56 protein-coding genes, 2 pseudogenes and 1 riboswitch (1 of these 59 running past the window's edge) are annotated in these 57,671 nt (G+C 26.9%); of the genes and pseudogenes, 32 read left to right on the top strand and 26 right to left on the bottom strand.

Annotated elements, in window-relative coordinates; genetic code table 11:
* The 5 genes from NON08_RS12820 to rlmF all read left to right on the top strand — a co-directional run.
* Positions 1-2,223 (top strand): MobA/MobL family protein (locus NON08_RS12820; RefSeq protein ID WP_256692017.1); only part of this gene is annotated, 2,223 nt, incomplete at its 5' end.
* 214 nt (positions 2,224-2,437) lie between these two features.
* Positions 2,438-2,569 carry a hypothetical protein gene (locus NON08_RS12825; RefSeq protein WP_256692018.1) on the top strand — a complete coding sequence of 44 codons (132 nt, stop codon included), beginning with the start codon at positions 2,438-2,440 and terminating at the stop codon, positions 2,567-2,569.
* A gap of 10 nt (positions 2,570-2,579) precedes the next feature.
* On the top strand, positions 2,580-3,671 hold the full coding sequence (locus tag NON08_RS12830; RefSeq protein ID WP_256692019.1) for a ParA family protein: 1,092 nt from the start codon (positions 2,580-2,582) through the stop codon (positions 3,669-3,671).
* 42 nt (positions 3,672-3,713) lie between these two features.
* Complete coding sequence (locus tag NON08_RS12835) at positions 3,714-4,346, top strand: hypothetical protein (protein WP_256692020.1); 633 nt, start codon at positions 3,714-3,716, stop codon at positions 4,344-4,346.
* Between the two features lie 32 nt (positions 4,347-4,378).
* On the top strand, positions 4,379-5,263 hold the full coding sequence (gene rlmF / locus NON08_RS12840; RefSeq protein ID WP_256692021.1) for a 23S rRNA (adenine(1618)-N(6))-methyltransferase RlmF: 885 nt from the start codon (positions 4,379-4,381) through the stop codon (positions 5,261-5,263).
* Positions 5,264-5,315: 52 nt separating this feature from the next.
* Here rlmF and lysA (NON08_RS12845) read toward each other — a convergent pair whose 3' ends face one another.
* Together lysA (NON08_RS12845) and NON08_RS12850 are read right to left on the bottom strand one after the other, a co-directional pair.
* Entirely contained in the window at positions 5,316-6,623 is a 1,308-nt protein-coding gene (gene lysA / locus NON08_RS12845; RefSeq protein ID WP_256692022.1) for a diaminopimelate decarboxylase, read from the bottom strand.
* Positions 6,624-6,643: 20 nt separating this feature from the next.
* Positions 6,644-8,155: an alanine/glycine:cation symporter family protein gene (locus tag NON08_RS12850; protein ID WP_256692023.1), complete on the bottom strand. Its 1,512-nt coding sequence runs from the start codon at positions 8,153-8,155 to the stop codon at positions 6,644-6,646.
* Between the two features lie 114 nt (positions 8,156-8,269).
* Positions 8,270-8,445, bottom strand: a riboswitch (Lysine riboswitch).
* 262 nt (positions 8,446-8,707) lie between these two features.
* Here NON08_RS12850 and NON08_RS12855 point away from each other — a divergent pair.
* The gene (locus NON08_RS12855; protein ID WP_256692024.1) at positions 8,708-9,295 is read left to right on the top strand and encodes a nitroreductase family protein; all 588 of its coding nucleotides are present in this window, start codon (positions 8,708-8,710) and stop codon (positions 9,293-9,295) included.
* 36 nt (positions 9,296-9,331) lie between these two features.
* Here the strand turns inward: NON08_RS12855 and NON08_RS12860 are convergent, their stop codons facing one another.
* The 4 genes and pseudogenes from NON08_RS12860 to tnpA form a co-directional block, all read right to left on the bottom strand.
* Positions 9,332-9,523 (bottom strand): YwbE family protein, encoded by a 192-nt coding sequence (locus NON08_RS12860; protein ID WP_256692025.1) that lies wholly within the window; start codon positions 9,521-9,523, stop codon positions 9,332-9,334.
* Between the two features lie 64 nt (positions 9,524-9,587).
* The gene (locus tag NON08_RS12865) at positions 9,588-10,184 is read right to left on the bottom strand and encodes a LysE family translocator (protein ID WP_256692026.1); all 597 of its coding nucleotides are present in this window, start codon (positions 10,182-10,184) and stop codon (positions 9,588-9,590) included.
* Between the two features lie 123 nt (positions 10,185-10,307).
* Positions 10,308-10,625 (bottom strand): annotated as a pseudogene (locus NON08_RS12870) (transposase); the annotation flags it as partial.
* 225 nt (positions 10,626-10,850) lie between these two features.
* The gene (gene tnpA, locus NON08_RS12875; protein WP_319941566.1) at positions 10,851-11,117 is read right to left on the bottom strand and encodes an IS200/IS605 family transposase; all 267 of its coding nucleotides are present in this window, start codon (positions 11,115-11,117) and stop codon (positions 10,851-10,853) included.
* A gap of 289 nt (positions 11,118-11,406) precedes the next feature.
* Here tnpA and NON08_RS12880 point away from each other — a divergent pair, with 289 nt between their 5' ends.
* From NON08_RS12880 to NON08_RS12910, 7 genes are all read left to right on the top strand, one after another.
* Positions 11,407-12,924 (top strand): glutathione ABC transporter substrate-binding protein, encoded by a 1,518-nt coding sequence (locus tag NON08_RS12880; protein ID WP_256692027.1) that lies wholly within the window; start codon positions 11,407-11,409, stop codon positions 12,922-12,924.
* A 72-nt stretch (positions 12,925-12,996) separates the two neighbouring features.
* Positions 12,997-13,917, top strand: a complete 921-nt coding sequence (locus NON08_RS12885; protein WP_256692028.1) for an ABC transporter permease — start codon at positions 12,997-12,999, stop codon at positions 13,915-13,917.
* Between the two features lie 14 nt (positions 13,918-13,931).
* Positions 13,932-14,783, top strand: a complete 852-nt coding sequence (locus tag NON08_RS12890) for an ABC transporter permease subunit (protein WP_240221846.1) — start codon at positions 13,932-13,934, stop codon at positions 14,781-14,783.
* Between the two features lie 8 nt (positions 14,784-14,791).
* Complete coding sequence (locus NON08_RS12895) at positions 14,792-15,772, top strand: ABC transporter ATP-binding protein (RefSeq protein WP_256692029.1); 981 nt, start codon at positions 14,792-14,794, stop codon at positions 15,770-15,772.
* Positions 15,769-16,746, top strand: a complete 978-nt coding sequence (locus tag NON08_RS12900; protein WP_256692030.1) for an ABC transporter ATP-binding protein — start codon at positions 15,769-15,771, stop codon at positions 16,744-16,746. Before NON08_RS12895 ends, NON08_RS12900 begins: the two co-directional genes overlap by 4 nt.
* A gap of 20 nt (positions 16,747-16,766) precedes the next feature.
* Positions 16,767-18,245, top strand: coding sequence for a M81 family metallopeptidase (locus NON08_RS12905; protein WP_256692031.1), 1,479 nt, complete (start codon positions 16,767-16,769; stop codon positions 18,243-18,245).
* A 117-nt stretch (positions 18,246-18,362) separates the two neighbouring features.
* Entirely contained in the window at positions 18,363-18,563 is a 201-nt protein-coding gene (locus tag NON08_RS12910; protein ID WP_256692032.1) for a cold-shock protein, read from the top strand.
* Positions 18,564-18,646: 83 nt separating this feature from the next.
* On the opposite strand, the gene NON08_RS12915 is transcribed toward NON08_RS12910, so the two are convergent.
* The 3 genes from NON08_RS12915 to NON08_RS12925 all read right to left on the bottom strand — a co-directional run bounded on the left by NON08_RS12915 (position 18,647) and on the right by NON08_RS12925 (position 21,038).
* Positions 18,647-19,978, bottom strand: coding sequence for a sensor histidine kinase (locus NON08_RS12915; protein ID WP_256692033.1), 1,332 nt, complete (start codon positions 19,976-19,978; stop codon positions 18,647-18,649).
* A complete protein-coding gene (locus tag NON08_RS12920; protein ID WP_256692034.1) occupies positions 19,959-20,621 on the bottom strand; it encodes a response regulator transcription factor in 663 nt (220 codons plus the stop codon). Before NON08_RS12920 ends, NON08_RS12915 begins: the two co-directional genes overlap by 20 nt.
* A 120-nt stretch (positions 20,622-20,741) precedes the next feature.
* Positions 20,742-21,038, bottom strand: coding sequence for a hypothetical protein (locus NON08_RS12925; RefSeq protein ID WP_256692035.1), 297 nt, complete (start codon positions 21,036-21,038; stop codon positions 20,742-20,744).
* A gap of 352 nt (positions 21,039-21,390) precedes the next feature.
* Here NON08_RS12925 and NON08_RS12930 point away from each other — a divergent pair, with 352 nt between their 5' ends.
* Positions 21,391-21,534, top strand: a complete 144-nt coding sequence (locus NON08_RS12930) for a hypothetical protein (RefSeq protein ID WP_256692036.1) — start codon at positions 21,391-21,393, stop codon at positions 21,532-21,534.
* Between the two features lie 81 nt (positions 21,535-21,615).
* Here the strand turns inward: NON08_RS12930 and NON08_RS12935 are convergent, their stop codons facing one another.
* On the bottom strand, positions 21,616-22,530 hold the full coding sequence (locus NON08_RS12935; protein ID WP_256692037.1) for a DUF5996 family protein: 915 nt from the start codon (positions 22,528-22,530) through the stop codon (positions 21,616-21,618).
* A 241-nt stretch (positions 22,531-22,771) separates the two neighbouring features.
* Between NON08_RS12935 and NON08_RS12940 the strand changes: the two genes are divergently transcribed.
* On the top strand, positions 22,772-23,515 hold the full coding sequence (locus tag NON08_RS12940; RefSeq protein WP_256692038.1) for a phosphatase PAP2 family protein: 744 nt from the start codon (positions 22,772-22,774) through the stop codon (positions 23,513-23,515).
* Positions 23,516-23,651: 136 nt separating this feature from the next.
* On the top strand, positions 23,652-23,810 hold the full coding sequence (locus tag NON08_RS12945) for a hypothetical protein (protein WP_256692039.1): 159 nt from the start codon (positions 23,652-23,654) through the stop codon (positions 23,808-23,810).
* A gap of 47 nt (positions 23,811-23,857) precedes the next feature.
* Here the strand turns inward: NON08_RS12945 and NON08_RS12950 are convergent, their stop codons facing one another.
* Positions 23,858-24,259: a gamma-glutamylcyclotransferase gene (locus NON08_RS12950; protein WP_256692040.1), complete on the bottom strand. Its 402-nt coding sequence runs from the start codon at positions 24,257-24,259 to the stop codon at positions 23,858-23,860.
* Positions 24,260-24,408: 149 nt separating this feature from the next.
* Between NON08_RS12950 and NON08_RS12955 the strand changes: the two genes are divergently transcribed.
* Entirely contained in the window at positions 24,409-24,777 is a 369-nt protein-coding gene (locus tag NON08_RS12955; RefSeq protein ID WP_256692041.1) for a hypothetical protein, read from the top strand.
* A gap of 168 nt (positions 24,778-24,945) precedes the next feature.
* On the opposite strand, the gene rbr is transcribed toward NON08_RS12955, so the two are convergent.
* Together rbr and NON08_RS12965 are read right to left on the bottom strand one after the other, a co-directional pair.
* A complete protein-coding gene (gene rbr / locus NON08_RS12960) occupies positions 24,946-25,512 on the bottom strand; it encodes a rubrerythrin (RefSeq protein ID WP_256692121.1) in 567 nt (188 codons plus the stop codon).
* A gap of 18 nt (positions 25,513-25,530) precedes the next feature.
* Positions 25,531-26,994: pseudogene (locus tag NON08_RS12965) on the bottom strand ([FeFe] hydrogenase, group A); the annotation flags it as partial.
* A gap of 325 nt (positions 26,995-27,319) precedes the next feature.
* On the opposite strand from NON08_RS12965, the gene NON08_RS12970 reads away from it, so the two are divergent.
* Both NON08_RS12970 and NON08_RS12975 read left to right on the top strand, forming a co-directional pair.
* On the top strand, positions 27,320-27,979 hold the full coding sequence (locus NON08_RS12970; protein WP_256692042.1) for a response regulator transcription factor: 660 nt from the start codon (positions 27,320-27,322) through the stop codon (positions 27,977-27,979).
* Positions 27,960-29,303, top strand: coding sequence for a sensor histidine kinase (locus tag NON08_RS12975; protein ID WP_256692043.1), 1,344 nt, complete (start codon positions 27,960-27,962; stop codon positions 29,301-29,303). The genes NON08_RS12970 and NON08_RS12975 overlap by 20 nt, the downstream gene beginning before the upstream one ends.
* 433 nt (positions 29,304-29,736) lie before the next feature.
* Here the strand turns inward: NON08_RS12975 and NON08_RS12980 are convergent, their stop codons facing one another.
* Complete coding sequence (locus NON08_RS12980) at positions 29,737-30,255, bottom strand: nitroreductase family protein (protein ID WP_256692044.1); 519 nt, start codon at positions 30,253-30,255, stop codon at positions 29,737-29,739.
* Positions 30,256-30,273: 18 nt separating this feature from the next.
* Positions 30,274-31,383: an NADH:flavin oxidoreductase gene (locus tag NON08_RS12985; protein ID WP_256692045.1), complete on the bottom strand. Its 1,110-nt coding sequence runs from the start codon at positions 31,381-31,383 to the stop codon at positions 30,274-30,276.
* Positions 31,384-31,616: 233 nt separating this feature from the next.
* Between NON08_RS12985 and NON08_RS12990 the strand changes: the two genes are divergently transcribed.
* The gene (locus NON08_RS12990) at positions 31,617-31,952 is read left to right on the top strand and encodes a winged helix-turn-helix transcriptional regulator (protein ID WP_256692046.1); all 336 of its coding nucleotides are present in this window, start codon (positions 31,617-31,619) and stop codon (positions 31,950-31,952) included.
* A 62-nt stretch (positions 31,953-32,014) separates the two neighbouring features.
* Here the strand turns inward: NON08_RS12990 and NON08_RS12995 are convergent, their stop codons facing one another.
* On the bottom strand, positions 32,015-32,701 hold the full coding sequence (locus tag NON08_RS12995; RefSeq protein ID WP_256692047.1) for a TIGR00266 family protein: 687 nt from the start codon (positions 32,699-32,701) through the stop codon (positions 32,015-32,017).
* 160 nt (positions 32,702-32,861) lie between these two features.
* Between NON08_RS12995 and NON08_RS13000 the strand changes: the two genes are divergently transcribed.
* On the top strand, positions 32,862-34,262 hold the full coding sequence (locus NON08_RS13000; RefSeq protein WP_256692048.1) for an APC family permease: 1,401 nt from the start codon (positions 32,862-32,864) through the stop codon (positions 34,260-34,262).
* 29 nt (positions 34,263-34,291) lie between these two features.
* On the opposite strand, the gene NON08_RS13005 is transcribed toward NON08_RS13000, so the two are convergent.
* Positions 34,292-34,834 carry a tyrosine-type recombinase/integrase gene (locus NON08_RS13005; protein ID WP_256692049.1) on the bottom strand — a complete coding sequence of 181 codons (543 nt, stop codon included), beginning with the start codon at positions 34,832-34,834 and terminating at the stop codon, positions 34,292-34,294.
* A 217-nt stretch (positions 34,835-35,051) separates the two neighbouring features.
* Between NON08_RS13005 and NON08_RS13010 the strand changes: the two genes are divergently transcribed.
* Positions 35,052-35,213, top strand: a complete 162-nt coding sequence (locus NON08_RS13010) for a hypothetical protein (RefSeq protein ID WP_256692050.1) — start codon at positions 35,052-35,054, stop codon at positions 35,211-35,213.
* A gap of 58 nt (positions 35,214-35,271) precedes the next feature.
* On the opposite strand, the gene NON08_RS13015 is transcribed toward NON08_RS13010, so the two are convergent.
* The gene (locus tag NON08_RS13015; RefSeq protein WP_256692051.1) at positions 35,272-36,747 is read right to left on the bottom strand and encodes a YfcC family protein; all 1,476 of its coding nucleotides are present in this window, start codon (positions 36,745-36,747) and stop codon (positions 35,272-35,274) included.
* 15 nt (positions 36,748-36,762) lie between these two features.
* Positions 36,763-37,539, bottom strand: coding sequence for a glutamate racemase (gene murI, locus NON08_RS13020; RefSeq protein WP_256692052.1), 777 nt, complete (start codon positions 37,537-37,539; stop codon positions 36,763-36,765).
* 278 nt (positions 37,540-37,817) lie between these two features.
* On the opposite strand from murI, the gene NON08_RS13025 reads away from it, so the two are divergent.
* The 6 genes from NON08_RS13025 (at position 37,818) to NON08_RS13050 (ending at position 43,592) form a co-directional block, all read left to right on the top strand.
* Entirely contained in the window at positions 37,818-38,123 is a 306-nt protein-coding gene (locus tag NON08_RS13025) for a DUF3870 domain-containing protein (RefSeq protein WP_023052487.1), read from the top strand.
* Between the two features lie 108 nt (positions 38,124-38,231).
* Complete coding sequence (gene lysA, locus NON08_RS13030; protein WP_256692053.1) at positions 38,232-39,542, top strand: diaminopimelate decarboxylase; 1,311 nt, start codon at positions 38,232-38,234, stop codon at positions 39,540-39,542.
* A gap of 13 nt (positions 39,543-39,555) precedes the next feature.
* Positions 39,556-40,725 (top strand): M20 metallopeptidase family protein, encoded by a 1,170-nt coding sequence (locus tag NON08_RS13035; protein ID WP_185890334.1) that lies wholly within the window; start codon positions 39,556-39,558, stop codon positions 40,723-40,725.
* 10 nt (positions 40,726-40,735) lie between these two features.
* Positions 40,736-41,494, top strand: coding sequence for a serine hydrolase (locus tag NON08_RS13040; protein ID WP_256692054.1), 759 nt, complete (start codon positions 40,736-40,738; stop codon positions 41,492-41,494).
* The gene (locus tag NON08_RS13045) at positions 41,472-43,112 is read left to right on the top strand and encodes an N-acyl-D-amino-acid deacylase family protein (protein WP_256692055.1); all 1,641 of its coding nucleotides are present in this window, start codon (positions 41,472-41,474) and stop codon (positions 43,110-43,112) included. The genes NON08_RS13040 and NON08_RS13045 overlap by 23 nt, the downstream gene beginning before the upstream one ends.
* A gap of 123 nt (positions 43,113-43,235) precedes the next feature.
* On the top strand, positions 43,236-43,592 hold the full coding sequence (locus NON08_RS13050; protein ID WP_256692056.1) for a nuclear transport factor 2 family protein: 357 nt from the start codon (positions 43,236-43,238) through the stop codon (positions 43,590-43,592).
* 114 nt (positions 43,593-43,706) lie between these two features.
* Here the strand turns inward: NON08_RS13050 and NON08_RS13055 are convergent, their stop codons facing one another.
* Positions 43,707-44,027 carry a winged helix-turn-helix transcriptional regulator gene (locus NON08_RS13055; protein WP_256692057.1) on the bottom strand — a complete coding sequence of 107 codons (321 nt, stop codon included), beginning with the start codon at positions 44,025-44,027 and terminating at the stop codon, positions 43,707-43,709.
* Between the two features lie 133 nt (positions 44,028-44,160).
* On the opposite strand from NON08_RS13055, the gene NON08_RS13060 reads away from it, so the two are divergent.
* Positions 44,161-44,664 (top strand): lactoylglutathione lyase family protein, encoded by a 504-nt coding sequence (locus tag NON08_RS13060; protein ID WP_256692058.1) that lies wholly within the window; start codon positions 44,161-44,163, stop codon positions 44,662-44,664.
* 248 nt (positions 44,665-44,912) lie between these two features.
* Here the strand turns inward: NON08_RS13060 and NON08_RS13065 are convergent, their stop codons facing one another.
* Entirely contained in the window at positions 44,913-47,534 is a 2,622-nt protein-coding gene (locus NON08_RS13065) for a calcium-translocating P-type ATPase, PMCA-type (protein WP_256692059.1), read from the bottom strand.
* Between the two features lie 192 nt (positions 47,535-47,726).
* On the opposite strand from NON08_RS13065, the gene NON08_RS13070 reads away from it, so the two are divergent.
* A complete protein-coding gene (locus NON08_RS13070) occupies positions 47,727-48,032 on the top strand; it encodes a hypothetical protein (protein WP_256692060.1) in 306 nt (101 codons plus the stop codon).
* Positions 48,033-48,627: 595 nt separating this feature from the next.
* On the opposite strand, the gene NON08_RS13075 is transcribed toward NON08_RS13070, so the two are convergent.
* Both NON08_RS13075 and NON08_RS13080 read right to left on the bottom strand, forming a co-directional pair.
* Positions 48,628-49,689, bottom strand: coding sequence for an alanine racemase (locus tag NON08_RS13075; RefSeq protein WP_256692061.1), 1,062 nt, complete (start codon positions 49,687-49,689; stop codon positions 48,628-48,630).
* Positions 49,690-49,691: 2 nt separating this feature from the next.
* Positions 49,692-50,429 (bottom strand): transporter substrate-binding domain-containing protein, encoded by a 738-nt coding sequence (locus NON08_RS13080; RefSeq protein ID WP_256692062.1) that lies wholly within the window; start codon positions 50,427-50,429, stop codon positions 49,692-49,694.
* Positions 50,430-50,893: 464 nt separating this feature from the next.
* Between NON08_RS13080 and NON08_RS13085 the strand changes: the two genes are divergently transcribed.
* Together NON08_RS13085 and NON08_RS13090 are read left to right on the top strand one after the other, a co-directional pair.
* Positions 50,894-51,859 carry a transposase gene (locus tag NON08_RS13085; RefSeq protein WP_256692063.1) on the top strand — a complete coding sequence of 322 codons (966 nt, stop codon included), beginning with the start codon at positions 50,894-50,896 and terminating at the stop codon, positions 51,857-51,859.
* 146 nt (positions 51,860-52,005) lie between these two features.
* A complete protein-coding gene (locus NON08_RS13090) occupies positions 52,006-53,355 on the top strand; it encodes an amidohydrolase family protein (RefSeq protein WP_256692064.1) in 1,350 nt (449 codons plus the stop codon).
* Positions 53,356-53,408: 53 nt separating this feature from the next.
* Here the strand turns inward: NON08_RS13090 and NON08_RS13095 are convergent, their stop codons facing one another.
* The 3 genes in view from NON08_RS13095 to hutH are tightly spaced (at most 20 nt apart) and all read right to left on the bottom strand, a layout consistent with a single transcriptional unit that may run on beyond the window.
* On the bottom strand, positions 53,409-54,596 hold the full coding sequence (locus NON08_RS13095; protein ID WP_256692065.1) for a M20 metallopeptidase family protein: 1,188 nt from the start codon (positions 54,594-54,596) through the stop codon (positions 53,409-53,411).
* 20 nt (positions 54,597-54,616) lie between these two features.
* Positions 54,617-56,149, bottom strand: a complete 1,533-nt coding sequence (locus tag NON08_RS13100; protein WP_256692066.1) for an AbgT family transporter — start codon at positions 56,147-56,149, stop codon at positions 54,617-54,619.
* A gap of 14 nt (positions 56,150-56,163) precedes the next feature.
* Positions 56,164-57,671, bottom strand: partial view of a histidine ammonia-lyase gene (hutH, locus tag NON08_RS13105; RefSeq protein ID WP_256692067.1) — the 3' portion only. Its footprint extends 34 nt past the window's final position; 1,508 of the gene's 1,542 nt are visible here — the last part of the coding sequence; its start codon lies beyond the right edge, outside the window; its stop codon occupies positions 56,164-56,166.

Raw genomic sequence — 57,671 nt, forward strand, 5'->3', positions numbered from 1 at the left:
ATGGCAAATTATCATTTGAATATATCTTATGGTAGAGTTGGAAAAGGTGGACCACATATTGACTATATTTTAGGACAAAATAAATATGCTAATAAAGAAAATGAGATTAAATATACTAATCACAATTTGCCTAATTGGTGCAAATCTCCTAAAGAATTTTGGGTAGCTGGTGATGATAAAGAAAGAATCAATGGTACAGTCTATAAAGAGATTAGAATATCTCTTCCTAATGAATTATCTCATGAGAAAAATATCGAACTTCTAAATGAGTTTATAGATACTATTTTAGAAGGAAAATACCACTATTCTGTATCTATTCATAGTAAAGAAAGTTCATACAAAAAAGATATCTTAAATACTCACGCTCATATAATGTTTTCACCAAGAGAACTTGATGGAATTGAACGAAATAAAGATATTTTTTTTAAAAGAGCTAATGCTAAATCTCCAGAGCTTGGGGGTTGTAAGAAAAATACAAGCTGGAATAATATAGAAAAATTATTAGAGATAAGAAAACTTTGGGAAGATATACAAAATAAATATTTAGAAAATGAAAAAAGTAATGAGAGAGTTTCATGTGAAACTTTAGAAAAACAAAGAGCAATTGCTTTAGAAAAAGGAGATATTTTTTTAGCTAAATCTTTAGATAGAGACCCAGTTCAAATAGATGGTTATCTATTAAAAAAATCTAAAGATAAATTAAATGAAATGGATAAAGATAAAATAGAATATTTTAAAATAATTAGAGAGATAAAAGAGTTAAAAGATGAAATTCTAAAATTAGAAAGATTAGAAGCTGAAAAATCTTTGAAAAGAGATGCAATTAAAGAGATTGATTTAGAGTTAAATAGTTTTAGTAATAGTAAATACCAAGATATTTTAGACACTCATGAGAAGTTAGAAGGAATAAATGTGCAGATCTTAAAAGTTGAACATGAACTTTTAAGCAGTTTTAATATGGAGAAAAATAGATTAGATTCTTTAAATCTATTATTGAAAAATTTAAACAATGATAAACTTAATTTAGAAAAGTATTTGGATCAATTTGAAGAAACAATACAAGAGAATGAATTTAAAGTTTATGCAGAAGAAAAATTAAAAAATAGTTTCAATACTATGTTTAATATATTTAATCAAAGTAACTATGAAATAAAAAAAGCTGAAAAGATCTTAAAAAATATTCCAAGACAGTTGGAAAATTTAGAAACTACAAGTTTAAATATTCTAACTAAAGGTGAGTACTCTAAGTTAAAGAAACAATTAGATTCCAATGAATTAAACTTAATGATATATAAAGCTGGTTATAAGTATAGAGATGGTAGCGATAAGGAGTTAAATTTCTTTAAAAAAGAGATTGAGAGATTAAGCGAGTCAAATAAAGTTATTTTATCTCAAATTGAGAAAATAAAAAGCGATTATTCCACTCCTGAAATGAAAAATAAAAAGATTAGAATAGAAAAAAGTATAGAGTCAAAGTTGCTAAAAGAAAAAGAGTTGCAAAAATCTATCCTGTTAGACAGACAAATAATAGCTCTTACACTTCGTAAAAAGCTCGTTAATATGGATGTCGACGTTTTTGAGCACTATTTATATAAACTCGAGTCAGAACGCTTTAAATCGCATTTAAAAGCTTCGAAGTCATCTGAGATTTATAATTATTTTAAAAATATGAAATTTGAAGATATAGAACGACTAGCTTTAAACAGTTTAAGTAAGGGAAGATACTTTAAAGCTATGAAAGAATATGAAGTTTTAGATAAAAAAAGAATTGAGTTAGAAATAGAAAAAGATTCATATACAACACTATCTAAAAAGTTATTGCATTTAGGATCTTTGTCTAAAGTAAATAGAGAACTTAAAAATGTTAATGGGTCTCTTTTAAGATTAGAAAAAGAGTTTAAAGAGATCCAAGTATCAATTGGTGATAAAAAACTTCATGAAGAAATATCTAGAATTAATAATTTAAAAGATGATATTGGTAATAGATATTATAAACAAAGTAATATGTTTGAAGAAAAATCTAAGCTTAATGAATTTTTTATTAAAGAAACAAATAAATTAAAAAGAGATTTAGATTCTGAAAAAGATATATCTGATAGATTTACTAAAGCATCTGTAAAAACAAATTATATTAATTTAAGAGGAAAAATCTTAGGTAACTATTTAGTTGATTTCGAAATAGAAAAAAAGAAAAGAAAAAGTTTTGAATTAGATTTTTATTAAAAAAAGAGACTATCCTAAAGATAAATCTCTTCTACTCGCAAGATAGATTATAACATTAAAAATATTTAAAATCAATGACTCTATTTTTTAGGCTTGACATAATATAAAAAAAGAAGTATGATTTACTAAATGGAATATAAAAATTTAATGATAAGTTTTTTCTACTCGCAATAGAAATTCATTGGATTTTTCTAAAAATTTAGGAGGATAATTAATGAAAATAAATTATAGTGAAAATTTAATAACAGTTACATTAAATTTAAATGGAGCAAAAATATCTTTAGAGGGAAAAGATTCAAAAGAAATAGAAAGAGCTTTAAAAAATCTTAAATTGTTATTGAATTAAGGAGTTATTGATGATAAAAAAATTATCGTTTTCATATAAAAAAGATGGAAGGTTAAATGGTTGCAGATTAAATTTATCTAAAGATATTCTTAACTTTTTGTCAATAACAGAAGAAAACAATAGTATTATTTTTGAATATAAAAATAATGAAATTATTTTAAAATATGGAAAAACTTTAATAGAGCAAGAGCAAAAAACAGAAGATGGAAAAATATTATTTTTAATAAAAAATTATAAAGTTAAGTTTGATAAAGTTGGAAAATATAAATCTCCAAAATTAGTTATACCTTTACCCATTATAAATAGTTTAGGTCTAACTGAAGATAAAAAAGAAGTTGTAATTAATACTTTAGAGGATATCGTAAGCATAAAGCCAAATGTGGAGGGAAAAGTGGATAAACAAGGAAAAGTATATACAATAAAAGTTAACAAAGGTGGGGTTGGAAAAACTTTTTTAACAGTTCAATTATCAGTAGGATTATCATTAATAGGTAAGAGAGTTTTAATTTTAACATCTGATTCTCAAAATAACGTATTAGATTATACAGCGCCTCAAGAAAGTAAACCAATATTTAATACAGGATTAAAAGCTTTTGTAAAAGGTGAGGATGGTGATATTATAAGAATAAGAGAAAATGTTGATTTCATTCCTCTTGAAGATTCTAAATTTTCTACGACATTTTTAAGTAATTTACCAAAATTTATAAAAAAAATGAAAGCTGAATATGATTATATTTTAATTGATAGTATCCCAACAATGAAATTAGATACAATATTTGTAGAATGTTCAGATAAAGTTATCATACCGTGTTTTTGTGATAGAGTTACAGTTGAAGGAGTTATAAATGTAGTTGAAGAAGCAGGAATTAATAAAGTTTTTTCAATAGTAGTAAATAAATATAGAAATACAACAAATCAAAATAAATATTTAGACGATCTAAAAAATGTTTTAGGTCAGACAAATATTTTACTTCCTGAGCCAATAAAAGAATTATCTCAAATAGAAACACTTTTAGAAAAAGGAAAAAGTATTTGGGAAACGAATTCGAAAGGATTACAAGAAGTTCAAGATAGTTTAATTGAAGTTATAAAAGGTATGTAACACATGTGTTACATCAGAATATTTTAAAGCGAGGGGTATTCAATGGGAGCAATTGATAGATTGAGAAGAGCTACTGAAGGAGCTAATAAAGAAATTAGTGAAAAAGAAAATAAAATTAAAACTTTAGAAATAATAAAGAATATAGCTAAAATAGACTTTTCTAAAAGTGAAGAAGAAAATGAATTCTTAGAAGTAAAAACAAAAGAAATTTTAAACTTACAAGCAAATGCTTCAATTCAACTTGGAAGAATATTCAAAGAAGTTTCGGAAAAAATTCAAGAGGATATGACGTATTGTCAATGGTTAGATTTAATAGGTTTTAATAGAATGACAGCTCTTAGACATAAGAGAAGATTTGAATTATTTGAAAATACAAACAATGATATAGCTAAAGAAATAGTAGGATCGTTAACTTTTAGAGAAATTGAACAAATATATAAAAATTTGCAAGAAAATTTAATATATTTAAATACGTCAAATAGTATAATAGAATTTAAAAGTATTTTAAAAGAAAAAAATTTGATAGAAAAAAAAGAAGTAAAAAAAGAAATTGAAACAAATATTAATTTTGAAATCTTTAACGATATTAAAGAAAAAATATTAAATGTTGATAAAAAGAAAAAAGAAGAGATAGAGAAATTATTATTAAAAATAGAAAAACTATTAAAGAGTTAAAAATAGAAGAAGAAATTTAAGGAGTGTTTTTATTGAAAAAACAAGTGAAAAAAGGGGAGTTACACACTAATAATCCTCACAAAGGAAAGTATGATTTTGGGATTTTGGGGGATAATCTTCCTGAGTTAAAATTATTCATTATAAAAAATCCTGCTGGAGAAGATACCATTGATTTTAGTAATAATCAATCTGTAGTTACTTTAAATAAAGCTTTAATAAAAACGTATTATAATGTTGATAATTGGGATATTCCAGAAGGTTTTTTATGCCCACCTATTCCAGGAAGAGCAGATTATATTCATTATATAGCGGATTTAATTTTAAAAAAGAAGAATGTAAATGTTTTAGATATAGGAACAGGAGCTAATTGTATATATCCTATTATTGGAAGTCAAACTTATGATTGGAACTATACTGCTTCAGATATAGATCCTAAGTCTATTGATAATGCTCAAAAAATAATTAATTCAAATAAAAATCTAAAAAATAAAATAAAACTTAAACTTCAAAATGATAAAAATCATATATTTATTGGAATTATTGAAAAAAAAGATAGATTTGATTTAACTATGTGTAATCCTCCATTTCACTCATCTTTAGAAGAGGCTTTAAATGCAAATAAAAGAAAAGTTGATAATCTTAATAAAAAAAATAAAACAATAAAAAAAGGTTTAAATTTTGGAGGGCAAAAAGCTGAATTATGGTGTTCGGGTGGTGAAAAACTTTTTCTAAAAAAAATGGCAAAAGAGAGTGCTATTTTTTCCAAACAAGTAAATTATTTTACATCATTGGTTTCTAACAAAGAAAATTTGAAACCAACAATAAAAATTCTCGAAAAATTGGGTGCAAAATATAAAATTTTAGAAATGAGTCAGGGACAGAAAATAAGCAGAATATTAGCTTGGACCTTCAACTAGATAGTAAAAATGTTGTGATAAGATAAATATCAAATCACAACATTTTTTATTATTATATATCTTCTAATAATAAGTCATTTTTTATTAAGTCTTCATAAGTTTCTCGTTTTGAAATTAGATAACTTTTTCCATTTTTAACAAATACAACAGGTGGTTTTAAGGCTTTATTATAATTACTACTCATTGAATGGCCATATGCTCCAGTACAACTTACAATTATTAAATCTCCTTCATCACATTTACTTAGCTTGGTATCTTTTATAATAATATCTCCTGATTCACAACATTTTCCTGCTAAAGTCACACATTCTTTTTTTTCATTATTTAATTTATTAGCAACAATACTTTCATATTTTGCATTATAAAGAGCAGGTCTTATATTATCTGTCATTCCTCCATCTATAAATATATACTTTTCTCCACCAAAAGTTTTTTTCAATCCTCCAACTGAATAAAGGGTGCTACCTGCTTGAGCAACAATAGAACGACCTGGTTCAATTGACACATTTTCAATTTTGAAATTCTCGGTTTCTAGAGTTTCTTCTAAAGAAGTTATAATTTTTTTCATTAATTTTTTTAGATCTACATCTGTATCATCATCTGTATATCTAACTCCAAATCCTCCACCAATATTTATTTCCGGTATATTTATATTTAAATTCTGAGAAATCTCTTTTGTAAATTTAACCATAGTTTTAATTCCTTCACAAAAAGCTAGTTCATCAAAAATTTGTGATCCAATATGACAATGAAATCCTAAAAAATTTAACTCTTCTTTTTCAATTATTTCTTTTACAATTTTAATGATATCTTTGTCAAAAATAGATTCTCCAAATTTAGAGGTATGCTTTGCTGTTTTTATATATTCATGAGTATGTGCATCTATACCTATATTTAAACGAAGCATAACATTAATTTTTTTATCAAATATTTTACATATTTTTGCAACTTTTTCAGCTTCAAATCTATTATCTAAAATTATACTGCCAATGTTATTTTTGACACATAATTCTATTTCTTCCAAAGATTTATTATTTCCGTGCATATGAATTTTTTTAGCATCAATTTTTGTAGATAAAATAGTATGAAGTTCTCCTGCTGAAACAGCATCAATATCTAATCCGAATTTATCAATAATTTGAACCATGCCTTTTGATAAATATGCCTTTGAAGCATACACAATTGTAGTCTTAAATTTTTCGCTAATAAAACCCTCTTTTATTGCTTTAATTTTCTTTTCCATTAAATCTAAATCATATATGTATAACGGTGTACCAAATTCTTTTTTTAGTTGTGTAACTAAAATTCCGCCAATTTCTAAAACGCCATCCTTATTTTTCATACTTCCCAAATATTTCATAATAGCCTCCAAACTTATTTTTAATTTAGTTCTTCTATTTCTTTTTTATAATTAGTAATTGTTGCTGAAATTTCTTCATAATTGTCTAAAGAATTTTTAGTATATTTAAATCCAATTATAATTAAAGGAACATTTATATAAACCATCATAATATTTGTTAAATCACTTATTATCCAAATATTATCTAATTCAGCTCCTGACCATACACAAGCTACTCCAAATGGAATGAAAATTAGAGATGAAATTAGTTTCATACTATTTAAGAATATTTTTTTTCTTGATATCTCAGTTGCAGATACTTCTATAAAAGCAATCATTCCTAGAATCGTTGAAAAAGCAAACATACCATAACACATAGCAACAAGAAGTTGAATAGGTTTTTCTAATATTGAAGGAGAAAGTGTTTTTAATGACATTATAAAATATCCTAATTTATCTCCTCTTAATGATAGAAAATCAAATCCATCTAAATTCCATAAATTTGCAATTATGACTAAGAAGCCTGAAATTGTACAGATGACAAAAGTATCTATAAAAACACCGAAGGATTGAATAAATCCTTGCTCCACAGGATGTTTTGCATCAGCTGCAGCTGCAGCCATAGTAACAGTTCCTTGACCAGCCTCGTTAGACATAAGTCCTCTTTTTATACCTTGTTGTAAAGCTATTCCCATAGCACCTCCAAAAATAGCGTCAGGAGAAAAAGCTTGGCTAAAAACTGAAGTAAAAAAATAAGGAACTTTATCTAAGTTTGTTGCAATTAAAAATAAAGCTATAATAAAATATGTTACTGCCATTATAGGAACTATATAATCTGTAACAGCAGCCACTCTTTTTATACCGCCAAATATAATGATCGTTGTAAATAAAATTATACAAAGCCCTATAACTAAATAAATCATATCAGTTCTAGCATAAGAATTTCCAGTAATTTGACTAGCAACAGATCCAAAAGCTGTAAACATATGGAAAACCTGTGAAGGTAAAGTAAATAATGCATAAAGAATATATGCAAAAGCTATTAAAAATCCAACTAATTTACTATTTTTAATAAGACGTCTTCCATAATAAGCAATTCCTCCAACATAATCATCTCCATTTTTTTCTTTAAAAATTTGAGAAAGTGTTGCTTCGACAAAACATGTTGCCATTCCAAAAAATGCACTAACCCACATCCAAAATAAAGCACCAGGTCCTCCTGCTAAAACAGCACCTGTAACTCCCATAATATTACCTGGGCCAATTCTTGTAGCGCTACTTAATAAAAAAGAAGCCATTGGAGAAATCCCAACTTTTGTTTCGTTTTTATTTTTTAAAATTTCAATACTTTTTTTAAAGTATCGTACTTGAACAAAATTAAGTTTTAGTGTAAAGTATAGTCCGCATCCAATTAATAATAAAATAGCTAATGAAAATTCACCAATTATTGGAATAGATTTATAAAGTTCAAAATTTCTAGGAAATTCCCACAAGAGATCTGTTATAGGATTTAAAAAGCTAAAAATATTGTTAACCGTATTTAAGTATGTCATTTCTAATTCCTCCGTTTGTATTATTTTAAATTTTTTAACAAAAAAAACTACCATAAATTTTATGGTAGTTTTGTAAAAATTCATTATAAGTATACGTATAAAAATTATTTACAATTTTAGGATAGCACAACATTAGAAATACTAATGACAGTCATATAGATATTTTCTATATGCCCAATAAAAATTTTTGACCTAAATTTTTATTTCGGCAAACTTCCCTTTCAGTTAATTTCAAAGCCTTGTCTAACTCCATTAACTTACTATTGTTATTTGCAACCTCTACCTTTATTTTTTTTGTTAAAAATATGCTAACACAAAAAAAAATTAAAAGCAAGTCTTTTATTTTTTTATTTAAAAAAAGGAATTTTAATATAATATAAGAAGTAATAGACAGAAGTTTTTACTTCTCATAAAACCTTCCCAAATTTTATTTTCTAGGAAAAGTGATATCTTTTCCAAAAAGTTAACAATGTATATTTATCAAAAAAAGAAAGGAGTTTATGATAAACTCCTCTCTTTTATTTATAAGTTAAAAAAATTAGGAGGTAGTAAATGGAAATTTTAAATTTAATTAAAAATGCTCGTTCTCATAGAAGTTTTAAAAATATAGTTGTTCCTATGAAAGATTTGATGAAAATTATAGAGGGAGCACATTTTTCATCGGCAGGTGCTAACAAACAATTTTTAAGGTATTTTTTAATTAATGACAAAGAAACTTGTAGTAAACTTTTTAAAGATGTGATTTGGGCTAGTCAAATTGAATGGAAACCACTGGAAGATGAAGCTCCAGGAGCATATATAGTAATTTTTACAGATAACCCACCTAAATTGCCTCTAAATTTTATTTATGCAGATTGTGGAATAGCTCTTCAAAACATGAAATTAATAGCTACATCATTAGGATATGGTGCTAACTTTATGGAACCTGTAAAAAAAGATGAGATTTTATCTTTATTGAACTTATCTAATGAATATATACCACTTTTTGTTATGCCAATAGGTGTTCCAACAGATGAAATTATTTTGACAGAGGCTATTGATGGAAATATGAAATATTATAGAGAGGATTTAGGAGAACATAACTATAAACATTTTGTTCCTAAATTACCTTTAGACAAACTTATAATAGGTAAAAAATGAATTTATTAAAAATAGAGAATATTATATTCTCTATTTTTATTTTATCTCTTTTACTCTTCCAACAGTTCCGTCCTCAAGTCTTACTTTTATTCCATGAGGATGATTAAAAGATTTTGTAAGTATATCTTTTACAATTCCTTCAGTCAATTTTCCAGTTCGTTGATCTTCTTTTTTTACAATCATAACTTTTAAACCAATTGTAATATTTTTTCTATTTTTATTATCCACAAATCTTCTCCTAAAATTATTTATTTTTTAATTAATATTGTTTATAAAATTTTCTAAATTAATGTCAATCAAAATTAAATTTTATAGATTTTAATACTTTTTTAATTCCAAAATATATTAAAGCAAGACCAACTCCTGAATTTAATAAGATTAATATTTTTTTTGGTAAAAAATTGTTTGTAACAGATCCTAAAAAAATTATTAGAGTTAGGAAAAAAAATGTAGCTAAAAGAGCTCCAAGTGCAAAAAGAAATGTAGAAACCTTTGTAAAGTTTGCTTCATCAATTTTTGTAGAAAAAACCCCTATCCAAAAAATAATTGTCATAGGATTTGCAGCTGTTAAAAGGAGTGCTTTAAAAAAAGGAGAGTTTGAACTAAAGTTTTCTGATATATTTATCTTTGGGAGAAATGATAGTCCAAAATATCCTAAAAAAAGTTCAACTCCAAAAATAATAAGTATTAGAGCTCCTAAAATATTAAATCTATGCTGAATTTTTTTCTTTTTTATAAAAGATGAAATTCCTAAAATTGCAAGGGTTATGTAAAAAGCATCTCCAAAAACGACCCCCAAAACTCCTAATTCGGCTTGATAAAAGGTTTCATTAATTCCTAGGGAAAAAATATATAAACATACTGGTCCTATAGCAATTTGTAACAACATACCAAATTTAAATCCCTCAAATATCAAAAGTACCGTTATCATAAACCTATAAAAATCTATAAAATTTTATAAGTTTAATTCCTTATTCATAGAATCCTATTTCAATAAATTAATTTATCTACTTTAGTTTGATATAACTCTCCAAAGACTTAAATTCCAGCATAACGAACGATACATATTATAGTTTTTTTCTTTAGGAAACTCTATTCTATTAAATTCAGACTTATATTTCATATAAGTTATAAATTTATAGAAGTTTTGTTCTGCTATAGCCTTTGAAAGATATCTATTTTTCATCATATTTTTAACATTTAAATTTTCCATTATAATTTTAGATAGTTTGGTTTTCACTATCTTATTAGTAATTTGATGAAGATTATTGTTTCTAATATTAGAAATTTTTCTATGAACGAGCCTTATTTTTTCTCTAGCTTCACGATATTTCGGCTCTTTTGGTAACGGTTATTCACCTCCCTAAATTTTTTATATTTTCGTGAAACCTGTTTTATCCCAATTTAGCAAACTACTCCAACTTATAGAAGTGGGAATTTCTTGGGAAGTCCCTAACTAGTGTTAAGTATATTGACCGTTCCTACCCTGTAGATATTTCAATAAGCTAGTAGAGTTCTATCAACTTTACGAATATTTATACTTGCATTAAGGTCTCTATCCATAACATTGATTTAATGTTGAGAAACTCTTTTTTACGAGCCTACTAGAAGCACTCTTATAAGCATTAATGAATTTAGAAAACTCTGTTTTTGGAGTCATTCTAATGAGTATACGAATATGATCTTTATCATGTTCCCAATCTGTAAGAATAATATCGTACTTAGGAGCAATTTTAATAAAAATATTCTTGAGTCTTTCAGATATGATATCATTTAAGACTTTTCTACGATATTTAATACAAAAGACAATATGTATATTTATGCTAAATACTTAATGTGTATTTTTATCTAAGATTATTGAAATACCTACTTTTTATTTATTGCGATTGATATATTTTACCATACATTTTTGGAAACTGTAAATAAAAAGGAAAGGCAATTCATCTCACCACCTAAATAGGTAGGAGAATTTTTGCCAAACACTGTTAAAACTTCTAAAACCTTTATTTATATTTTTTAATTCACTCTTGACTTTCGAGTTAAAATAAAGTATATACTCATACTAATATTGATTGGAATATTGCACTATTTGAATTTACAGGAGGGAATTAATGAAAAAAACTTTAGGTCGAATTGGAATTTTAATGCTCATAGCATCATCACTTAGTTTTGCAGAAGGAAAAGATATAACTGTAGCAGTTAATGCTAACTTTATCTCTTTAGATCCTCATAATCTTTCAGATACACTTTCAGGAACTGCAGTATCAACTATGTATGAAGGACTTTTTACATATAATGATGACATGACATTAAGACCAACATTAGCAACGGGGTATACAATATCTGAAGATGGTTTAGTTTATACAATTCCAATTAGACAAGGAATTAAATTTCAAGATGGAACGCCACTTAATGCAGCAGCAGTAAAATTTAATTTTGATAGAGTTATGGATGAAAAAAATAATTTAAGAAGACGTAGAAACTTTGTTGCAGTTGATAAAGTTGAAATATCAGGTGAGTATGAAATTAAGTTGATTCTTAAACAACCTTTTGCACCTATGTTAAATAGAATAGCTTCATTGAAAATAGTTAGTCCAGCTGCTCTTGAAAAATATGGAGCTCAAGGAATTATTACAAATCCTGTAGGAACAGGAGCTTATACTTATGTAAATTGGACTCAAGGGGATAAATTAGTTGTTAAAAGAAATGATGAATATTGGGGAGAAAAACCAAATGTAGATACAATAACGTTTAGACCTGTTATGGAAAATGGATCTAGAATAGCAATGCTACAAACGGGAGAAGCTGATTTTATTTATCCAATGCCAACTGAACAGGTTAAAAAACTTGAAAAATCTGATGATGTAGAGATTATGAAAGGATTTTCAACTATAACAAGGTATGTAACATTGAATACAAATAAAGATATATTTTCAAATAAAAAAGTTAGACAAGCAATAAATCATGCGATTAATAAAAATGCATATTCAGCTGTTGTAAAGTCAGGATACTTAGTTCCATTGACATCTCCAGTTCCAGAAGCATTAGAGTATCATGTAAAATTAACACCTTATAACTACGATGTAAATAAAGCTAAAGAATTAATGAAAGAAGCTGGATATCCAAATGGATTTAAAGCTACTATTTGGGGATCGAATAATACTGAAGATATGAAAGGTATGCAGTTTATTCATCAACAACTTGCTCAAATTGGAATAGATGTTGAAGTTATGCCGATGGAAGAGGGGACTCTTTCAAATTCAATCTATAGTGTACAAACTCCAGAAGATGCTACTATAAATATGTGGTATGTAAACTGGTCATCATTTGATATAGATGGAGCTACTAAAAATCTATTTCATAGTAAGTTTGCACCACCTGTTTCTGCAAATACCGCATATTACAATAATCCAAAAGTAGATGAACTTCTTGAAAAAGGAGCAACAGAAGTAAATCCTCAAAAAAGAGGGGAAGTTTATGCTCAGTTACAAGAAACTATTTGGGAAGATGCGCCTTGGATATTCTTAGGTTCTGATCAACTACTTTCTGCTAAAAGAAAAACAACTCAAGGTGTTTATGTGATGCCTGACGGAACTATAAATTTTGCTAAAGCTAACACTACTAAATAAAACTATAAAATTATGTAGGTAGTTGTTTTTTACAACTACCTTTTTATTATAAATTTTTAAAAGGAGAGTACTATGAAGGGTTACTTTTTTCGAAGATTAGTTAACACAATTCCTATATTATTTATAGTTTCAATTTTGATTTTTATGTTTATTCATTTAATTCCAGGAGATCCAGCTAGATTACTTGCTGGTCAAAATGCCACAATTGATGAGATTCAATTGATGAGAGAACATTTAGGGCTTACAAAGCCTCTTCATATACAATATTTTAACTTTGTAAAAACTTTTTTTAGTGGAGAGCTTGGAAATTCAATTAAGACAGGGCTTCCTATAAAAGATATGATATCTCCAAGATTTAAACCAACTTTTATGTTAGCTATTTTATCGATTATTTGGGCAACAATCTTTGGGGTAGTTGCTGGAATAATTTCAGCTATTAATAGAGGTAAGGTTTTAGATTATGTTGTAATGATAGGAGCTATATCGGGAATATCTTTACCACTTTTTTGGTTAGGGTTAATGTTAATTCAAGTATTTTCTGTTAACCTTGGTTGGTTTCCTACAGGAGGAACAGACTCATTTAAAAGTTATATTCTTCCCGCTATAACTTTAGGAGCTGGAATAACATCAATGATAGCGAGATATACGAGATCATCTATGTGTGAAATTTTAAAAGAACCTTATATTAGAACTTCAAGAGCTAAAGGGATTAGTGAATTTTGGGTTATTATGAAGCACACTCTTAGAAATTCTCTTATAGATGTAGTGACTATAGTTGGATTACAATTTGGATTTTTATTAGCAGGATCAGTTTTAGTAGAAACAGTTTTTACAATTCCAGGTTTAGGAAGATTGCTTATTGATTCTATCCTTTTTAGAGATTATACAGTTATTCAAGTAATTTTATTAATTTTTACTTTACAGTTTATTGTAGTTAATCTTGTAGTGGATGTTTTATATGGAATTTTAAATCCCAAAATTAGATACGATTAAAAAGGAGAGATATTATGGATGAGAAAGATGTTTTCAAAAATCCTTTTAGGGAGTTTTTAGAGAATTTTTTTAAAAGAAAAGTTGCAGTTATTTCACTTTTATTTATAATTTTTTTAGTTATTATAGCTATTTTTCAACCAGTTCCATATGATTTAAACTACGCTGACTATGAAAATCTATTAGCTGAACCTAGTTCAAAACATTGGTTTGGAACTGATGAATACGGTAGGGATCTTTTTAGTAGAGTTGTCGCAGGAACTAGGTTGTCTCTTTTGGTTTCTTTAACAGCTGTTTCAATTGGAGCATTTATAGGATGTATTTTAGGACTTGTAGCAGGATATTATGGTGGAAAAATAGAAAGTATTATTATGAGATGTTGTGATGTAATGTTCTCTTTTCCTGGATTACTTCTTGCTATTGGAATAGTTGCTATTATAGGACCTGGACTTATAAATGTTATTATATCTATTGCAATTTATGGAATTCCATCTTTTACAAGAATAGTTCGAAGTGCCACTATCTCTTTGAAAAAACAACTTTATATAGAAGCTTGCAAATCTATTGGAGTTAGCGATTTTAGAATACTATTAGTTCATATTTTACCAGGAACTCTTCCAGCACTAATTGTAACTTTAACAATGAGAATTGGTACAGCAATAATATCAGCTGCATCTTTAAGTTTCTTAGGATTTGGAGCAAGTCCTACAAATCCAGATTGGGGAGCAATGCTTTCAACAGGAAGAGATTATATTGGACTAGCACCTCATATGCTTTTTTATCCTGGACTTATGATTTTCTTAACAGTATTATCTTTTAACTTACTTGGCGATGGTTTAAGGGATACTTTAGACCCAAAACTTAATTAGGAGAGATTATGACAAATTACTTATTAGAAGTTAAAAATTTGAAAACACAGTTTAAAAAAGATAAAAAAATTTTAACAGCTATTGAAGATGTATCTTTTAAAATAGAGAAGGGTGAAACACTAGGTCTTGTTGGTGAAAGTGGAAGTGGAAAATCAGTAACTTCTATGTCTATTATGAGACTTCATGAAGAGAATGCTCTAATAAATGGAAAGATTTTTTTTCAAGGTGAAGATATTTTAAATCTTTCTAATAGAGATATGAAAAAAATTCGTGGTGGGAAAATAGCCACAATATTTCAAGATCCAATGTCGTCTTTAAATCCAATTTTAAAAATAAAAGACCAACTTATGGAATGTACAAAGATTCATTTAGGTTATAGTAAAAAAGAGGCTGAAAGTCATGCTTTAAAAATGCTACAACTAGTTGGAATTCCTAGTCCAGAAAATGTTTTAAATAGATATCCTCATCAACTTAGTGGAGGAATGTGTCAAAGAGTTATGATAGCAATGGCTATGTCTTGTAATCCTCAGCTTTTAATAGCAGATGAACCGACAACAGCTTTAGATGTTACAATTCAAGCACAAATTATGGAGCTATTATTAGAGTTAAAAGAAAAACATCAAATGGGAATACTTTTGATAACTCATGATTTGGGAGTTATTGCAGAAACTTGTGATAATGTTATTGTTATGTATGCAGGACGAATAATGGAAAAAGCTAGTGTACAAGAGTTATTTGATAGCCCGATGCACCCATATACAAAAGGACTTATAGCATCTGTTCCAAAACTTGGAAGTGGAGCAACAGCATTACCGTATATAGAGGGAAAAGTTCCAGATTTAGCAAGTATGCCAAATGGGTGTAAATTTGCTCCAAGATGTAAGGTAGCAATTGAAAAATGTTCAGTGGCAGAACCAAAACTTAAAGAGTTGTCAAATGGTAGAAAGTGTAGATGCCATCTAATTTTAGAAGAGGAGGGAATTTCATGAGAGAGGTTTTAGTTCAACTAAATGGAGTAAGTAAAAAATTCCTAGTTCCTCAAAAAGGATTTAAAAAAGAGAAAAAATATGTACATGCAGTTAACAATGTCTCTTTAGAAATTTTTAAAGGTGAAACTTTATCTATAGTTGGTGAAAGTGGCTGCGGAAAATCAACTTTAGGAAGAGTTATAAATAAAATATTAGATGTTGAAGAGGGAACAATTGAGTTTAAAGGAATAGATATAACTAAACATAATTCAAGGGAGATGCTTCCTTTTAGAAAAGATATGCAAGTTATATTTCAAGATCCTTACGGTTCTTTAAATCCAAGAATGAAAATAAAAAATTTAGTTTCAGAGCCTCTTCTTGTTCATTCTGAATTTTCTGTAAAAGAAAGAGAAAAGAAAGCTTTGGAACTTTTAGATATGGTAGGACTTAGCAGTAGTCATGGAGAAAGGTTTCCTCATGAGTTTAGTGGAGGACAAAGGCAACGTGTTGGAATAGCTAGAGCAATCTCTGTAAATCCAAGTTTGATTATAGCAGATGAACCTATATCAGCGTTAGATGTTAGTATTCAAGCTCAAGTTATAAATATTTTTAAAGATTTACAGGAAAGATTTAATCTGACATATTTTTTTATATCTCATGACTTAAGTGTAGTAGAACTTATATCTGATAGAGTAGGAGTTATGTATTTAGGAAATTTAGTAGAGATAGGGGATAAGAAAAATATTTATAATAATCCCAAACATCCATATACAGAAGCTTTGTTATCAGCAATACCCGTAGCTGAAGCAAATAAAAAAAGAGAGAGAATTATTTTAAAAGGAGACATACCTAGTCCAATTGATAGGCCAACTGGATGTCCATTTTCTACAAGATGCCCAAAAGTTTTTAATTTATGTAAAGAGAAAATGCCAACTTTAAAAGATTGTTCAGATGGAAAAAGTGAGCATAAAGTAGCATGTCATTTGATAAAATAAACAGACAAAAGGAGAGTACAATGAAAAGAGTTTTAGTAGGATCTATGCATCATGAATCAAATTCTTTTAATCCAATTATCACAGATGAAAAGGATTTTTCTATAAAATATGGAGAGGATTCATTAAATTTTGAAACAAAAAATAATTCTTTAAGAGGAATAGTTGATACTTTAAAAGAAAATGGATATGATGTTATTCCAACACTTAGTGCAAGAGCAGTTCCAAATGGCGAGGTAAGCTACGAACTTTATAGTAGATTAAAAAAAGAATTTATAGAGAGAGCTTTAGAAGCAGATAAAATTAAAAAATTAGATGGAATTAACTTAGCTCTTCACGGTTCTATGAGAGTAGTTGGGTTAGGAGAAGCAGAAGGCGATCTTTTAGAGGAGCTTAGAAAACATTTTAAAGATATTCCTATTGTAGTTGCCCTTGATATGCATACAACTATGACTGATAAAATGCATAAATATGCTGATGCATATGTTGGATATAAATGTGCTCCGCATACTGATTGTTTTGAAACTGGAGAGCATGCTGCAAAGATGTTAATACATATTTTTAAAGAAAATAAAATACCTAAAAAATCTTGGGTAAGAGTTCCTATGTTAATAGCAGGAGAACAATCAGAAACTTCAACTGAGCCAATGGTTTATTTTATAAATAGATGTAGAGAGTATGAAAAGAAACAGGGAGTTTTAGCTGTTTCCATTCTTATGGGATATCCTTGGGCAGATAGCGAAGATGCTTCTGTGGGAATCTATGTTATAGCAGAAGATGAAAATTTAGCAAATACAATTTCAAAAGAGCTAGGTCAAGAGTTTTTTGATAGAAGGGAAGAGTTTTCTTTTCACACAGAAACTTATCAGCCTGAAAAAGCTTATGAGGTTGCTTTAAAAGCTTTAGAGGAAAATAAATTTCCAATATATCTATCAGATTCTGGAGACAATCCCACTGCTGGATCATCATCAGATTGTACAGGATTTTTAAAAATAATTTTAGAAAATTCCAAAACAAAGGATATAATAAGTCCAGTTATTTATGGAGGGATTTATGATCCTGAAGCAACACTGTTTTGTAAAGGAAAAGTTGGACAAATTATAGAGGTTGTTGCAGGAGCAAAGTTTGATACCAAAACTACAAAACCTTTAACTTTAAAGGGAGAGGTAATTAATTATTTAGAAAAATGGGGAACATATGAAAGTGATTTAGCAGTTTTAAGAGTAAATAATGTAGATATAATTTTAGCAGAGAAACATGTAGGATATGTGACTCCTGAAATGTATGAGGATTTAGGATTAGATCCTAAAAATCGTAATATTATTGTTTGTAAATTAGGATATTTAACTGAACATCATAAACTTCTTTCTAAAAGAAATATTATGGCTTTAACAACAGGAAGTACAAATGAAGATATTTTAAATATAAAATATGAAAAAGTTAAAAGACCTATTTTTCCACTTGATAAAACTTTTGAATATAAAGCATCTGCAAAAAATTAAAAGAAATTTACACTTATATCTAGAAGAATTTTTTTAGAAAAATAAAAAAATTTCAAATAGATAAAAAAAAAAAAATAAGGTATACTACTAGTAGCATAATTAAAATTTGGAGGGAATATGTTAAAGGGAACAGTTAAATGGTTTAATAAAGAGAAAGGGTTTGGTTTTATAACTTGCGAAGATGGAAATGATCATTTTGTTCATTTTTCTGGAATAAACGCTGAGGGGTTCAGAGTTTTAGAGGAAGGACAATTAGTATCTTTTACAGTTGAAATGGGAGATAAGGGAACTATTGCAAAAGAAGTAACAATAAGATAGTTTAAAAATAATAGTTTTATAATTTTTTAAGAGATGACTTTAAAAGAGTCATCTCTTTTAAGTTGTATGATTTTCTTAGTAATTTAATTTCTTAAAAATTCAATTATAAAAGAGAAATTATCTTCTAAGATTTTAATTGTGTATTTTAATTTTAATAACTCTAAAATATTTTTAACAATATAAAGACCTAGTCCAGATCCTTCTATTTCTTTTCCTAATGTGTTATTGCCTCTTTTAAAAGGAGATAATAAAGTAGCAATGTCTTCTTCTAAAATTTTAGAAGTTTTATTTGTAAAAATTATATTTTGTTTATTAAATTTAATATTAATAGTTTCATTTTCAGGAGAATATTTTAAAGCATTTTGAATTAGATTCTCAATGACTATTTTAAAAAGTTTATAGTCAGTTTGTATACTAAATTGTTTATGTCCCTCTATTCTTATATCTATATTTTTTTCAAGTTCTAAAAGTTCATACTTATATAAAGTCTTTTGAATAAGATCTTTTAAATTAAAATTTTCATTATTTAAAGAATTTTTGGAATAAGTTAATTTTGAAAGAATTAATAAATTTTGTATTAACTCATTCATTTCGTTAGTTTCTTTAATTAAAGAGTTATAAAGTTTTTTTCTATCGCTATTTGATAAATTATTATTTTCTCTTAGATTTTGTGAAATCATATTTATAGAAGCGATAGGAGTTTTTAATTCGTGAGAAGCATTTCCAATAAAATTTTCTAAACTAGACATAGCTTTACTCAATTCCAAAGACATTTTTTCAATAGAAATTGCTAATTCACCTATCTCATCATTTGTTTTTATATTTAATTTCTCTATAAAGTTTAAATTAGATATTTTATGAGCAGCAACGTTTAGTGTTTCTAAATTTTTAGTAAGTTTTTTTGAAAAATATCTTCCTAAAAGTAAACTTAAAAAGATAGCTATAAACATTGAAATTATTTGAATCAAAAAAACTTCATATTTATAATTTTCTAAAGAGATTAATGGAAGTATTAAAATTAAAGGATCATTATTAATAAGAGTGTAGTAAACTAAATGTCTTCCACCCATTTTAGTTTTTATAAGAGAAACTTCGTTTTGAACTGGTGTATTTTCCATTAAAAAATTATTTCTTTTTCCGAGCTTTTTGCCTTTATAATTATTATTGAGATTACTATAATTAACCTGAATGCCATCTGAACTAATATCCTCAATATAACTATTTAATTCGGTTTCATTATTTTTTAAAGCTGATATTTTCATAGCAATTATTGGAAGTTCAGCTTTTTTTCTATATATATAAAAATTATCTAAACTGATTAGATTTAAAATTTGTACAATAGCAACGCTAGTAAATGAAAGAAAAATAGAATAAATCATAAGTTTTTTAAAAAAATTAAGCTTTATCTTCATCATAAGAATACCCAATTCCACGAAGAGTTTTTATTCTTTCACTAAAAATCCCCATTTTTTTTCTTAATCTTTTAATTATTGTATCTACAGCGCGATCCTCTCCTTCGTAATCAAATCCCCATATTTTATTTATAAGTTTTTCTCGACTCAGGACTAAGCCCTTATTTCTAATAAAATACTCTAATATTTGACTTTCTTTAGGAGATAACTCTATTTTTTCATTATTTATTGTTAGTTCTAAGGTTCTACTATCGAATCCCAATCCATTATAATAATAAGAGCTTTTATCATCTATTTTCAATATTCTTTTAACTCTTGCTAAAAGTATTTTTAAATTAATAGGCTTTGTAATATAATCATCAGCACCGAGTTCTAAACCTCTTAATTCATCATATTCGCTATCTCTTGCGGTCATCATAATAACAGGAGTATCACTATTAGACCTAATTTCATTACAAATTTCCCAACCATTCATATTAGGAAGATTAATATCTAATAGAACTAAATCTGGTTTTTCATTATAAAATTTATCAATTGATTTTTTTCCATCGTGTACTACAATTAGTTGAAAGTTTTCATTTTTAAAAAAAAGTTCTATAGAGTTAGCTAAATTTATTTCGTCTTCAATAATTAATATTTTTTTCAAGATATTTCCTTTCTGTATATATTTTTTAGTTTAATAAAATGTATCATACTTTAAACATTTTATGCAAATTGAAATTTAAAAAAGCGTAGTAAATCTACGCTCTTTACGGTAATTAAAAACTTAATTAACCTTTGTATTTGATGAAGTAGTATTAGCTGTTTGATTATTTAGCATTCTTCCTTGGCCGTTACCTCTCATTTTTCCTTTGCCTTGAGTTTGATTTTGTGCTCTTCCAGGACCTATAGATTCGCCCTTATTAGCTCTTTCATTCGTACCTGTTACAACACAAATACCGTTATTTGCAGCCATTCTTGTTGTTTTATTTGGCTGAGAATTTCCTGCTAATTTTCCTGTTCCATTTGCTGAAAATGTAACTGTTCCTAATATTAAAACTCCTAAAACTAATAATTTTTTCATTATTTTCCTCCTTTAAATTTTTTCTTGTTCTTTATATTTATATAATAAGATTTTTATGTGTTATGAATGTGGCAAAAAAATAAATAAGAGAAAATTTAGATATGTTTAAGTAAATTATTTTTTTTATAATGTAAATATTTTTTTAGGTCAAAATTTAGAAATAAAAAATAAAAACTGGTATATTGAATGTTTTTTTAAATTATGATATTTTAAAAGAAAGTTTTTAAAAAATAAAATGTCGGGGGACAGGCTATGATTAAAAAAGATATTATAATTAACGAGAAAAAGAGACAGTTTACTTATCTATTAAAAAGTGAAATTTATCTTGCTGGTTATAGGTAGGGAGGTTGTTATGGTTTTTGTATTTATGTTTATTGTTTGTTTAGGATATTTAATTTATGTAAGAGGTGGTTATAGTGTTGATACTTCTTTAAAAGATGAAGAAAAAATTTATAAGATTAAGCAAAAAGAAAAAGAAGAAGATACTGTAGAATAAAAATACTATTAAAATTAAATATGAAAAAGAGGTTATAAAATGAGTTTTTCTCAAAATATTAACCTCTTTTTTATTATAAAATTAATATTTTCTTCTAGTTTTTTGAAGAGGTAATTCCAATGGTTTATTATATATATCTAAATTACTCCAATTTTGAACTTTTGTAGCAGTATCATAAATAAATTGATAAAAATTTAGAATAGTTTCTTCAGAATTAGGAGTTTTTATGGCATCACTTAATTTTAAAATAAACTGATTATTATAGTATGCATTCTCAATAGGAATTTTGACATTTTTATACTCATTTTGAGAATTAGGCCATATAAAACCAAAGAAATAAGGTTCACCAATATCGTTATTTCCAAGATTAAATCCAAATTCAATTTCTTCAGCATCAACACCGTATCTAAATCCAACAGGAAGAGATTGATCTACTTGTAAAAGTTTACCAGAGTATCTTACAGTCCCTATATCAAGACATCCCCAATAAAAATTAATTTTACTTCTTCTTCCACGAAATGGTGCAGCAAATTTAGAAAGTATTTTATAGGAATATTTAACTGTTTGAAACCATTTTTCAACAGAATTTTTATCATATGACTTATGTTCTTCATCTTTATTGAATGGTGTAGTAAAGTGCCATTCTTGTGGGATTGGATTAATATCAGTTCTATATCCCAAAAATTCAAGTTTTTCTAAAAAGTGTTTATAAAATTGTGCAACAGAAACACCATTGTTAAGGGGAATAATAGCTTCTTTATTACACTCCCCAAGGATAAGCATTTCATGCTTAGAAAAATTAAAAGAAATTTGGAAGAGACCATTTTCAGAAGGAATATTTCCAGTTGAGATTCCAGTTGGAGTAATATAAAATAAAGCAGATTCCCACTCTGGTTCTTGAGGAACTCTTTCAAGAGCTACTTTGCCAGCCATCTGAATATACATTCCTAAAGTGTCTACAGTTTCTTTCCAGTCATTATAATTTAAAATTTCCATAAGTCCTCCTTAATTTCTAAAAAATTATTGATTTCAAAAAATAGTAAGAGCCTCGGGGGGGGAGAGGCTCTTACTGGGGGGGATTAAAATTATTTTACTATTAGCACTTATTATAATATTTAGACAATAGACTTATATAAAAAGTTTTAATTTTTTTTTATTTTTATAAAAAATATATAAATAAAGGAAAAAATGATAAAAAACTGTAATATGTTTAAAACAATTATTAGGGAGGTAAGATATGACAACTCTAGGAATAATATTTTTAGTATTTTTAATTGGATATGTTCTTATAAAAAGAAGAGACCTGATTAGATTAAATTTAAGAATAAGAAGATTAAATTATATTCAATTAGTTGTAGTGTTTGTGCTTTTGATATTTATAATAAATTTTATAGACAAAAAACTAGCATATGAGATATCCAATAGATATCCCCAAGGATTATTAGCTGTTTATCCTACATTAAATGAAAATTTAACAAATTTTTTTAAAATTATAACTCATTTGGGAGAACCTGATTTCATAGCTATTGGAGCGTTACCTATTTTCTTATATTCTAAGTATAAAAAAGATAAAAATTTAGAAACAATTATTTTGAAATTAATAGTTATAATGGTTTTTGCTTCATTAATATCAACTGTTCTAAAAGTTTTTGTTATGAGAAGTCGACCATATCAAGGATGGAATAATTTAGGATTTTATTTTATTTTAGATAGCTTACAAAATAGAATACCATTCAATGGAAATTATATGTCATTTCCTTCAGGACATACTTTAGTAGCCTCAGCTACTTATTTTTTCTTAGCGCTAGTAAGCAAAGAAAAATATATCAAAATATTTTGGGTAATATTAGCAATATTAGTGGCAATATCAAGAGTATATTTGTCTTATCATTGGCTAAGTGATGTGTTTATAAGTTTAATTATTGGACTTTTCTTAGCTAAGAAATATAAAGAAACTTTTATAGAGAAAGAAATTAAATAAAAAATTATAGAAAAATTAAACAATACTTATTGAGGTTATAATAAGAAATATAAGAATTAAATTCTTTTATTCTAGATAAATATAATGTATAATATTCACAAGGGGAATATATATATTATATTTGCGGGGGAAAAGCATGAGATTATTATTTTTATTTCAAATTTTCTTTTTTTATTCAATAATTAGAGATTATCGTACTGAATTAGAAGGAGTTTATGAAAAGTCTATATTCTTAATACTTAAAATTTGTATGGGATTATTTACTTATTTTACATTACTTTTAATTATTGATTAGATAAAATAAAGAGATGTATTTTAAATACATCTCTTTTTGTTTAAAGACTAATTTTTATATTGTTTCCAATCTCCTGATGGAACAAAAATAAGATCAGCATATGAAAAATTGGGATTAGTTGTATTATAGATATATACATCTAAAAGCTCAATTTCACCAGTTTCTAAATTTTTAACTTCTTTTTTAATTTTATTATATTCGTTTAAAGAGTTATTTTCTCCAAAATAATTTTCCATTTTATCAATAGCAACTAAATCACAATTTTCTACGGTAATAATTTCACCAGTTACAACTCCATTTTCTTCTAATAAAGCTGGATAATCTTTATTTTTTATGGCATAAAGTTTACCTCTAACTTGACCAAGTTCAATTTTTTTAGCGGCTTTATTTATATATTTATTAAAATTAAAAAATCCTTTTCTTAAACTTCCGTAAACAAAAATTTTCATAAGAATCCTCCTTAGTGATAACATTTCTATCATTAAATAATAACACATAATAGGAAAAATGTCCAAATAATTGTTAGGTATAATTAAAATATAGAGATTTGATAAAATATAGAGTATAATAAACAAAATTAATATATTTTGGAGGAGATATGAAAAAAAGATATTTAACTTTGATCTTAATAGCTTTTGGCATGATAGGATGTCAAAATCTTAATGAAAAACAGGAGATAAAAATAAATCTTATAGGAAATACAACTTCTAAAGACAAATTAGGAGTTTTACTCTTTTCTTATGATACTAAAGTTGCAGATAAAAAAGCTGATTTAGTAAGTAAAAAAAATATTGAATTGAAAGAGAAAAATAATACAATTATTTTTAAAATTCCAAAAAATGAAATCAATAAGAATTATTATATAAGTTTAGAAGAAAATGAAAATTACATTATTGATTATAGTAATGGAACTGTACCAAATGTTGAAATCCTTAAAAATAATGAGGTTAAAATAAAGAAAAAATAATATAAAATTAATAATTATTTTCACTAATTTTTAATTAGTTCAACTTATATTAAACTAAAAATTTTACTTTTAAAAAATGAAATATATAATTATTATAAAAAATAGAAACTTAAATAAAAAGTAGAGAATATATTATTTCTCTACTTTTTATTAAATCTTTTTAATTGTTTAGTAATTTTCTTTTCTCACTTCAAAGAATCCTTGTGAATATAAACAAACATCACAAACTTCAGGGGCTTTTCTTCCAATTACAAGATGACCACAGTTAATACATTCCCAAATTTTTTCTTCTGATTTTTCAAATACAGCTTTCATTTCAACATTACTTAATAATTTACGATATCTTTCTTCATGAGCTTTTTCTATTTTGGCTACATTTCTAAATTTGTTAGCAAGATCAAAAAAACCTTCTTCATCAGCTTCTTTGGCAAATTTATCATACATGCTTGTCCATTCATAATTTTCACCTTCAGCAGCATGAAGTAAATTTTCAGAAGTATTTCCAAGCATTCCTAATTCTTTAAACCATAATTTAGAATGTTCTCTTTCATTTCCTGCTGTTTTTAAGAAAATATCATGGATCTGTGTATACCCTTCATTTTTAGCCACATCTGCAAAAAAGGTATACTTATTTCTAGCAAGTGATTCTCCTGCTAAAGCCTCTAATAAATTTTTTTCAGTTTTAGTTCCTTTATATTTATTAGCATCTTTATTTTCATCAACATTTTCTTGTATTTTTACAAATACAGAAGCTGGCTGCTTACAAATAGGACATACAAACCCTTCTTCTAACTCTCCTTCGTGGATATAACCACATACTGTGCAACGATATTTAACCATTTTATTACCTCCTAAGTCTAAACTTCTATCAGTATATGATGTGTGTAACATCTTTTCAGCTAGTTCACTTAAAGGCTTTCCGTAGAATTCCTTATATAATATTTTTATCTCTTCATTATCATCACTATTTCTAATTTTTAATTGAGAATCTCGTTTATATAGACCATCTATTCTATTTTGTCTTAAAATATCTCCCTTTAATTGTATATCCTTTGGTTGACCACCACCACCAATACATCCACCAGGACAAGTCATAACTTCAATAAAATGATATTGTTTCGTTTCTGATTTCATCTTTTTTATAAACTTTGAAACATTCATAGTTCCATAGATAACTGCTATATTAATTTCAAGGTCATTTATTTTAATGCTTGCCTCTTTTATATCTTTTAATCCTCTGACTTCTTCTAAATCATAAAAATTATTTGGTGGATTTTTTCCAGTTAAATATTTATAAGTTGTTCTTAGCGCTGCTTCCATAACACCGCCAGTATTGGCAAATATAACCCCCGCTCCAGATCCTTCTCCCATTAATTTATCATAAGAACTTTCATTTAGTGTATTAAAATTAATATTCATTTTTTTTGCCCAAAGAGCTAGTTCTCTAACTGTTATAACATAATCCATATCTCTCATATTTTCATTATTATAATATTTTCCAGATGAATTCATCTCTGCTCTTTTGATTTCAAATTTTTTAGCAGTACAAGGAGTTAAAGCTACATTAACAATTTTATTAGGATCTATACCCATTTTTTTTGCAAAATAAGTTTTTATAGTTGGTCCTTGCATACCAATAGGACTTTTAGAAGTTGAAATATGATTTAATATATTGGGATGAAATGTTTCTGCATATTTAATCCACGCAGGGCAACAACTTGTAAATTGAGGAAGAGGTCTATTTTTTGTTTTGATTCTTTCTAAAAGCTCACTAGCTTCTTCTATAATTGTTAAATCTGCTGCAAAATTTGTATCTAACACATAATCTGCTCCTAATAATCTAAGGAGAGAAATCATTTGTCCTTCTACAAAAGCTCCATCTTCTAAAGTAAATTCTTCTCCAATTGAAACTCTTACAGCAGGAGATGTTGAAAAAATTACAATTTTATCTTTATCCATTATTGCTTCTTGAACTTTATTAAAATCATAAATCTCTGTTATACTTTCTACTGGACATACATTAGCACATTGTCCACAGTTTATGCAAACAGCTATATCATTAGTTTCTTCCAATGAATAATGTCCATTTACACCTATATAATCTGTACAAATATTTTTACAAAGACCACATTTTATACATTTATTTTCATCTCTTTTTATTGATGGATTATTTTCTTCGATTGCAACTCTAATTTCAGTAGATAAATGTTTACTCATGTAATTTTCTCCTTAACTTAACATATTTTTGAATAATAACCATTAATTTATTACAACGATTGCATAATACTCCTAAAAAATTGGATTGTCAACAATAAAATATCTTATGTTAATCTTTTTTATTCATAGTTGCAGTATTTATAATGCTAAGATAATTTATTTAAAATAAAATTATTTAAAATTTGACATAATTCTGAAACAAATATTTGATATTCTTAGTATGTAAAGTAAATTGATTAAATATTTTATAAAAAATACGAGATTATCTAGTGTATTCATCGTATAATCTAGTATAATTATTTAAATATTAGAAAGGAATTTATTTATGAAGAAAAAAATTTTAATTATAGAAGATGAAAAAGATTTAGCTAATATTATCAAAAGCAGTTTAGAAAAAGAAAAGTTTGAAACTAAAATAGTAACTCAGGGAGATTTAGCTATTGATGAATTTTATAGTTTTTCTCCAAATTTAATACTTTTAGATATTAATCTTCCTAAAAAAAATGGTTGGGAAATTTGTGATGAAATAAGACGCTATTCTAAAGTTCCAATTATAATTATGACCGCTAGAGATACTGAACTAGATGAAATTCATGGATTAAAATTAGGTGCTGATGACTATATTACAAAACCAATAAGTATAAAAGTCATTATATTAAAAATAAAAAAAATCTTAAAAATGGAAGATAATGAATTTTTTTATTTAGATGGATTAACTTTCGACTATAATACTTTTAAAGTCAATTTTAATAATGAAGAAGTTATTTTAACTAAAAGAGAAGCATTACTTTTAGAATATTTTTTTAGAAATCAAAATTTAATTCTAGCTAGAGAAACATTATTAAATGAAGTTTGGGGATTTGAATTTAGTGGCGATGAGAGAGCGGTAGATACTCTTGTTACTCGTTTGAGAAAAAAACTTGGAGTTTATGGAGATTATATAAAATCAATACGAGGAGTTGGATATGTCTTTAATCAAAATTAAAGTTAATCTCTTTAGTAAAATATTTGGATTTTCTATTTTTCTTATTTTAATAACAATTTTAATAAACTATATCTTTAATGCTCTTTTTTTAGAAAAATTTTATGTATATAGAAAAAAAGAGACAATGTTAAAAGTCATTAAAAATGCTAAAATAATTTATGAAACAAAATCTAGTGATGATTTTGAAAATTATATTTATGATATTAAAGAATCTACTGGAATAGATATAGATATTAAAAATTTACAAAAGAAGCATATGATGATGAGTAATCACATGATGAGAAGGAGCAATAGTATCCAAGATATTCCATATAATAAATTTATTGCTAAAGAATTTTTAGGAAATGATGCTAAAATTCTTTATTATGGTGAAGAAATTTCTAATAAAACAGCTTTGTTTGTAAGTACATCACTCTCTGTAATTCAATCTCATAGTCACGAAAGTAATGTATTTAATTTTATAACAGCAATATTAGCCCTTATTATATCTTTAGCAAGTGGTCTAATATTTTCTAAAAGAATTACTAAAGATATAAGTTATTTAAATGAAAAGGCTAGTAAAATATCTCAACTAGACTTTCCTGATAAAATTCAAATAAATAGAAATGATGAAATAGGAGAATTGAGTCTTAGTTTAAATAAAATGTCTCAAGAACTTTCATCTTCCATTAAAAATTTAAAATCCTTTGTTTCTAATGCATCACATGAGCTAAGAACCCCTGTTTCTATTATTTGTACTCATGCTACAGCTTTATTAGAACATAAAGATATGAATGAAACTGAACAGCGAAAATATTATAATATTATTTTAAGAGTGGGAAATGAAATGAAAGAGCTTATTGAAAATCTTCTAACTCTTTCAAAATTAGATAATACAGTTTTTAAAATAAAGAAAGAATTTGTGGATTTGAAAGTAATTCTAGAAGGTGCTTTGGAAAAATATGATATTTTAGAGTTAGAAAAAGATATTAATATAGATGTCAAAATGGAGAATGAAATAATTATGTGTGATCCTAGAATAATAAAATTAGTTATTAACAATCTTGTTCAAAATGCTTTAAAATATAGTCCAATTGGAGGACAAATAGATATCTTCCAAGAAGATGATTATTTAGTAATAAAAAATAGTTTTCAAGGTTATTTGGAAAATAATGAAGATGTTTTAATACAGCCATTTGCAAGAGGAAAAAATGCAGAAGATTTTAACTTTGATGGAATGGGTCTAGGGCTTTCAATTGTTGATAAAGCCCTAAAATTATCTAATATTGAATATAATTTGGAAATTATTGAAAATATATTTTTGTTTAAATTAAAATTATTTTAATCTGAAATATTTTATAAAAATAATAATAATTTTCAAACTTTTTTTGAGAAAATAAACGTCTAAAAGTTATAATAATAGTTAGAAAGTAGAAAAGGATTTAGTCTTTAATTTTAAAGTAGTAAAATAGCCATCACACAGTTTCAAAGATGTTTTAATTTTTAAAAAATGAAGAAAAATAGTATTTTAATTAATTTTAACAAATCATGAAGTTGTTTTTCTAACTATTATATGAGGTAATAGATTTAAAGTCAGTAAACTGTTTTACTTTTAAGAGATTTAAAAAGTTTTTTAAGAAAATGATTGAAAGTTTTAAAGTTATTAGAAGGTGATTTAGTAGTGAAGTAGAGGGATTTGTGATGGTTGCCCTCTACTTTTTTTATTCATCATTTAAAAGCTTACTTAAAATTAATTATTATAAAATTTAATCGAAACTCTAATTTTCTTTCCAATTATAATTTTCATAGTGAACTTTTATTTCATCATATCTATCTATAAATTTATTTTCTTCATTAGAATATCCAAAAGCCACAACTCCAAAAGGAATTATATGTTCTGGTAAATTAAAGTACTTCTTCATTTTTTCTACTCTTTCCACTTCAGGATAAAAACCAAGCCAAACTCCTCCTAGTCCCTCTTCTACAATTTGAAGTAACATATTTTGAATAGCCGCACTTAAATCTTGCTGTAACCACATATTATCTTTTTCTACTAATTTTGTATTTCCTAAAACAACTATAGAAACTTTAGATTTACTTACTGGGATTGCGTAAGGACTCATTTTTGAAATATCATTTTTCTTTTCTTCACTTTCAATAACAATAAACTCCCAAGGTTTAAAATTATGTGCTGATGGCGCTTGCATCCCAGCTCTTAAAATCCTTTCTATTTTTTCACATTCAACATCTTTGTCTAAAAAACTTCTAATACTTCTTCTGTAAAAAATTGAATTCATATGTTCTCCTTTATCCAACTATTTTTTTAAATTAAAAATACATCTCTTCCCTGGTGTAAAATAACATTTATTACACGATACACATTTTGGTTTTTTCAAGTCTCCTGACATCCAAATATTAACTAAATTAGGTTCGCAAGTCAATGGTCTAGACATTGAAAAATACTCAATTTTACTACTGTTTAAAATCTCCTCCATCACATCTATATGTCTATTTCCACCTATTAAAATAACTGGAATATCAATCATTTCAGCTAATTTTTTAGCGTAGTCTTTAAAATATGATTCGTTAGTTTTAGAAACTACAACTTTAGTTCTCGCAGCGCCTAAATTATTATCTGATACCTCTTTTATAGATTCATTTCCACCTGTAACCTCTATTGCATCAATCCCTAACTCTGCAAGTTTTTTAGCAACATACATACTATCTTCTTCTGTAAGTCCCCCCTCTTTAACATAGTCAGCAGAGTTTAACTTTATCCAAATAGGAAAATCTTTTCCTACAGACTTTCTCATAGCTGTAAAAATTTCAAATATAATTCTTCCTCTATTTTCAATACAACCACCATATTCATCAGTTCTTTTGTTATAATATGGTGATAAAAATTGACTAAGAAGATATCCATGCCCACTATGTATTTCAACACCATCAAATCCTGATTTTTTAACTCTTAATGCTGCGTCAGCATATGCTTTAACTAAATAGTTTATCTCTTCTTTTGTAATCTCTTTAGCCCAAGTTCCAGTATTTTCATTTTGCATAGTTGAAGGTCCCCAAATAGTTCTTTCTCCAACATTAAACGTTGTCATGAACCCTCCGTAAACTATTTGCATTATTATATTAGCTCCATATTCATGAATTTTATTTGTAAATTTTTTATATTCAGGAATAAAACTATCATCATATATCCCCATCATTCCAGGATTTGGTTGCTCATCTTTAGTAACAAAAGCGTATCCTGTAATAAGAGTTGAAGCTCCACCTTGAGCTAATTCTTCATAGATGGCTGAAAGCTCTGGAGTTAAGTGTCCTTTTTCATCAGCTAAATCTTCCCATAATGCGCCTCTTATTATTCTATTTTTCATCTCTAAATTACCAAGTTTTGTTTTATCAAAAATACTTTTCATAATCGTTCTCCTTTAATCTTTTATATTATGACAAAATTATATTTCATTATAATTATTTTAACAAGTACGCACTTTTTTGTAAGACTACTTACTTTTTTGTAAGAATTTAAATGAGAACAGGAGTTTTGTATAAAAAATTTTATATAATATTAAAAAAATTTTGTTATTTGACATTAATAATTAAAATGTTAAAATAAAGTTACTAAAATTTTTAAAAATCAAAGGGAGATAAAATGTTAAATTATAAAGATAAGAACTATTTTTGTCAATTAGATTTAGGTTTAGAATTTATTCGTGGAAAATGGAAAGCATTAATTATCTGCCATTTAAAAGATGAACCTGTTAGATTTTTAGAACTTCAAAGAAGAATCCGTGGAATTACTCAAAAAATATTAAATGAACAACTTAAAGCCTTAGAAGAGGAAAAAATTATAGAAAGAGTTGTTTATCCTGAAGTACCACCGAGAGTTGAATATAAACTTACAGAAAAAGGGTTAGCTCTTTTACCTGCTTTAGAAATGATTGAGAAATGGGCTGAAAAATATTTAGAATCATGTTCTATTGAGTAAAAGTAAAAAATTAATAACAAAAAGAGGTTTGCTATTTGCTAACCTCTTTTTTATGCTCTCTATTATTTTTCTTTTGGAAATGGAATATAATCAACCAAAAGATCTACAAAAGATTGAATATTTCTCGTTTGAATAATAACTTTACCTTTTCCTCTAAATGTATTTAATAGTCCTTCTCCTGATCTAAAGCCAAATAATCCACTAGCTATTTCTAAAGTATAATCTAATGTTTCTTGCCAACAAACTACATGGCCATTATCAATTTGAAAAGGAACATTTCCATCTAATTCTATTTCTATTAAATCTCCAAAACCATTTACTAAAAGTTCTCCCTCGCCCTTAGATTTTAAAATAAAAAATCCACCAGTATTACCTAATATTGAATTTAGCATTCTTTTTTGTCTAGTAGAAATATAATCAACAGATGTGTTACAAGCCAAAAAAGCTCCATCATTAATATACCATTGATGACCTGAAGATACATTTAAAATTTTTATATTTCCAAATCCTTTTGGAGCAACTCCAATTCTTCCTGAAGATTTTGCTGTTGCTACAGAAGTAAAAAAGCTTTCTCCACCAAAAAAAGCTTTTCCTATAGCTGAGAACAATCCACCATTAACTTTACCCTCTAAATTTATACAGCTATCTTTGTAAACCATACATCCAGGTTCAATCCTTATACTTTCACCTTTTTCTAATTGAAATTCAACTAATGATGCACTAGTTGAATTAGTTTGATTTATTTTCATTTTTCTACCTCATTTTTATTTTTTAATTCCATCTAAAATAGAATATACTGATATAGTATAGCAATCTAGATTTTTTTAGTAAAGATATTTTATAATAAAAAAGGTTTTTTATTTTTTATTCGTAAATACCCTGTAAAATAATTGTTTAACAGGAGGGTTTATGGACAATACAAATAATAGTAGCATTACTCCAATTGCATTTACAGCATTAACAATCTCTTCTATTTTTACAACTTCAAATTTGCCTACATTGGGAACTAGTGGTGGTAAGTTGATTTTTTACTTAATCATAACTGCTATTTTATTTTTTATTCCTTTAACAATTGTTGTTGCAGAATTATCTACAACTGAAGGGTATGGAACTAATGTATTTTCTTGGATAAGTTATTCTTTTGGAGATAAAATTGGACTTTCAACTACTTTTTGGGAATGGTTACAAGCTATTGTTATGAGTATTCCGATGCTTTACTTTGTTACTGGGACATTTTCATATGCTTTATCAGCTCCTGAAATGAATTCAAATCCTTTGTATAAAGCATTTGTCTGTATATTCTTTTATTTATTTTTAGTTTGTCTCCAAATAACAGAGCCAAAATTTGTCATAAAAATAGAAGCTTTTGGATTTTGGTTTTGTGTAATTGGACCGTTAATTATCTGCTTTATACTAGGAATTATATACGCTTTAAATGTTCGATCCTTACCTTTTCCAATAGAGAAAAGCAGTTTTATTCCACCATTAAATTCTAAAGAAACTTTATTAAACTTTGTTCCTTTTGTTCTTAGTTTAACAGGAGTAGAGGCTTGTGGTCCTTTTATAAATAGATTAAAAAATATAAATAAAGATTTTCCAAAAGCTATTTTAATAGTAATAATAACAGTTATTTTTACAAATTTAATTGGTAGTAGTTCAATTGCTATTATTTTTCCTGTAGATAAAATAGATCTAAGTACTGGTTTTATTAATACAGTGGATTTTCTTTTTAAATATTTCGGCATTCCTCTAGTTTTTGCAAGATTAATTGCATTTTTTATTGTATTAGGTTTACTTCCCAAAGTAAGTAATTGGGTAATAAGTCCTGCACTTGCTTTACAAAATAGTGCTGCTGATGGATTATTACCTAAATATTTTATCTATGAAAATTCTATTAAAACCCCTACTTATACTTTATGTTATCAAGGTTTTTTATTTATCATTTTAATTTTATTATTATCTTTATCAAAATCTGGAAATACTGCATTTTTAGTTGCAATCTATTTAGATGTTGCAATTTATTCTTGTGTTTATATATTTATTTTTTTATCATATATTAAATCAACATTTAAAAATAGAAATTCAAAAAATATTTTTAATATCCCAATATTTATTAAAAGAATAATTGGTTTTTTGGCTTTATTTACAATGTTTTTTATTTTATTTGCTAGTTTTTTACCACCAGCTTCTATTCCTAAGAATGAAATTAATCTTTATTTTGGAATATTAATTCCATGTTTTATTTTTATTATTTTAGCTCCTTTTATATTTCAATATTTTTATAAAAATAAAAAGCTGGAGAACAAATAGAGTAATTACTCTATTTGTACCAGCTTTTTTTAAAATCCTAATCTTTGTTTATCTCTGTAAGTATCAGCTTTTTCTTTATTTATTTGAATATATCTTTGCGTAACAGAAACACTTGAATGATTTAGTAGCTGCTGAACAAACATAATATCTTTTGTTTCTTCATAAGCTAAAGTTGCAAATGCTTTTCTAAAACTATGAGTGCTTATAAAACTATTATCTATATTTTCATAATCACAAGCTTGAGCTATTTGATATTGTACTTTTCTTACAAAAGCTTGAACAGCTTTTTCATTTGAAGCAAATATATAATTATCTTCTCTTGTTCTATTTTTAAAAAGATACTCTACAAGTTCTATATTAATTCTTGTAATTTGAGGTTTTTTTGTTTTTTTCTCTATAATTTCTAATTTTCCAAATTGAATATCCGAAAATTTAAGTTTTGCAATATCTTGAATTCTAAGACCTGTATTTAATTCTATTAAAAGGGCGTTTCTTACATCTTGTTTTATTTTTTTAGAGCCTAATATTTTATCAATCTCTTCTTGTGAAATTGCTTTAGTTATCTTCCCCATCATCCACCTCATAGTTAATATCAAACTGTATTCTTTATATTATTATTGATTATATCATTTAATATTTTAAAAATCAATCTATCAAATCTCGTATTATAAAAATAATACGAGATTATAAAATTAAATTTCAAAATAAATGAAATATATTTCTAAAGGAATATTTATTTAACTTTTGAATATATATTTATAAATAATATAATGAATACGGAGGTATCTTATGATTTATTTTAATTCTAATGCTTTATCAACATTAAATAAAAAGAAGAGCAGTCGTAAAAAGATTACCTTCAATAAAAAAGATTCAAATAAATATCGAACTGAAAAATTATTATTACTCTCTTTTATGATTTCAACTATTTACTGCGCATTTTATGGATAAATCTAGTTTTATGGACTAATATATATTAAAAAAAGTCTCTATTATAAGAGACTTTTTTTTAATATCCTATAAAATATGCGATAACGATTGCAGTAGCTCCGATACTTAGCCAGATTCCCATAAGAGGAGCCATCCACTTTACCCATTTTTCATATGAGATTTGTGAAATTGCAAGGTAACTCATAAGTCCTCCTGCAGTTGGATTGATATAGTTTGTAAATCCATCTCCATATTGAAAAGCTAAAACAACAGTTTGTCTAGAAACTCCTATCATATCGCCTAAAGGAGCCATAATGGGCATAGTTGTTGCAGCTTGTCCGCTTCCTGATGGAATAAATAGATTTGTTATAATTTGAACGAAATACATAAGTAAAGCTGAGATAACTCCCGGCAAAGATGAAATTTTACTAGAGAGATAGAATAAAATTGTATCTATAATTTGTCCATCTTCTAACACAACTAGGATTCCACGAGCTAATCCCACAGCAAGGGCTCCGAATACAACTCCTCTAGCTCCATCTAAAAAGTTATTTGCAGAATCAGTAGGGGAGATTCCCGCAACAAAACTAGAAGCAATTCCCATGAACATAAATATACTAATTAATTGCTCTGTTCCCCATCCGTGTTTTAAAACTCCATATGTTAAAGTTATAAATCCAACTAACATAACTAAAAGAACACCTTTTTGTCTAAGAGTTAAATCTGGAATCTCTTGATTATTTGTTGATATATTAGACATAGATTTTTGTTTAACCTCTAAATCAAATACCACACTACTAAAAGGATTTTCCTTTACTTTTCTAGCATATCTCATAATATATAAAACTGTAGCAACATATAAAACTATATAAACTATTACTCTAAATCCCATTCCAGAGTAAATTGGAAGTCCAGCTATTGAGTGAGCAACTCCAACCGTAAATGGATTTATAAATCCACCAACGAAACCAACTCCAGCTCCTAAAGCTACCATAGCCATTCCAACCATAGCATCAAATCCAAGAGCTCTAGCTAAAAGAACTCCCAGTGGAACAAAAGCTATAGCTTCTGTATTCATACCAATTGCTACTCCTCCAATTGAAAATACAAACATGACAACTGGAATTAAAAGCATACCTTTATTTCTGAATAGGTAAGCTACTTTTGCTATTCCAGAATCAATGGCACCTGTTTTTTGAATCATATTAAAAAATCCACAAACTAAAAATGTGAAAAAAACAATTCCAGAGGTTGCTTGAAGACCTCTAATTAATACAGTAAATAGATTGTGCTCAGTAAAAGAGAAAAACTTAACAGGTGTATTGGCAACATATGTAAAAGTTTCTGGAGCTATAATCATTCTACCTGAATTTACATCTTTAACTCTTTCATAAACACCAGCAGGAATTATGTAGGTTCCTATAAATGATAAAATAATCATTCCAACAATAATTACATAGGTATGAGGAATTTTAAACTTCTCTATTTTAAGTTCCTTTCCTTTTACATCCACTCCACCATTATTTTTTAAATTTAGATTTGATTCACTATTCATATAACACTCCCCTTTTTAAATTTTATATACATTAACCATTTTTTGATCCAATAGCTGTTCCCTAACAGTTATAAAATTTTCTAAATCTCCAGTTACATAGTAACTTATTTTATTATAATTTTTTAAATTTGCAATACTTTTTAATTTTTTTAATTGTTCACCAACTAATCTAGCAGTTTCCTTAGCTGGATTAACTATAGTACACTTAGCTATATCTCTAATTTTTTCTTCTAAGTATGGGTAGTGAGTACAACCTAAAATTAGAGTATCAATATCCTTAGGTAAATTTTCGATATAATTTTTTAAAATATTGTGAGACTCCTCATTGTCCTTCCAACCTTTCTCTATCATAGGGCAAAGCAGTTCACATCCTTGTTGATATACCTCATAATTTTCATTTAAATTTTGTATAACATTTTTATAAGCATTTGTTTTAGCTGTTAATGGAGTTGAAAGCACTCCAATTTTTTTATTTTTACTTTCTCTTAGTGCCATAGTAGCCCCTGGATTTATAACACCTATAATTGGAAGAGTAGGAAACTTTTCTTTTAAATAATCTAGAGAAGCTACAGTAGCTGTGTTGCAAGCTATGACTATGAGATCAACATCTTTATTTATTAAAAATTTACTAATTTTATAACAAAGTTTTTGAATATCCTCAATTGTTTTAGTTCCATATGGGGAGTTAAAACTATCACCATAATAGATAAATTCAGTAGAACTTAACTCTTTTAATAACTCTTTTAAAACTGTTAACCCACCAACACCAGAATCAAAAACTCCTACTTTCATATTTTCCTCCTTATACTATATAAAAAATGTATAAAAAAAAGTCTAAAATTATTCTTACATAGTTTTGAAAACTATTTTAAAGATAATTTTAGACCTCATTTACTTTTAGAATCATAAATAAGTGTATTTTTTTATTTCTTCATTTATTCAATTAATAGATGTTATACCTCAAGTTTTAACTTCTGTCAAATTTTTGTTTTTATTTTTTTATTTGACTTTTAAGAGTTCTTGGAGTATATATTATTCATAGGAATTATTTGATACTAGGGGAGATAGTTATGAAAGAAAAGTATATTGTTGGGACTGCAAAAACGTCTATAGATAATGCAATAACTAAAAATTATAACAGCTTTTTTGTGGGTTTTATCATTGATGAAAATGGAAAAATTTTAGATGTTGAAGCTTCTGCAATTTTAAAGATAACGAATGATTTTATTAAAAAAATCTTTGTTGGAAAAGACTTTATAAAAGATTTTGAAGAGATAAGTTCTATCATATTAAAAAATTATTTAGGATCCTCTCAAAAATCTATAATCGTAGCCTATAAAGACGCTATAAAAAAATATAATCAATCAGCGAATTAATACACTTATTTATCAAAAAAAACGTAAATAAGGTCTAAAATTCTAATTAATATAGAGTTTTAGGCCTTTTTTTGTATTTTAATAGTTTTATTAATCAAGGAGGATACAGTGAAATATTTAGGAACAATGACTAATGTAGATGGAGTTTTAGAAATAGGTGGAGTTTCTGTAAAAGAATTGCAGGAAAAGTATGGCACTCCTCTTTATGTTTATGATTTAGAGTTTATGGAGAAAAATATAAAAGATTTAAAGGAATCTTTTGTCAGTGAAAAATTTAAAACAACTATAGTTTATGCTTCAAAAGCTTATTTATCTAAAGGAATGGCTCAAATTATTGAAAAGAATGGACTTGATATTGATGCTGTTTCAGGTGGAGAGCTGTACACTATTTTAACTTCGAGTTTTCCTACAAAAAGAGTTCATATGCACGGTAATAATAAATCTTTAGAAGAGATTGAGATGTGTGTAAAAAACGGGATTGGGAGTATTATTTTAGATAATAGATTTGAAGCTGAAAAAGTTGCACTTGTGTGTAGAAAATTTAATAAAAAAATGAATGTTATGTTAAGATTAAATATTGGAATAGATGCTCATACTCATGAATATATAAAAACATCAAAGCACTCATCTAAGTTTGGGGAGTCTATTTTTGATAAAGATATTGTTAAAATAGTTAAGGATATTGTAGATAGACCTGAGTTAAATTTTTTAGGATTTCATAGTCATATTGGATCTCAGATTTTTGATGAGTTAGCTTTTTGCGAAGGTGTTGAAACTATGGTTGAGTTCACAAAGAAAATTTCAGAAAAACTTAATATATACATTCCAGATATAAATATTGGAGGAGGGTTTGGAGTTAGATATACCCAAGAGGATACTGATGTTAATCTGAAAAAAATCATGAAAAAAATCATCAGATGTTTAGAAAATAGTTTAGTAAAAGAAGGGATAGATATAAAAAATGTAACTATAGAACCTGGGCGATCTATCGTAGCTCAAGCTGGAAGTACTCTTTATATGGTTGGTGGTGAAAAAGAAACATATGGTGGTGAAAAATATATTTTTATTGATGGAGGAATGACGGATAATATAAGACCAGCTCTTTATCAAGCTAAATATGAGAGTATCGTTGCAAATAAACTTAATGAAACAGAGAAAGAGATTGTAACTATTGCTGGTAAATGTTGTGAATCGGGAGATATCATAGCTAAAAATGTAAGGTTAGGAAAATGTAGGGAAAATGATTTAATTCTTGTTAGCTGTACAGGGGCATATGGACATTCTATGAGTAGTAATTACAATAAAGCTTTAAAACCAGCAGTGGTATTTGTAAAAGATGGAAAAAGTTATCTTGTTTCTAAAAGAGAAAGTTATGATGATTTAACAAAAAATGATATACTATTGGAAAATATATTTTAAGGAGATGCAATTTATGAATATAGAACTTTTAAAAAAACACAGCGAAAATATAAAAAATTGGTTAGTAAAGGTGAGGAGAGATTTTCATGAGCACCCAGAATTAGGAACTCAAGAGTTTAGAACTCACGATAAAATTTGTGAATATTTAGATGAGATGAATATTCCTCATAGAACTTCATTTGACACAGGAGTTATAGCTGAGATTGAGGGAGAAAATAAAAATATAACGATAGCATTAAGAGGGGATATAGATGCACTTCCTATACAGGATATAAAAAGTGTAGATTATGCTTCAAAAAATAGTGGAATTTGCCATGCCTGTGGACATGATGTACACACAACTGTAGTTTTAGGAGTGGCAAAATATTTTTATGAAACAAAGGAGAAGCCACCTGTAAATATAAGATTATTTTTTCAACCTGCTGAAGAAACTGTTGGAGGGGCAAAACCTATGATTGAAGATGGAGCTCTTGATGGAGTTAATGCTGTTTATGGATTACATGTAGATGAAACTATAGATGTTGGAAAAATTGGAATAAAGTATGGAGCTATGAATGCTTCTTCAGATACCTTAAAAATAAAGATAAAGGGAGAAAGTTGTCATGGTGCTTATCCAAGTAGAGGCGTGGATGCACTTTTAATAGCATCTCATGTTATTATTGCTCTACAGAGTATTGTGAGTAGAAATTTAGATGCTAGAGAATCTGGTGTAATAACAATTGGAACAATAAATGGTGGAACTGCTGGGAATATTATATCAAATGAGATTGAGCTTAGAGGAACTTTGAGAACTTTAGATCCAGATGTTAGAGCTAGAATGAAAAAAAGAATTGAAGAGATTGTAACAACTCTACCTTTAGCTTTTGGTGGAAAGGGTGAGATTAATATAGAGCCTGGTTATACAGCTTTAATAAACCATGATAAATCTGTAGATATTATTAAAAAAAGTGCTACTGAACTTTTTGGAGAGAATAGTATCTATGAAAAAAAGTTAGCCAATATGGGAGTGGAAGACTTTGCGTATTTCATTGAAAACACTGAGGGAGCATTTTTTACTTTAGGAGTTAGAAATACCGAGAAAAATATAAAAACTCAGGCTCATAATGGAAACTTTGATATTGATGAGGAAGCAATTGTTAATGGAGTAATGATGCAAATATTAAATGTATATAACTCAATTTAAGGAGGGAATCATGAAAAGATTTGATCAACTAAAATCTAATTTACAAAATATAATTAATGAATTTTCAGGAAAAGTAGGCATTATAGTTAAGGTTGATGGAGAAGAGATATTTTCTAAAAATGAAAGTAAAATTTTTCAATCAGCTAGTTTGATAAAGCTTTTTATTTTAGAGGCACTCCTAGAAAAAATATCTCAAGGTGAATTATCTTATAGTGATAAAAAAAGTGTGGATTCAATGGAAAAAGTTCCAGGTTTCGGAGTTTTAAAAGTTTTAGACGACAATTTAAGTGTGACAATAAAAGATTTAGCGACACTTATGATAACTTTAAGTGATAATACAGCTACGAACATGTTGATAGATATTTTAGGAATAAATTACATTCAAAGTTTTATTGAGAAAAAAAGTTACTATGAGACTCAACTTCAAAGAAAAATGTATGACTCTGAAGCTAGAGAGAGGGGATTAGACAATTTTACAAGTGCTAGAGATACCCTAAAAGTTTTAGAAAATCTATATTGTGATGAGACAGCACTTTTTATTCTAAAAAATCAACTGTGTAACTCTAAAATTCCTCTATATTTTTTTAGAAAAGTAGAGATAGCCCATAAAACTGGTGATTTAACAAATATAGAGCATGATGCAGGAAGAATATTTTTCAAAAATAGCTTTGTAGATTTGATTATTTTAGCAGAGGGAGAAAATAAAGAAGCTGTTCTCTTAAATAATAGATTGGGTGAATGTATATATGAAAACTTTAAAAACTGTTGATGAAAAAAAATATGATTTAGTTATAGAAAATGGAACTGTTGTCTTTGGTAGTCTCAAAGAAAAAGAACTTCTAAATATAGGAATAATGGGAGATAAAATTGAGGCTATCTCTAAAGATAAACTGATTGGAAAGAAAATTATTGATGCTAGGAATCTTTATGTGACTCCAGGATTTATAGATATTCATAGTCACTCAGATATTTCTGGATTTATATATGAAAGTTGCCCAAGTAAAGTTTATCAAGGAGTGACATCAGAAATTAATGGAAATTGTGGAATAGGAATCTTTCCGTGGTCAGATGAGAATAGAGAAAATCTTAAAAAGTATATTCAAACTCATTCAGATATAAATTATTATCCACTAGATTTAAGTAAAACTAAATCTTTTTTAGATTTAAAAAAATTTTTAGAAAAGGGAAAACTTGTAACTAATCAAGGATTTCTTGTTGGAGCTGGGTGTATTCGAATAGCTATAATGGGGTTTAAGTCAAGCGAGGCCAATGAAAGTGAAATTGAAAAGATGAAGAGACTTTTGGAAAAACAATTTGAGGAGGGTGCCCTTGGAATATCTTTTGGATTGATATATCAACCAGGAAATTTTATGAGCCAAAGGGAGATTCTAGAACTTTTAAAAGTTGTAAAAAAGTATGATAGAGTTGCATCTTTTCATATGAGAGATGAGGTTAATGAAATTGAAAAATCCATAGAAGAGGTTATTTATTACGGTAGAGAAACTAGAGCAAAGGTCAATGTTTCCCACTTAAAAGTTATGAACAAAAAAAATTGGGGAAAGTCTAGAAAAATTATAGAGATGTTAGAGAAAGCTTCTAAATCTGGAGTATCAATATCTTTTGATCAATATCCTTATGAAGCTACTTGTACAAATCTTTTTGTTCTTATACCTCAAAATATTTTCGATGGAGATATAGAAACTTTTATAAAGGAGATTCCTAATTTCTCTGATAAAGTGATGTCTTTAATAAGAGAAAAGATTGAAAAAAGAGGGGGAAGTAATAATATTTTGGTATCTAATAGTTATTTAAAAGATACTTATTTCAATGGAAAAACAATCTCTGAGATTTCAAAACATCTAAATTTAAGTGAAGAAAAAACTGTTTTATATATACTTGAAAAATCTAAAGGAAAGGCTCAAGCTATATATTTCTCTATGGATTTAAAGGATGTAAAGGAGTTTTTTAAAAGTGATTTGGGAGTTATTGCTAGTGATGGGAACTCTTTACCAATGGAGGATAAATTTAGATTGGGAAATCCTCATCCGAGAAATTTTGGGACATTTCCAAAATATATATGGATGATTAAAGATGAGGTTTCAATAGAAAAAATAATAAATAGAATTACCGAGAGACCAGCTAAACTCTTTAGATTAGAGGGACGTGGAGAGATTAAAAATGGAAACTTTGCAGATATTACCATTTTTGATTTGGATAAAATTAAAGATAGTTCTACTTTTGAAAACTCTTTTCAATTTCCAGTGGGGATAGAATATGTTATTATAAATGGAAAAATAGTTTTAAAAGATAAAAAAATTTGCTCAGAAAATTTTGGATATATTTTAGAAAAAAAAAGTCTAAGTTTGATATTAAAAGAAATTAGATAAGTTTAATTATACTTTCATAAATATATTTAAAGTTATTGGTGTATTTAATATATAAAAATGGGAAATCTAAAATATAGTAAATTAATTAAAATATAATAAAAAAATTATTTTTTAGGAGGTTTTATGACACCGAAACAAATTTTAAACAAGTGGGTAGATGCATTTAATCAAGCTGATGCAGACTCCTTAGCAAATCTTTACGATGATAATGCAATAAATCATCAAGTAGCCAATGAGCCAGTAATCGGAAAAATGGCTATAAAAGAAATGTTTAAAAATGAATTTTCAACTGCAAAAATGGTTTGTATAGTTGAAAATATTTTTGAAGATGGACAATGGGCTATTATGGAATGGAAGGATCCAGTTGGCTTTAGAGGATGTGGATTTTTTCATATAGTTAATAATAAAATTATATTTCAAAGAGGATATTGGGATAAACTCTCTTTTTTAAAACAAAATAATCTACCTATAGATTTTTAAAACTAAAAATAATTTAAAAAAAGATATTTATGATAATAGTAGTTCCAACAGGTAAAAAACAGAGACTGTTAATTATAAAGTTATTTTGAGAGAGGAGTTTATCCTCTCTCTTTATTAATTATTACTTCCCCATTCATGCATAAGTTTTAAAATATCGATAAATTGCATTCCTCTTTCTGTCATAGAATATTCAACTTTAGGTGGAATCTGTGTATATTCAACTCTATTTACTAAACCATCTTCTACAAGTTCTTTTAATTGTTGGGTTAACATTTTGTGGTTTATTCCATTTAATTTGTTCTTTAGTTCTCCGTATCTGTGAGTTCCTTCAATACCTAGATACCATAATATGATAGGCTTCCATTTTCCACCAATAAAAGACAATGTATATTCTATAGAACATTTATATTTTTCTTTTCTCTCTTTACTTATCATCGTCATCTCCTTTACTTACTTTTTAGGTAGTATATTACTAAAAAGTGCATACTTTACTAAATTATTATATTAATATATACTAACACAGTAAATAACGCAAGTTAAAATTTTAAATAATTTAGGAGGAGAAAATATGTATCCAAGAAATTTTTCACACATAGGAATATCAGTACCAAATTTAGAGGAGGCTGTTAAATTTTATAAAGAGGTTATGAACTGGTATGTTATAATGGAACCTACATTAGTTAAGGAAGAAAAAGAAACAGCAATAGGAATGATGTGTATTGATGTTTTTGGAGAAGGGTGGAAAGAATTTAAAATAGCTCACCTTTCAACAGGTGATGGAATAGGAATTGAAATGTTTGAGTTTCCTCAAAATGATAAACCTAAACATGAATTTAATCCATATCCAACAGGAGTATTTCATTTTTCAGTAAAGGACCCCAACATAGAGCAATTAACTGCTAAAATTATAGGAGCAGGTGGAAAGCAAAGAATGCCAATTAGAGAATATTATCCAGGAGAAAAACCATATAAAATGGTTTATTGTGAAGATCCATTTGGAAATATTATAGAAATTTATACTCATTCATATGAGATGCACTATGGGGCTGGAGCTTATCAACACGAATTATAATTTATTAATAAGTAGAAAAGAAAAAGAGTGTTAATAGATATAATACAAGAAAAGTTTGGTCAATTGAATAAAACTTTATATTACTGATAAAAAGTAATTAGTAGCCAAAGTCTTATTTTTTCAGATCTTGGCTACTTTAATTTGCATCGAGATTTCTAAAAAATATTAAATATTATTACAAAGATAAATATAATGATTCAATTCATTAGTTGTCTCTCTTATAACTAAATGAGGTATATTTATTAGTTTTATCTACTTAAAATTCTTCTTAAAAATTTTAAAGATTCAGAAAAAATAACTATTAAAAATGAAAAAGCAAATATAATTAAATATTCATTAAAATCTAAAAAATTTAAAGAAAACAATCGTCTAAGAAACAATCCAATAAATATTTGAATTATTATTGTGACTAGAAAAATTATATTAAGAGTTTTATTATCAAATAAATTATACAATACAGATTTTTTGTTAATACTCTTACAATTGTAAACATTAAGTGTTACAAGAAATGCAAATAAATTAAATGTATAAGTAGGAACCATCTCTTTATTTATATGAAAAACTCTAACAAAAAATGTTATAACTAAAACCATAAATAAGGCATTAGCTAAAATACCTATCCATAAATCTTCAGTCATTATACTTTTGCTTTTATCTCTTGGAGGTTCATACATTATATATTTTCTTGTTTTTTCAAAACTTAAAGATATAGCAAGAGGACCATCCATCATTATATTAATCCAAAGAATTTGTATTGGTTTCAAAGGCGTTCCCCAATCTAAAAGTTCAAATATTAATATTAAAAATAGTGCTGCAACATTTACTGTTTGTTGAAATTGAATAAATTTTTGGAAATTTTCATAAATACCTCTTCCAGATTCGATTGCTTTTACAATAGTTGCAAAAGAGTCATTCAATAATACAATATCTGCTGTTTCCTTAGAAACTTCTGTTCCAGCAATTCCCATAGCAATTCCAACTTCAGCTCGCTTTAAAGAAGGTGCATCATTTATTCCATCTCCTGTAACAGCAACAGACTTTCCACTTTCCATTAAGGCATTTACAACTCTTAATTTAGTTAAAGGATTACTTCTTCCAATAACAGCAATATTTTTTAGCTTCCCATTTAGTTCATATTCGCTCATTTGATCAATTTCTTTAGCCTCGAGTATTAATGAGTTTTCTTTAATAAGACCTAATTCATTGGCCACTGTTGTTGCGGTAAACATACTGTCTCCTGTTAATATTTTAATATCTATATTAGCTTTTTGACAAATATCAATAGCTTCAAAAACTTCTTTTCTAATTGGATCAGATATAGATACAAATCCATCATAAGTAAAATTTTTTAAGAGGTTACTTTCATTTGTTCTCCAATCTTCATTTTTTATAAAAATTTTATGAGAAAAAGCTAATACTCTTCTACCTAAATTTTGTTCTTTAATAATTAATTTCATTTGAGTATTTTTTTCTTCAGAAGAAAGGTTAGATACTTCAAATACTTTCTCAGGTGCTCCTTTAAAAAGAAGCAAATAGTTTTCTTTTTCTAAACTATTTGTAATTACAGTTCCCATACTCTTTTTACTAGAACTAAAAGGATACTGATATATAACTTTATTTTCTTTAAAATTTAATTCTTTAAAATTTTCTCTGTAATAATTTAAAAGTGCTACTTCTGTTGGATTTCCTACAAACTCTTTTTGTGTATCAAAGTTTCCTTTTAATAAACTACTATTATTAAAGTATATATTTTTAAAAATTAAATCTCTATTTAAACTCATTATATTTACAACACTCATTTTATTTTCTGTTAATGTTCCTGTTTTATCAGAACAAATCACATCTATTGCTCCAATAGATTCACAAACAGCAAGTTTTTTGACAAGAGCATTATCTTTTGAAAGTCTCATTACACCAAGAGCTAATGTTGCAGCTATCATTGTTGGTAATCCTTCAGGTATTGTTGATACAATAAGAACAATACAAATTGTAATAGCTTGAGCAATATTAGATAATGTGAGATTGTTATCTATGTGGTAATTAAAAATCTTTAAACAAAATACAATAATAGAAATTCCAATTCCTACAATAGCAATTTTCTTTCCTAAACTTCCAAGCTCCTTTTGAAGAGGTGTTAATATATTATATTCAACTTGTACAGATTGAGAAATTTTCCCAATTTCCGTATCATCTCCTATGGCCGTAACTATAATTTTAGCTGATCCACCTATTACAAAAGTTCCAGAATACACCATATTTAATCTTTCACCTAAAGAAAAGTCCTCTCCTTCTAATGGTTCTTGTATTTTTCTTGCTGCAACACTTTCTCCAGTAAGCATAGATTCATCAATAGATAGATCAAAGCACTCGATTATTCTACCATCAGCAGGAACTTTATCTCCAGTATTTATAAAAATAATATCTCCTGGAAAAATATCTTCAGTAGAGATTATAGATATAATATTATTTCTTAATACTTTTATAGTTCCAGTATCTCCAATTTTTTTTAAAGCTGAAAAGGCATCTTGAGATTTTTTTTCCATAAATACAGTTACAGTTGTCGCCAATATAACAGAAAAAATTATTCCAATAGTTTGGCCCCAGTCAGGTTCTTGATGTTCTACAATAGAAATAATATTTATTAAAATAGTTAAAAAAATAGCAACGATAAGAACTTTTACCATAGGTTCTGAAAGAGCAACTATAACTCTAGTTAAAAATGATTTTTCTGGAATTTTACTCAGTACATTTTTTTTATTAGATTCTAACCATTTATCAACTTGTTCTTTAGATAAACCAGTTTCTTTACTTTCTAAAATATTATAAATTGTCTTAATTTCATTTTTATAGAAAATATTTTTTTCCTTCATAAAAATCACCTCCTATAATGTATTCATATTTACCGTTTTTTAAAACTAATCCTTTTGTATAAAAAATTTTATCAAAATAAATTTGAATAATTATCTTAAATCTATATATTTTCATATAGCAAAAGTTTTCTATTATTTCTTTGATTTTAGTGATATAATATAGGCTATAAATATTTATTTAAAGGAGTTTATATGAATAAGAAAATTTATATATTTTTTATGGTTACAGCTATTTTTAGTAGTTCACAAGCTAAAGATTTGGATTCTTTACTTGAGAATTATAGTGATGCTATTTCTGAAAAAATCGAAGACAAAGTTAAATCTATAAATGAAAATTTAACTGATGAAATTGATAAATTTGGAAGAAAGTTCATTATTCCTATAGATAATGATGACAAAGAAAATAGATACAAAAAAGATGATGACGATGATAAAAGTAATAGGTATAATAAAAAATATTATGATAAAGATGATGACGACGACGATAATGATGATTAGTAAAAAAGATTCTCTAATATTTACCATCTTTCAAAAGAGAAGTATTTAAATTAATAAGCTAGTAGAGTTCGTTATACTAGCATTAAGGTCTAACATGACCACATTCATATTTATAGACTCTATCTCCTAAAGAAAGTGAGTCTTTTGGTAGCAGCTTTAATTTTATAATTTTTTTAAAGGGTTGAAATTAAGAGAGTCAGTTTGTTTCTACAATTTAAAAACCTATAACATAAATATATGAAAAAATACTGTTTTAACTTATTTATATTATTCTTTATTTTATATCTATATCTCGTATTATATAAATTTAATTCTCGGTATTTTTATATTAATTTTAGATATATGGATTTATCTTAATAAAAACAATAAAGTAGATCTCGTATTATTGACATAATACGAGATCTACTAAAATTAAATAAAAATTTATCTCTATAAAAACTCATCTATATTTTAAATTTAATATTTATAGCATTTATATGATTAACTTCATTTTAAACACATAATTACAGGCTATAAAAAATAAAAATTATTTAAAAATAATTTTATGCTACAATATCACAACTTGTAATATTCATTCTATTAATCTAATTGAATTTTATTTTAAAACTCTTTCAATTCTTTCATTTATTAAAGGTAAAATTTCACATATATGCATCCCAGTATTATTTCTAATTAAATTCACATTTGGATATAAAATAACCTCATCTCCTTCACAAATAGAATTATCACCAGCTATAAAAGTATTATCCATTGTCACAGATAATATTTTATAGGGCTTTTTATTTATTATACACATACTATTTTCATTACACTTTAAAAAACCATCTCCATAGCCAATCTTTATTTTTACAATATTTTTATAATCTTCACTACTCAAGTTATCTTTTGAAGTATATGCTAAGTACTTAGAATCTTTAATATCTCTTATTCCAGCTACTTTTCCCTTTAATTGAAAAACTTGTTTCAGTCCTTCATGAAAAAATCCTTCTTCTTGCAATCCATAAATGAATATTCCACTTCTCATATGAGTCATAAAATCTTGAGCTCCATAAAATAAAATTCCAACGCTATTTTGAATATGTATCATTTGAAATTTTTCTTTTCCTAAAAAAAATACAACTTCATTAAATTTATCTATCAGTTCCTTTCCTTCATTGAAATCAGTAGCATAAAGATGAGAGTAAATTCCATTAAATTCTAGATTTTTATCTACTATATAAGATTTTAATTTTAAAATATCTAGTAGTTCTATTCCATTTCTTCCAAATCCAAAATCTATTTTTAGCTGAATTTGTTTTGAAGAAATACCATTATTTACTAAATTTTTAAGCTCTCTAAAGCTGTTAGCAGTTACAATTATAGAATCATAATCTTTTATATACGAAAAAGAACTTTCGTCTATAGTTTCAAAAACTAAAACTTTACACTTCTTTAGCTCCTCATTTTTTAAAATTTTTAGAGCTTCATTCAATCGAGCAACACTAAACTCTTTATAACCATTTTTATATAAAGCTTTAGCAATAAGCTCTATTCCATGCCCATAAGCATTTGCCTTAATAACAGGAAGGACACTTTTTTTATATTTTTCTTTAAGATAATTAATATTATTTACAAGATTTTTTTCTGAAATTTCCATATAAAATGACTTTATTTCCATAATTATATACCATACTTTTCTTTTAAACTTTGAATAGTTCCATCATCTAACATCTTTTTTAATTCTGTATCAATTTTATTTTTTAGCTCTTCATCACTTTTATTAAAAGCCATTGCTTTGCTTTCTCCAGAAGCAACTCCGATGCTTTCTATCTCGGGATTGTTCTCTATATACTTTTGAGCAACAGTTTCATCTAATAACATAGCATCTATTTTATTAGCTTTTAATGCTAATAAAGCTGATGTGTGTCCAGTAAAAGGAATCACTTGTGCACCTGGGACTTGTCTTGCAATTCCCTCTTCAGTTGTACCTAATTCTACACCAAATTTTTTATTTTGCAGTTCTTTTGGATTTTTTAAGTTATTATTTTTTAAAACTATATAACAAATATTCGGAGCTATATATGGTGTTGAAAAGTTAATAAAGTTTTTTCTTTCTTCAGTTACAGTCATTCCAGCTATAATCATATCCACCTTTTTTGTCTGTAAAGCTGATATAAGTCCATCAAAATTCATATTAGACCATTTATAATTAAATCCTACTCTTTTAGAAAGCTCCTCAATAATGTCAGCATCAAACCCAACAACCTTATTATTTTCTAAATATTCATAAGGTGGATATTCAGCGTTTGTTCCAATCACATAAGTCTTTTCATTAACCTCTGTTTTTTTCTCATCTTTTGTACACCCCAAAAATACTACAAATAATAAAACTACCATTGATATAATAATCTTTTTCATCTCTTCCCTCCATAAAAAATTTTATAAAAAAAATACCTGCCTTAAAAGACAGGTATTAATCACAAAAAATATAACTAAAAACTATTTAATCAATAAAAAATTAATTAAATTTTAATTATAAAATAAAGCAATTGAGCCTACTATCTCTAAGGATTACAAATTTATTAAGTTGTTTTGTATTCCTTAAATTCCTTAGCATTCTCTTCCTCCTTTTATAATTTTGTCAGATTATAACATCTAAAGTTTTATAAGTCAATAAAATATGTTATGCAAATAATATATTACAATAACATATTTTATATATTGTACAAAGATTTTTTTTATCAAAATGCCCTGAGAAAACCTCTTCTTCTATTAGGGGGAGGATAAATCTAGGCAATCTTTTTAGTTTTTTAGATTAAAATATTTAGAAATTATGGTACAATACAATAATAATAAAATTTAAAAAATGGAGGTGAAAAACTATGAAGACGTATAACTTAGCTTTTAAATATAGGGTATATCCTAATGAAGTTCAAGCCAATATAATTAATGCAACTTTTGGTTGTACTAGACTTGTATATAATAGATTCTTAGCTCAGAGAAAAGAATTGTATGAGACAGAAAAAAAATCTGTAACTTACAATACTCAAGCTAAAGAGCTCCCACTACTTAAACTTGAATTACCATTCTTGAAAGAGGTTGATTCAATAGCGTTACAACAAGCGCTTAAAAATTTAGAAACTGCGTATAAGAATTTCTTTCAAAACCGTACAGCATTTCCTAAATTTAAATCTAAAAAATCAACTAGAAAATCGTATAATACAGTATCTACAAGTAATAATATCAGAAAGGATATTAAAGAAGTTCCAAGCGATAACAATATTGTTGGGCTTGATTTTTCTATGTCAGAATTATTTGTTAGCTCTGAAAACCAAAGAGCTGACTATCCTAGATTTTTTAGAAAGTTAGAAACTAAATTAGCTAAAGCTCAAAGAGAGCTATCTCGTAAAGTTAAATTCTCAAGTAATTGGAATAAGACTAAATTAAAAGTTGCTAAAATCCACCAAACAATCAAAAACAGTAGAAAAGATTTTTTACACAAATTATCAAATGAACTTGTGACTAAATATAACGCGATAATACTTGAAGACCTTAATATGAAAGGTATGAGTGGAGCATTAAATTTTGGTAAATCTGTCGCTGATAATGGTTGGAGAATGTTTACGACTATGCTTCAATACAAATCAATATTTTTAGGTAAACAAGTAATTAAAATTGACAAGTGGTTTCCATCGTCAAAAACTTGTTCATTTTGTGGTACTATAAAAGCTGAGTTGGCACTATATTCAAGAGTTTACAAATGTGATGAATATAACTCAGAGATAGATAAAGACCTAAACGCAAGTATAAATATTCGTGAGGTTGGTAGAGAGCTACTAGCCTATTAAAATATATATCACAGGGTAGGAACTACCCGTAGAGCGTGATTAATATATCTGACATGAGTCAGATACTTTCCACGAAGCCCCGCCCTCTATTAGGGCGGTGGTAGTTCACATATACTTGTTGAAATAAATTTAAAAGGAGAACAACTATGAAAATAGCAATAAATAATGGACACTTAATTGATCCTAAAAATAATATATCTGAAAAATTAAATATCAGTATTGAAAATGGTAAAATAGTTGAGCTTTCTAAAAATATTTTAACTGGAGATAAAGTAATTGATGCAAACAATTTATATGTAACTCCTGGATTTATTGACATGCATATGCATGAAGATAAAATACTAGATGGAAAGATTAAAATAAATATTTTTGAAAAACTTTTAAAAATGGGGGTAACTTCTGCTATAGGAGGAAATTGTGGAATTGGTATTGAAAATATTAGTGAATATTTAAATTTAGTTGATCTTGGATTTCCTATAAACTACGGAACACTTTTACCTCATGAAATTTTAAGAAAATACATTGATATTCATGATAGATATGCGAATCTAGAGAATAAAAATATAGAAAAAATGTATCACTTTGGAAAAAATCTTATAAAAGAAAATGGTCTTTTAGGGATAAGCTTTGGTATTGAATATATTCCAGGAATAGATTTTAATGAATTAATAACATTAGCTAGACTTGGAAAAAATAGAATTGTTTCTGCTCACTTGAGAGAGGATGGAGAAAATGTTTTAAAGTCTTTAAATGAATTTTTAGAAATTGGAAAATTTTCAGATACCCATTTACAAATTTCTCACATAGGAAGTATGGCTGGATATGGACAAATGGATAAATTTTTAACTGAAATTGAAAATAAAAAAGAACATGATATCAAAATAATGTATGATTGTTATCCATATAAGGCTTTTAGCACACTAATAGGTTCGGCTGTTTTTGATAATAATTATATTGAAAATCATAATTTTGTTTATGAACAACTACAAATTGCCAGCGGTCCATTAAAAGGTAATTTATGCACAAAAAAGATTTTTGAACAATTAAGAAAAGCTTCTCCTGAGACTCTTGTTATTGGACATATGATGATTGAAAAAGATATTGATACTGCTATTTTAAATAAAAATACTGTTATTGTCAGTGATGGAATTTTAACTGAATCAGGTGAAGGACACCCTAGAGCAGCTGGGACTTTTCCAAAGTTTCTAAAAGAGTATGTAAAAGATAAAAAATTACTATCTATAGAAGAAGCTATTGAAAAAATAACATTTTCTCCAGCTAAAATACTTGGAATAAATAAAGGTTCTTTAGAAATCGGAGCTGACGCCGATATTACAATTTTTTCTTTAGACGAAATTGAAGATCAAGCAACTTTTGAAAATACAACTTTACCTCCAAAAGGGATAAAATATGTTATTATCAATGGTAAACTTGCTTTAATTGATAATGATGTTGTAAATTTTAACTCTGGAAAATCTATACGAAAATTTTTATAAAAAAATATAAAAAAGAGGAAAATTAATTTTCCTCTTTTTTAATATCATTAAAATTATTTAAATTTTTCTAAATAATCATATGCTACTTGTGCTAAAGCTTTAGAACTAATCTCTAAATGTTTATCATCCCATTTTAAACGTGGATGATGTAAAAGGGTCTCAATATCCTCCTGATTTTCCTTTGTTCCTATAAAGAAAAAATTACTTGGAACTCTATTTGATATATAAGAAAAATCTTCTGAACCCATAAGTGGCTCAGTCATTAAAATTACATTATCCTCTCCTACTACATTAGCCAATGATAATTTGGTAGAAGTAAATAAATTAGAGTCATTTTTTAATGTCGGATACATTCTTTCAATTATGAAATTATAGCTTGCTCCATAGGCATTGCAAAGTCCTTCTAAAATACTATCCATCTTATTTAAAATATCTGTTGTTAAATTTTCATCAAAAGTTCTAATTGTCCCTTTAATAGTCAACTTATCAGGAATTACATTTCCTGCTTCTCCAGCTTTAATGCTGCAACAAGATAAAACTGCTGGTTGCATTGCTGAAATATTTCTACTTATAATATTTTGAAAATTTATAATTGCTTGACATCCTATTATAATAGGATCCACTGTTTTTTCTGGAGTAGAACCATGACCTCCAACCCCATTAATCTCTATATCAAATCCTGTTGGATGAGCCATTAAATTACCGTCTTTAAATAATATCTTTCCTGCTAGATAATTAGGCCATAGATGACATGCATATGCTGCATCAACTTTAGGATCTTCTAATATTCCTTCATCAATCATAGGTTTTGCTCCACCTGGCCCCTCTTCAGCCGGTTGAAAAACTAATTTAATATTTCCTGATATATTTTCCTTAAGTTCATTTAGAATCATCGCAGCTCCTAATAAGCCTGCCACATGTCCATCATGACCACATGCATGCATGACACCAGGAACTAAAGATTTGTATTCACATTCTGTCTCTTCATTAATTGGAAGAGCATCCATATCAGCTCTTAATAAAACTGTTTTACCTGGTTTCCCTCCTTTAATTAATGCTACAACTCCTGTTTTAGCAATTTCACTTTTGTATGGAATTCCCAATATATCAAGCTCTCTTTTTATCAATTGAGCTGTTTTAAATTCTTGAAATCCAAGTTCTGGATATTGGTGTAATTCTCTTCTTATAGCTCTTATTTTTTCTAAATTTTTTTTAGCAAGAGCATCTATTTTATGTATCATTTTTACCTCCAAATACTATTTTATATTCCTAAAGATAATTCGAACATTATAAATGTAACTAAAAGGGATATGCTAGCCAATAAAGTAGTAATAGCATAAGGAATCATATTTGCAACAAGAGTTCCTATTCCAAAATTTTTATCGTATTTTTTACAAACTGCCAAAATTAAAGGTAAATATGGAAATAATGGAGATATCATATTTGTAGAAGAATCTCCGATTCTATAAGCTATCTGCGTTAAAGATGGGTCATAATCTAATAACATAAACATCGGAATAAAAATAGGAGATAATATTGCCCATTTAGCCGAAGCACTACCAATAAATAAATTTATAAATCCTACTAAAAATATAAACATTACCATTAAGGGTATTCCTGATAATGAAGTTTGACTAAGTCTTTCAGCTCCCTTTATAGCTAAAACAATCCCTAAATTACTTTTTCCAAAAAGATTAAGAAATTGTGCCGCTACAAAAACTATGAAAATATATCCACCCATTTCTCCTAAGCTTTGTCCTACCATCTTAACGATATCTTTATCATTTTTTATTTTATTTGTTATTTTTCCAAATACCATTCCTGGAATCATAAAAGCAAGCATCATAATTATAATTAATCCACCCATAAACGGGGACTTAACAGATACTAATGAGCCTGAAGCATCTCTTAAAAAAGATGTTTTTCCAACAGTTAAAGAAAAGATAAACAAAAAGTAAATTATTAAAGAGTATCCTGCATATTTTAGTCCTTTTTTTTCTAAATTTCCAATTTTACTGTTATCAGCTTTTGTCAAATTTTTATCAAATGGAAATCGTGGTTCTATAAATTTTTTAGTAACAAATGTTATTATAAACATTTGTAAACAAGCATTTAGCATATTAAAAAATATAGTCATTGCTGGACTTCTCATAAAAGATGGATCCAATGTTTGAGCTGCTGGTATGGTAAACGAAGTTATCAAAATATCATTTAAACTTACAAAAAGTCCAGAACAAAATCCTATGGCTGCTCCTGCATATGCTAAAAGTATTCCTATAATTGGATTTTTGTTAAGTTTTAAAAAAATTAACGCTGCTAAAGGAGGAAGTACAACAAAACCTGCATCTCCAATTCCTGTAAAAATTAATCCCATAATAACAACCGCATAATAAACTACTCCTTTTGGAACTCTAACCATAACTGTATTTAATAATGTTTCTAATAAACCACTCTTATCAGCAACACCAATTCCAATCATAGCAACTAAAACAACTCCAAGTGGTGGATAAGTTTGAAATACATTTATCATTTCTACTAAAATTTGCTTTAAATTTGTTTTACTTAGTAAATCATTAACTGTAATAACTTCTTTTGTTATTGGGTGAATAGCTGTAACATTAAATCTATTACAAAAATATGAAACTATTAAAATTAAAACACATAGCATTATAAAAATAGTAACAGAATCAGGAAGTTTATTTCCTACTTTTTCAAATAAGTCTAAAATTTTATTAGCTATTCCTGAAGAATTATTTTTTTTTAAAATAAGAGACTCATCTTCAAATTTACTCATAGATACCTCCTAAACTAATTTTTTATATGTTGATGTGCTTTTTCTAACGAATCAATTATCAAATTATTTTTTATTATTTCCTCAACAGTATCTATATCAGGATACATAACTCTATCTTTATCATAATACTTTACATTTTCTCTGATGATTTTGTAAGCTTCTTGAGTCATTAAACCAAGAGAGTCTTTAGATTTTTTTAGATCAATTGCCTGACAAGCACATAAAATTTCCATAGCTATAACTTTTCTAGCATTTCCTAAAATTTCTCCAGCTTTTCTAGCTGCTATTGTTCCCATAGACACATGATCTTCTTGATTAGCTGAAGATGGAATAGAATCTACAGATGCAGGATGAGCTAAAACTTTATTTTCTGAAACTAAAGACGCTGCACTATATTGAACAATCATAAAACCAGAATTAACTCCACCGTTTTCAACTAAAAATGCAGGTAATCCATTATTTAATTGAGGATTAACAAGTCTTTCAATTCTTCTCTCAGATATATTAGCCATTTCAGAAAGAGCTATTCCTAAAAAATCAAATGGTAATGCCATCGGTTGTCCATGGAAATTTCCACCAGAAATAACTTCATCCTCTTCTACAAATATAATTGGATTATCTGTAACTGCATTCATCTCTATCTCTACTTTTGTTTTGATAAAATTAAATGCATCTTTACTTGCTCCATGGATTTGTGGAATACATCTTAAAGAGTAAGGATCTTGAGTTCTTAATTCTCCTTGTTTTGTTATACATTTACTTCCTTTTAAAATTTTTCTTATATTTTCTGCTGTTGTTATTTGTCCAGCATGAGGTCTTACTTTATGAACCTTCTTATCAAAAGCACAAATTATACCATTCAATGCTTCTATGCTTAGAGCTCCAGCTAAATCAAGATGTTTCATTAAATTTAAAGCATCATAAGTTACATGAGCACCAATAGATGTCATAACCTGTGTTCCATTTATAAGGGCTAATCCTTCTTTTGATGAAAGTGATTCTAATACTTTTATATTGGCTTTCTCCATAGCTTCTTTTCCTGAAAGCAATTCTTCTTTATAGTAAGCTTTTCCTAAACCAAGCATAACTAAAACCATGTGAGATAAAGGAGCTAAATCTCCAGAAGCTCCTAAAGAACCTTTTTCTGGAATATATGGAGTTACATTTTTATTGATCATTTCAACTAAAGTATCTAAAGTTATTTTTCTAACTCCTGAGTGACCTTTACAAAGATTTACAACACGTAATAACATTATCCCACGAACATATTCAATAGATAAAGGATTTCCAACTCCACAAGAATGACTCATTATCAAATTTTTTTGAAGAACTTCGGTTTCATCCTCGGAAATAATTTGATCTGAAAATTTTCCAAAACCAGTTGTAATTCCATAACAAACTTTTTGATCTGCAACATATCTTTCAACTAGTTCCCTAGCTTTTTCAACATCCTTATAAGTTTCTTCTGAAATCATAACTTTATAACCTTTTCTAGTAACATTAATAAAATCTTCCAGTAAAA

Source organism: Cetobacterium sp. NK01, from assembly GCF_024506395.1.
GTDB classification, from domain to species: Bacteria; Fusobacteriota; Fusobacteriia; order Fusobacteriales; family Fusobacteriaceae; genus Cetobacterium_A; species Cetobacterium_A somerae_A.

What these genes read in the sequence shown, in the direction of transcription:
- NON08_RS12825 (WP_256692018.1), top strand. Translation starts at nt 2,438, where the DNA reads ATGAAAATAAATTATAGTGAAAATTTAATAACAGTTACATTAAATTTA.
- NON08_RS12830 (WP_256692019.1), top strand. Translation starts at nt 2,580, where the DNA reads ATGATAAAAAAATTATCGTTTTCATATAAAAAAGATGGAAGGTTAAAT.
- NON08_RS12835 (WP_256692020.1), top strand. Translation starts at nt 3,714, where the DNA reads ATGGGAGCAATTGATAGATTGAGAAGAGCTACTGAAGGAGCTAATAAA.
- lysA (WP_256692022.1), bottom strand. Translation starts at nt 6,623, where the DNA reads ATGAAATATTTGGGAAGTATGAAAAATAAGGATGGCGTTTTAGAAATT.
- NON08_RS12850 (WP_256692023.1), bottom strand. Translation starts at nt 8,155, where the DNA reads ATGACATACTTAAATACGGTTAACAATATTTTTAGCTTTTTAAATCCT.
- NON08_RS12855 (WP_256692024.1), top strand. Translation starts at nt 8,708, where the DNA reads ATGGAAATTTTAAATTTAATTAAAAATGCTCGTTCTCATAGAAGTTTT.
- NON08_RS12865 (WP_256692026.1), bottom strand. Translation starts at nt 10,184, where the DNA reads ATGTTGTTACAAATTGCTATAGGACCAGTATGTTTATATATTTTTTCC.
- NON08_RS12880 (WP_256692027.1), top strand. Translation starts at nt 11,407, where the DNA reads ATGAAAAAAACTTTAGGTCGAATTGGAATTTTAATGCTCATAGCATCA.
- NON08_RS12885 (WP_256692028.1), top strand. Translation starts at nt 12,997, where the DNA reads ATGAAGGGTTACTTTTTTCGAAGATTAGTTAACACAATTCCTATATTA.
- NON08_RS12890 (WP_240221846.1), top strand. Translation starts at nt 13,932, where the DNA reads ATGGATGAGAAAGATGTTTTCAAAAATCCTTTTAGGGAGTTTTTAGAG.
- NON08_RS12895 (WP_256692029.1), top strand. Translation starts at nt 14,792, where the DNA reads ATGACAAATTACTTATTAGAAGTTAAAAATTTGAAAACACAGTTTAAA.
- NON08_RS12900 (WP_256692030.1), top strand. Translation starts at nt 15,769, where the DNA reads ATGAGAGAGGTTTTAGTTCAACTAAATGGAGTAAGTAAAAAATTCCTA.
- NON08_RS12905 (WP_256692031.1), top strand. Translation starts at nt 16,767, where the DNA reads ATGAAAAGAGTTTTAGTAGGATCTATGCATCATGAATCAAATTCTTTT.
- NON08_RS12910 (WP_256692032.1), top strand. Translation starts at nt 18,363, where the DNA reads ATGTTAAAGGGAACAGTTAAATGGTTTAATAAAGAGAAAGGGTTTGGT.
- NON08_RS12915 (WP_256692033.1), bottom strand. Translation starts at nt 19,978, where the DNA reads ATGATGAAGATAAAGCTTAATTTTTTTAAAAAACTTATGATTTATTCT.
- NON08_RS12925 (WP_256692035.1), bottom strand. Translation starts at nt 21,038, where the DNA reads ATGAAAAAATTATTAGTTTTAGGAGTTTTAATATTAGGAACAGTTACA.
- NON08_RS12930 (WP_256692036.1), top strand. Translation starts at nt 21,391, where the DNA reads ATGGTTTTTGTATTTATGTTTATTGTTTGTTTAGGATATTTAATTTAT.
- NON08_RS12935 (WP_256692037.1), bottom strand. Translation starts at nt 22,530, where the DNA reads ATGGAAATTTTAAATTATAATGACTGGAAAGAAACTGTAGACACTTTA.
- NON08_RS12940 (WP_256692038.1), top strand. Translation starts at nt 22,772, where the DNA reads ATGACAACTCTAGGAATAATATTTTTAGTATTTTTAATTGGATATGTT.
- NON08_RS12945 (WP_256692039.1), top strand. Translation starts at nt 23,652, where the DNA reads ATGAGATTATTATTTTTATTTCAAATTTTCTTTTTTTATTCAATAATT.
- NON08_RS12950 (WP_256692040.1), bottom strand. Translation starts at nt 24,259, where the DNA reads ATGAAAATTTTTGTTTACGGAAGTTTAAGAAAAGGATTTTTTAATTTT.
- NON08_RS12955 (WP_256692041.1), top strand. Translation starts at nt 24,409, where the DNA reads ATGAAAAAAAGATATTTAACTTTGATCTTAATAGCTTTTGGCATGATA.
- NON08_RS12970 (WP_256692042.1), top strand. Translation starts at nt 27,320, where the DNA reads ATGAAGAAAAAAATTTTAATTATAGAAGATGAAAAAGATTTAGCTAAT.
- NON08_RS12975 (WP_256692043.1), top strand. Translation starts at nt 27,960, where the DNA reads ATGTCTTTAATCAAAATTAAAGTTAATCTCTTTAGTAAAATATTTGGA.
- NON08_RS12980 (WP_256692044.1), bottom strand. Translation starts at nt 30,255, where the DNA reads ATGAATTCAATTTTTTACAGAAGAAGTATTAGAAGTTTTTTAGACAAA.
- NON08_RS12985 (WP_256692045.1), bottom strand. Translation starts at nt 31,383, where the DNA reads ATGAAAAGTATTTTTGATAAAACAAAACTTGGTAATTTAGAGATGAAA.
- NON08_RS12990 (WP_256692046.1), top strand. Translation starts at nt 31,617, where the DNA reads ATGTTAAATTATAAAGATAAGAACTATTTTTGTCAATTAGATTTAGGT.
- NON08_RS12995 (WP_256692047.1), bottom strand. Translation starts at nt 32,701, where the DNA reads ATGAAAATAAATCAAACTAATTCAACTAGTGCATCATTAGTTGAATTT.
- NON08_RS13000 (WP_256692048.1), top strand. Translation starts at nt 32,862, where the DNA reads ATGGACAATACAAATAATAGTAGCATTACTCCAATTGCATTTACAGCA.
- NON08_RS13005 (WP_256692049.1), bottom strand. Translation starts at nt 34,834, where the DNA reads ATGGGGAAGATAACTAAAGCAATTTCACAAGAAGAGATTGATAAAATA.
- NON08_RS13010 (WP_256692050.1), top strand. Translation starts at nt 35,052, where the DNA reads ATGATTTATTTTAATTCTAATGCTTTATCAACATTAAATAAAAAGAAG.
- NON08_RS13015 (WP_256692051.1), bottom strand. Translation starts at nt 36,747, where the DNA reads ATGAATAGTGAATCAAATCTAAATTTAAAAAATAATGGTGGAGTGGAT.
- murI (WP_256692052.1), bottom strand. Translation starts at nt 37,539, where the DNA reads ATGAAAGTAGGAGTTTTTGATTCTGGTGTTGGTGGGTTAACAGTTTTA.
- NON08_RS13025 (WP_023052487.1), top strand. Translation starts at nt 37,818, where the DNA reads ATGAAAGAAAAGTATATTGTTGGGACTGCAAAAACGTCTATAGATAAT.
- NON08_RS13035 (WP_185890334.1), top strand. Translation starts at nt 39,556, where the DNA reads ATGAATATAGAACTTTTAAAAAAACACAGCGAAAATATAAAAAATTGG.
- NON08_RS13040 (WP_256692054.1), top strand. Translation starts at nt 40,736, where the DNA reads ATGAAAAGATTTGATCAACTAAAATCTAATTTACAAAATATAATTAAT.
- NON08_RS13045 (WP_256692055.1), top strand. Translation starts at nt 41,472, where the DNA reads ATGAAAACTTTAAAAACTGTTGATGAAAAAAAATATGATTTAGTTATA.
- NON08_RS13050 (WP_256692056.1), top strand. Translation starts at nt 43,236, where the DNA reads ATGACACCGAAACAAATTTTAAACAAGTGGGTAGATGCATTTAATCAA.
- NON08_RS13055 (WP_256692057.1), bottom strand. Translation starts at nt 44,027, where the DNA reads ATGATAAGTAAAGAGAGAAAAGAAAAATATAAATGTTCTATAGAATAT.
- NON08_RS13060 (WP_256692058.1), top strand. Translation starts at nt 44,161, where the DNA reads ATGTATCCAAGAAATTTTTCACACATAGGAATATCAGTACCAAATTTA.
- NON08_RS13065 (WP_256692059.1), bottom strand. Translation starts at nt 47,534, where the DNA reads ATGAAGGAAAAAAATATTTTCTATAAAAATGAAATTAAGACAATTTAT.
- NON08_RS13070 (WP_256692060.1), top strand. Translation starts at nt 47,727, where the DNA reads ATGAATAAGAAAATTTATATATTTTTTATGGTTACAGCTATTTTTAGT.
- NON08_RS13075 (WP_256692061.1), bottom strand. Translation starts at nt 49,689, where the DNA reads ATGGAAATAAAGTCATTTTATATGGAAATTTCAGAAAAAAATCTTGTA.
- NON08_RS13080 (WP_256692062.1), bottom strand. Translation starts at nt 50,429, where the DNA reads ATGAAAAAGATTATTATATCAATGGTAGTTTTATTATTTGTAGTATTT.
- NON08_RS13085 (WP_256692063.1), top strand. Translation starts at nt 50,894, where the DNA reads ATGAAGACGTATAACTTAGCTTTTAAATATAGGGTATATCCTAATGAA.
- NON08_RS13090 (WP_256692064.1), top strand. Translation starts at nt 52,006, where the DNA reads ATGAAAATAGCAATAAATAATGGACACTTAATTGATCCTAAAAATAAT.
- NON08_RS13095 (WP_256692065.1), bottom strand. Translation starts at nt 54,596, where the DNA reads ATGATACATAAAATAGATGCTCTTGCTAAAAAAAATTTAGAAAAAATA.
- NON08_RS13100 (WP_256692066.1), bottom strand. Translation starts at nt 56,149, where the DNA reads ATGAGTAAATTTGAAGATGAGTCTCTTATTTTAAAAAAAAATAATTCT.